This is a genomic window from Lysinibacillus sp. EB271-A1-10B, assembly GCF_058791335.1.
This window is the reverse complement of record NZ_JBYTDL010000015.1, coordinates 1-57,671: the sequence shown is the minus strand read 5'-3', so window position 1 is coordinate 57,671 and position 57,671 is coordinate 1. Positions and strand designations below refer to the sequence as shown.

The following is a 57,671-nucleotide window of genomic DNA, read 5'->3' as shown; positions in this document are numbered from 1 at the left end:
TTAGGCTATGAAAATGCCATTTTACAATTTGAAAACTATAATATTTCCGTTTGGTTGTTCGAAGAGATTATTGAAAAACGTTTGAAGGATTCAATTAATGATACGATTGAAATTATGTATATGATTTCAGATGATGGGCGTCCAATTTATCGTATTCAAGGGATTGATGATGCGATTGCCTCACAGGTTGAGAATATTAACCCAGTCGGTGCTATTATTCAACTTATGGGCTATATGCCAGATGAAAAAAAACTGACACTCGAGCACTATGATAGTGTCATGAAAATTTATGCTATTTTCACAAGCTTGAGTAACTATGATCGAACAGTATTATTAAAATACCAAGGTGGTAAATTACTAGGTCAAGTAGAAGCCTATAAAAAACGAGTGGAAGCATTAAAGGAAAGCGAAGAAGCGGCATCAAGACCATCTGGTAAAGATCGTTACACTAAAGTAATGGTTACTTTAGTGAGACCAGGTGGAGAAATTATTACTGACTATCAAGGAACAGTAAAAATTAAATTTGATGGTGTTGAGAAAACAGCTTCATTTGTTACAAATACTTCGGATTACTTAAATAATACTGGAAGCCCAGGGACAGCCGTTGCGTACTTTGACTCCGTTATTTATGGGAAATCAAAAGCTGAAGCAACATTAGTAAATAAAATAGATCCTCGTTATGCAACAATATTGAAGGATCTAAAGGATAAAACATTTACGAAGGAAATTTTTACAAATCCTTACTTTAGTAAAAATTCTTGTTCTTTAGCAACAGAAGTCGCTTACGTAGTTGATTACTCTGCTTCGATGAAAGCTTCTGACCAAACAAATTACCGTGGTAAGAAAATGATGGAAGTCATCAATCAAATTAAGGCAAAAAATAATATTGTGATTGAAACAAATACAAAAGCTACTGTTCTTGGAGAGGGAACGACAGACAATGTATTGAAAAAAGATCTATATAAAGCATCGAAAGAGAAAGGTGCCACAGATATTTTTGCAGGTATTGAAATGGCACTGTCTAAATTCTCAAATGACTCAAAAACGTCAAAAGCTATTATTGTCGTGTCAGATGGTAAAACAAGTAAATCTAAGATGACAAAAGTGTTAAACGAAGCGAAAAATAAAGGGGTTAAGGTTTACACTGTAAGTATGGGTAAAAAATCACAAGTCAATGATGCAATTTTAACGCAATTGGCTGCTGAAACGGGTGGTATTTACTACCACGCAATCGATAACTTACAATTACATCAAGTTTTCCAAAAAATTATTGATGCAATTTTATGTAAAACTTCGCCTTCAAGTTGCGTGAATCCTGAAGACATATTTGAAGAAGCGACGGTAACTCTACGCAAAGGCAATATTACAATGAATGCAAGAATCGATGGTAATTGCTCAAATGTTGCAAAGGTTAATGTACGATTCCCTTCTTTAAGTGGAGATGCGCAGTTTGAATTGAATAAGCGTAGTGATAATGTCTACATGCTAACAAAAACAGTGCAAACAATGCAGGACTTCAAAGTTAATAATGAAATTGAATTTATAGCATATGATAAAGACGGTAAAATCATAGCTACAAAAACTACGACAATTACAAATTAATAGATTAATACTCAAAAAAAGCTGAACTAATTCTAACAATTAGTTCAGCTTTTTTTTGAAATATTTATATAGCATTCACCATATCGTTTGGTTGATTTCCGTTCCGACTGGGCGCGTCCGATGAGCCGCTTGGGCCAACAGAATGTTGGTCTCGGAGCCGTTATCACAGGATGTGATGGTTTTAGCCTTCGTTCCACTATTGCTAATCCCCAAGGAGTCGCCCAGTCTCCACTCCAATCAACTTATCCTCATTATATATTTTTTAACAAATTTTTATTCTAACTTTCAGAAATGAACGGTACATTTAATAAATTTATTAAATTCGGCAATACTACAACTAAAGATACTTTGAGGTGAAAAAATGAGCAGAACTGTTTCTTTTTTTTTAGTTTCATTTTGTGCGTTTTTTCTAATAACATTACATGCATCTGCAAAGGATAAACCTAGTCTTTATGAAGAAATATATCCTGAAATAGGATATAAATCGGTAGAAGAAGCAGTGGGTGATTTTGAACAACACTTTAACCAAAAATTAAAGCTACCTCTTAGAGTACCCTCTATAAGCTTTACACATCATTTTGGAAGATTTACCGATTCAAAATATGAAGGCAATGACGCATTTGAAGTGACATTTATAAATGATCAATCATCTGAAAATCATTATAAAATTGACATTCGCCCACTTAAGTATAGATTGCCTATAAGAGAGAAATATGTAATCAAAACATTTGAATTGAAGAATGGGAATGTAGGCACATATATGACAATATCAGGCTTTAATGTGCTTGTTTTTGAGAGAGATAATTTGCAGTATATGCTAAGTGTAGATAAACGAGTCTCAAATAAAGTTACACCTGAAGCTTTAGTAGACATAGCCAATTCTATTGATTATTAAGTGGAACAAAAATTTTGATGTGACTCGAGAACAATAGTATAGAAAAGTAAAAATAGCTTTGTTAAAGATAATTAAACAAAGGCTATTTTTTTATATCTTAAAAAAATTTTCATTTAATTTAGTTCGACTCTATTAGGATGATCCTTTAAAACGTATATCATGTGGATATGTTGATTGTAGTGGAGGCTTGCGACTCCTTCGTGACCAATATCGTGATGGCCCGAGACCCTGCAGCGAAGCGGCTCATCGGACGCCCCCCAGGAAAGCACCAAGCAGGAACGGAAATCAACCACACGTTTTGGTTAATAGCCATTAAAATAATAATTAATTCTGTCCCTTTAGAAAATGTTCTGGAAAACATTAAATTTGAAACAGAACGTATAATTTGTTACACTTAGTTTATAATAATTCTAATGTAGATGACGAATTTCAGTTCTTCATGACATGTTCACAAATTATTGATGAACTCTTGTCGAACTGTGCTATAATGAGATTTGTTAATTAGAACGTGAGAGGTGTTATTCATGCATACCATCGTAGTAGGCTTGAATTATAAAACGGCGCCAGTTGAGATTCGTGAAAAGTTATCATTCATAGAGAGTGAACTACCACAGGCAATGGAAGCGCTGCAAAAGGAAAAAAGTATATTAGAAAACGTTATTGTTTCGACATGTAACCGTACAGAAATATATGCAGTAGTTGACCAATTGCATACTGGACGTCATTTTGTTAAACAATTTTTAGCAAATTGGTTCGACCTGCCTGCGGAGACATTTTCTTCGTATTTAACAATTCGTGAAGAAGATGAGGCAATCGAGCATTTATTCAAAGTGACAGCTGGTATTGATTCGATGGTACTTGGCGAAACTCAAATTTTAGGACAAGTTAGAAAAAGCTTCTTAAATGGACAAGAGATTGGAACGACAGGAACGGTATACAATCAGCTATTTAAACAAGCAGTGACATTTGCGAAGCGAGCACATAATGAAACGGCTATCGGTGAGAACGCGGTATCTGTCTCTTATGCAGCAGTTGAATTAGCAAAAAAAATATTCGGATCTTTACAACGTAAGCATGTAGCTATTTTAGGTGCAGGAAAAATGGGGGAACTTGCTATTGAGAACCTTTACGGTAGCGGTGTAGGAAAAGTAACCGTAATTAACCGTACGTTCGAAAAAGCAGAAAGCCTAGCAGCTAAATTTGACGGTGAAGCAAAATCCATGAAGGAACTACAATGTTCATTACTGGAAGCGGATATTTTAATTACGTCTACAGGTGCAACAGATTATGTGATTGACTATGAATTGATGCAATTTGTTGAACGTTTGCGTAAAGGTAAACCATTATTTATGGTAGATATTGCGGTTCCACGTGATATTGATCCACGTGTTGGAGATTTACCGAATGTTTTCTTATATGATATAGATGATTTACAAGGCATCGTCGAAGCAAACTTAGTAGAACGTGAACGTGCTGCTGCTGATATTTCTTCGATGATTGGTAAAGAGGTTGTGCAATTTAAAGATTGGGTTGCGACTCTTGGCGTTGTCCCTGTCATCTCGGCTTTACGTAAAAAAGCAAATCATATTCAAGAAGAGACAATGATTAGTATCGAGAATAAAATGCCGGATTTAACGGATCGAGAACGTAAAATTTTAAGCAAGCATACAAAGTCTATTATTAATCAATTGTTAAAAGAACCAATTTTACAAGCTAAAGAAATGGCAAATTCATCAAAAGCAAATGAACAGTTACGTTTATTCCAACAAATTTTCGGTATTGAGGATGCTGTGGAAGCTGAAGTTACTGCGATGACAGAACAAGAGCTTGAACGCAAAGAACGCTTACAGTCGTCACAATCTTCCACTGAACCAAAGTATTCTTTCTAACTTCTTTTGGCAAATCTCTTTTGTAGCGAAAGCAAAGCGTCAGCTACAGAAGTCTCCCACCTCTATAGATGGTGAGATGAATGCAGGTTAAAGTTACTTTTCAGCGGGTGTCCAAACTCCGCTGAAACAGAGGAACTCAGGCTAAGACCTTCACATCCTGTGAAAACGCCTGTGTGACCAACTTCGTGTTGGCCTAAAGCCTCCGGCGGATGTCACAGAATCGGAAAGGAGTTCTTAGGGGATGTTAGCCGTTATCGCATCCATGCGATAACGGCTAACTGACCTACTTTGTGCAGACCTAAGCACAAAGCCGATTCCGGACGCAATTATGCCAAGGCATAATTGATAGATGTCTATGTGTTCGCGGTACAACTTTAGAAAAGTTGTCCTTCGAGCTTTTTCCCGCGAGCAAGATTTTCTACTGATATTAAATGAGGCGTTTTCGTATCTGTATGGTAAACTAAGGATACGAAAACGTTTTTTTTCTAGGCTAAAGTACACTACTTTAGTACTTTCAATATAAAGAAGGGATGTCTATTGGCTGATTTGACGATGACAAGGCTCTATGAAGTAATGATCGTCTTGTATGCGATCAGTCTAGTATTTTACTTTACTGATTACTTTTATAAGCAAATACGAGCAAGGCGAGTTGCTTTTTGGCTTGTTTCATTCGTATGGGTAATTCAAAGTGCCATTATTTTATTAACTTTTGTGGAAACGAAGCGATTTCCGATTTTATCCTTGTCAGAAGGGATTCTCTTTTATTCCTGGCTGCTCGTGACACTATCTATTATTTTGCACTGTATTGCACGAGTTGATTTACCGGTATTTATTATTAATATACTAGGATTTTTATTCGCTAGTATCTTTACTTTTATGCCGAAACGCCCGACAGGAATAGTAAGCGATACTTTAATTTCGGAATTGCTTTTTATTCATATATCATTTGCCATTTTATCGTACGCAGCGTTTTCTTTAACATTTGTTTTTGCGATATTGTACTTAGTATTATATCGTTTGCTGAAAAAGAAAAAATGGTCACATGTCTGGACAAGGTTGCCATCACTACAGCAGACGAGCAACTGGATGAATGTTTCATTTTACATTGGTATTCCAGTGTTGTCTGTAAGTTTAGTTTTAGGGTTTGAATGGGCACTACTAACGCTAGAGAGTCTTTCGATTTTTGATGCGAAGATTATTGGGTCCTTTATTATTTTAATTTTGTATTGCTTTATATTGTATGCGAATCGTAAAAGTAAGCTGATAGGGACAACTTATGCGTGGGTACATATATACGCTTATCTATTAGTTGTTGTTAACTTCTTTTTAGGAAGCAGTTTATCACGATTCCATTTATGGTATTAGAAGAGAGGTTGGAGACTGTTGAGAAAAATTATTGTAGGTTCTAGGAGAAGTAAGCTAGCTTTAACACAAACAAATTGGTTTATCAATGAGTTAAAAGCAGCTGGTGTACCATTTGAATTTGAAGTGAAAGAAATTGTCACGAAAGGTGACCAAATTTTAGACGTGCAACTATCTAAAGTAGGTGGTAAAGGTCTTTTCGTTAAAGAAATTGAACAAGCGCTTTACGACAAAGAAATTGACTTTGCTGTCCATTCTATGAAGGATATGCCTGCAGTATTGCCTGAAGGATTAGTCATTGGCTGTATTCCACCACGTGAAGATGCGCGTGATGCTTTTATTTCAAAAGGACATGTGAAATTTGCCGATCTTCCAACAGGAGCTGTTGTTGGGACAAGTTCTCTTCGTCGCAGTGCTCAACTTTTAACTGTCCGTCCAGATATTGAAATTAAATGGATTCGTGGAAATGTAGATACACGCTTAGCTAAACTTGAAACTGAAGAATATGATGCCATTATTTTAGCAGCAGCTGGCCTAAAACGCCTTGGCTGGAGCGATGATGTAGTTACTGAGTTTTTATCTGTTGAGGATTGTCTACCAGCAGTAGCACAAGGATCTCTAGGTATTGAATGCCGTGGAGATGATACAGAACTATTAACGGAATTAGGCAAGTTAACAGATAGCATTACATGGCAAGAAGCACATGCAGAACGTGCTTTCTTAGCGGCTATGGATGGCGGCTGTCAAGTGCCTATCGCAGGATATGCAAAGTCTAACGGGGAAGAAATTACATTAATTGGCCTTGTTGCTGCACCAGATGCTTCAGTTGTTTATAAGGAAACAGTTGTGGGCTCTAATGCCGAAGCAGTTGGGAAAGAGCTTGCTGAGATTTTAACGAAGCAAGGTGCTTTTGAATTAATTCAACGAGTAAAGGCAGAGCAAGATGCAAAATAATTTACCTTTAGAAGGTAAAACTATTATTTTGACAGGTACATCTAAGACGACAACCATAATAGATGACATTACAGCATTAGGTGGTCAAGCAGTAATTGCCCCTTTGATTGAAACTTGCGAGCTGATCGATAAAAACGATGATGTGCAATTAGAGTTTGCACGTCAATTTGAATGGCTCATTTTTACGAGTCAAAACGCGGTAGAAGCTTTTGCCAATAAGATGCATCGCTTTAATATAAGTGCAGCATATTTTCAAGGCAAAGTAGCTTCTATTGGTACTAAAACTACTACAGCCTTAGAAAAGCTAGGATTCCATGTTAGCTTTATGCCTTCTATATTTAGTGCAGATGTATTTGTTCAAGAATTTCCTGATGTGGTAGCAGGGAGCAATCCTACTTGTCTATTTATTCGTGGAGAAAAAGCGAAAAATACATTAAAGGAAGGTCTGCCCTTTACATTGAAGGAATGGACAGTTTATGAAACGATTGAGCGACATGATCAAAAACAATTAATGATTGAATGTATCCGTACGAATAGCGATGTCACAGTGATTTTTGCTAGTCCTTCTGCTGTTGATGTATACGCAAAGGATATAGCTTCGGTAATTGGTTGGGAGGCAGTACATGTAGCAGCAATCGGCCATATTACAGAAGCAGCTATTGTAAATCACGGTGCTATTGTAGATATTATGCCGAGCGTATATACAATGCAAGCAGTCATCGAGGAAATAACGAAAGTAGGAGAAAGAAAATGACAAAATTACAATTTCAAAGACATCGTCGTTTGCGTGCAAATGCTGCTATACGATCAATGGTAAAAGAAACATACTTACACAAAGAGGATTTAATATATCCGATTTTTGTTATGGAAGGCGAAAATATTAAAAATGAAGTCCCTTCTATGCCAGGAGTTTTTCAATTTTCATTAGATAAACTTGAAGCTGAGATTGATGAAGTTGTTGCTTTAGATATTCCTGCTGTTATTTTATTTGGCTTACCTGCAGAAAAAGATGCAGTTGGAACTGGTGCTTTCCATGATCATGGTATTGTGCAAAAAGCAACACGACTTATTAAAGCTCGTTACCCAGAACTATTAGTCATAGCGGATACATGCTTATGTGAATTTACAGATCATGGACATTGTGGCTTAATTGAAGGCGATCAAATTTTAAACGATCCTTCATTAGATGTTTTAGCACGTACAGCAGTATCACAAGCGAAAGCAGGGGCAGATATCATCGCTCCATCTAATATGATGGATGGATTTGTAGCAGCTATTCGTACAGGTCTAGATGAAGCAGGCTTTGAAAATGTTCCGATTATGTCATATGCCGTAAAATATGCATCTAGCTATTATGGTCCATTCCGAGATGCAGCTGATGGTGCACCTCAATTTGGTGATCGCAAATCATACCAAATGGATCCATCGAATCGAATGGAGGCATTCCGTGAAGCGGAATCAGATATTGAAGAAGGTGCAGATTTCTTAATCGTTAAACCAGCTTTAAGTTATTTAGACATTATTCGTGATGTGAAAAATAATTATACATTACCGATTGTTGCATACAACGTTTCTGGTGAATATGCAATGATTAAAGCTGCGGCTATTAATGGCTGGATTGAAGAGAAAAATGTAGTGCTTGAAACGTTACTTAGCATGAAACGTGCAGGCTCAGATTTAATCATTACGTATCATGCTAAAGATGTTGCACGTTGGTTGGAGGAGAAATAAATGACTCGTTCTTATGAAAAATCAAAACAAGCATATGCTGAAGCGATTAACCTAATGCCAGGTGGTGTTAGTAGCCCAGTACGTGCATTCAAATCCGTAAATATGGATCCAATCTTCATGGAATCTGGTCACGGAGCTATTATTAAAGATGTTGATGGCAATGAATATATTGACTATGTATTATCATGGGGACCTCTAATTTTAGGTCATACGCATCCAGAAGTTGTACAAGCAATTGCAGAAACAGCAGCGAAAGGCTCTTCGTTTGGAGCACCAAGTTACACAGAAAATCGATTAGCTAAATTAGTGTTAGATCGACTACCTGGTATGGAAATGATTCGCTTTGTTTCTTCTGGGACAGAGGCTACGATGTCTGCTTTACGCGTAGCTCGTGGTGTTACAGGTCGCGATAAAATTTTAAAATTTGAGGGCTCATATCACGGTCATGGAGATTCCTTGCTAATTAAGGCTGGCTCTGGGGTAGCTACATTAGGCTTACCTGACAGCCCTGGTGTCCCAGCGGATATTGCACGCAATACATTAACAGTAGCGTATAATGACTTAGAAGGGGCAAAACTAGTTTTCGAAAAGTTTGGTTCAGAGCTTGCGGCAGTAATTGTTGAGCCAGTCGCAGGAAATATGGGCGTTGTCCCTCCACAACCAGGCTTCCTACAAGGTTTACGTGAATTAACAAAGGAACATGGAACACTGTTGATTTTTGATGAAGTTATGACAGGCTTCCGTGTTGACTATGGCTGTGCACAAGGTTATTTTGATGTAACACCAGATATTACAACGTTAGGTAAAGTTATTGGTGGTGGACTTCCTGTAGGTGCATTTGCAGGGAAAAAGGAAATTATGGAGCAAGTGGCTCCGGCTGGACCAATCTATCAAGCTGGGACATTGTCAGGGAATCCATTAGCAATGACAGCTGGCTATGAAACATTAACTCGCCTAGATCCTAGCTCTTATGAATACTTCAAAAAGCTAGGAGATCAATTAGAGGCTGGTTTCCGTGAAGCCGCAACGAAATACAATATTCCGCATACTGTAAATCGTGCTGGTTCAATGATAGGTTTCTTCTTTACGAATGAAGATGTTATTGATTTTGATACAGCAAAAACGTCAGATTTACAATTATTTGCTGAATACTTCCGTCTAATGGCAGAGGAAGGTATTTTCTTACCGCCATCTCAATTTGAAGGTTTATTTATTTCTACTGCACATACGGAGGAGCATATCTCAAAAACAGTTGATGCTTTCCATAAAGTATTTGCACAATTAGCAAGATAATAGGTTGATACAAAATAGCATGCTAGAAGTATTTTCTGGCATGCTATTTATTGTTGTTTACTAATATAATTTGCCTCTGTCTGCAATGGCTTATATTTTTGTGGTTCATCACCAAAAGTTATGGATGACATTTGTTAAAACGTCTAAGTTGATTGGAGTGGAGATGGGCGACTCCTTGGGGATTAGCGTCACAGATGAGACCCTGCAGCGAAGCGAAGCAGCTCATCGGACGCCCTCAGGAAAGCGCCCGGTCGGAACGGAAATCAACCACTCGTTTTGGTGATGATCCATTTTTACCCGTTAAATGACAATGAATGTATGATCGTTACCGCTTGAAAAATTTTTATTAAAATTATAACTTTCAGCATAGCCAAATTGTGGGCGAAATCGTATATAATAGAGCTATTCGTAAAAGAAAGTAGTGAATTGATATGGCAACTGGCACACATATGGTCGAAGTACCTGTAGGAATTGAAAATGTATGGGACTTCGTCAGTGATATGGAAAAATGGGCAAAGCTTGTCCCAGGTTATAATGCGCATGAAATGATTGATGAAAAACATTCAACATGGACGTTTAAAGGCAATGTTGGTGTTCTGAAAAAAACAGTACAAGTAGAGATTACTATTTTAGAATGGGCAGCGCCTTCTAAAGTAACATTCGAATTAAAAGGAATTTCTGATAACTTTTCAGGAAACGGTTATTTCCTAGCAGAAAGTATTGATGCAGAAAATACAAAAATGACAGGCTTCTTGGAAGTAACAGCAGGAGGATTAGCCGGTCCTGTTTTAAATCCAATCTTTAAGCCAATCGTACCAAAAGCAACACAAATGTTAACAGACCGTGTAGCAAATAAAATTAAATTGGTGAATGTATAATAACGATTGCACCACAAGTAAAAGGCATGCTAGAATACTTCTTCTAGCATGCCTTTTTTAGGCTCGTTATTGAGGGGATTTTTGTTACGGCAGGCGCTTTTCTTAGGGGACGTCCGATGTGCCGCTTCCCTTAGGCACTATACAAAATCCGATCGCATTGTTTCTTTGCACGAGAGTAAAGAGACAGCTACATAATATACACCAAGACGAAATTGATTAATCACCCTATAGCATACTATCCTTCGGAGCTTCATATGATGCAAGAGGAGGGATTATTATCGAACACAAAACTTGGAATATGAGTGAAACTTTTTGTTTTCCTGGTTATGGCTGCCCAACAGAAATAGCAGCTGTACAAATTAAGCCACGGTGGCAGACAACGCAGTTAGAAGACTCTCTACGATTAATGGGTATTTATCATATCACAGCACATGTTCGCTTTGATTTTCAAGACATGCAAGCTTACATGGGTGATGATGAATTAGTACAAATCGATACGCTAGATATTCAAGGAGATACTGGTTATTTTGAATATGCAGTTCCTTTAAATGTAGATTTACCAAAGGATGCAGCTATTGAAGATTTAATGGTAAAGGATATTCGACCTGTTTTGAGGAATCAGATGTGTCAGCTCGAGTGGACGGTTACAAGTGTTTTTAATGAGCCTGAGCTTGCGTTAGAAAAAGCGCACGTTTTTGAAAGTCAGTCTGTCAATGCCTCAGCTCAAATTGAGAAGGGGGACCTTACAAAAGAAACGGCACAAGTAAAACAACCTACAACTGCAGTAGCTTCGAATCAAGAAGAAAAAACTGTAGCTGTAGTAGCTTCAGCACAAGAAGAAAAATCAAAGTTAGTTTCATTCGCAGTTCAAAAGGAAAAGTCTGAAGCAATAGTAGCTTCAGACAAAAAAGAAAAGCCTGCATCAAAAACAATGTTGAGGGAGTCCTCAAGTAATATTGTAGTCCGTGAATCTAGCTCCTGGCATGAAGTGCCATCGATGATCTGGGATTTAACCGAAGACTATACACCGCTAAAGGTTCGTGTTTCAAATGATTTCATTCAAAAGTAAATAGCATATAAGTAAAAGGAGCAATAAGATGATGAAATCCCCAGATGTTGGAATGATGATGACACGTATAAACTGAAAAGCACAAATTGGAACAATTATCGTTTTGCAATAAAAACGAAATTGTCGTAGCCATGGTGGTAAAAAACAAGGATTATACTTACGTCGTCGCATTTGAATTTTCACTTCCTTTTCTAGTAGTGCTTCCTAAAAAATAACTAAATCACTTGAAAAATTGCATGATTTTGGGGTACAATGTGAAAAAGTTGAATATCAATGCAAATGCTATGACAGGGAAGAGTAAATTATTCGTACATTTTAAGAGAGGAAACAGTAGCTGAAAAGTTTCTATTTGTACCTAGTTGAATGTAGCCCTCGAGCAGCTTTAGTGAACTAACAGTAGTTAAAGCCGGTTAAACACCGTTACCGAATTGAGAGCCAGTAGTAAAGGCTTAAGCAAGTAATACATTTTTTCTGATGAAACGTATGATAGCTTAACGCGCCTCTGCTGGAATTAAAGGTGGTACCGCGAACTTAAACTCCTTCGTCCTTTTTGACGTTAGGAGTTTTTTTATTTTTATTAATCTTCTTGTTAATGTCTTTTTACTGAGACTTAAAAAAGAATGATTGGTACTATCTCACACTAAAAAAAATATTAAGTTAACAGGAGGAGTCAAAATGACAGAAAACATTTCAATGCCAACAAAATATGATCCACAGTCCATTGAAGCAGGTCGTTATGAATGGTGGTTACAAGGGAAATTTTTTGAGGCGCAGCCTACAAGTGAAAAGGAGCCTTATTCTATCGTTATTCCACCACCGAATGTAACAGGTAGACTACACCTTGGCCATGCTTGGGATACAACTTTACAAGATATTTTAATTCGTATGAAGCGCATGCAAGGTTATGATGCACTTTGGTTACCAGGAATGGACCATGCAGGTATTGCGACACAAGCAAAAGTAGAAGCAAAACTACGAGAAGAAAATATTACACGTTATGATTTAGGTCGTGAAAAATTCCTCGAAAAAACATGGGAATGGAAAGAAGAATATGCTGGACATATTCGTGATCAATGGGCGAAGCTTGGTCTTGGGTTAGATTACACTCGCGAGCGTTTCACACTTGATGAAGGTCTTTCTGATGCAGTTAAAACTGTTTTCGTTCAATTGTATGAAAAAGGCCTAATCTATCGTGGCGAACGCATTATTAACTGGGATCCTGCTGCAAAAACAGCATTATCAGATATTGAAGTTATCTATAAAGATGTTCAAGGTGCATTCTATCATATGAAATACCCATTAGCTGATGGCTCAGGATATGTGGAAGTAGCAACTACACGTCCTGAAACAATGCTAGGTGACTCTGGGGTAGCTGTTCACCCGAATGATGAGCGCTATCAACACTTAATCGGTAAAACAGTTATTTTACCAATCGTAGGTCGTGAAATTCCAATCGTAGCAGATGACTACGTAGATTTGGATTTCGGTACTGGAGTTGTAAAAATGACACCAGCACACGATCCTAATGACTTTGAGGTGGGTAACCGCCACAACCTAGAACGCATTCTTGTTATGAATGAAGATGGTACTATGAACGAGCTTGCTGGCAAGTATAACGGTATGGATCGTTTTGAATGTCGTAAGCAAATCGTAGCTGATTTACAAGAAGCTGGCGTGCTTATCCGTATTGAAGAGCATACACATTCAGTAGGGCACTCTGAGCGTTCTGGTGCTGTTGTAGAGCCATATCTTTCTGCACAATGGTTCGTAAAAATGCAACCACTTGCTGATGCTTCACTTACTCTTCAAAAAGATGAAGAAGGGCAAGTAAACTTCGTACCATCTCGTTTTGAAAACACATATTCTCGCTGGATGGAAAACATTCGTGACTGGTGTATCTCTCGTCAATTATGGTGGGGTCATCAAATTCCTGCTTGGTATCACAATGAAACAGGTGAAGTTTACGTAGGCAAAGAAGCACCGGCAGATGCAGAAAATTGGACGCAGGATGAAGACGTATTAGATACATGGTTCTCGTCTGCACTATGGCCATTTTCTACAATGGGTTGGCCAGATGAGACTAACGAAGAATTTAAACGTTACTATCCAACAAGCACACTTGTAACTGGTTATGATATTATTTTCTTCTGGGTTTCTCGCATGATCTTCCAAGGTCTTGAATTTACAGGTCAGCGCCCATTCAAAGATGTATTAATTCACGGTTTAGTACGTGATGGAGAAGGACGCAAGATGAGTAAATCACTTGGCAATGGTGTAGACCCTATGGACGTTATTGATCAGTATGGTGCTGATTCATTACGTTACTTCTTAGCTACTGGATCTTCTCCTGGTCAAGATTTACGCTATACAACTGAAAAAGTAGAGTCAGTATGGAACTTTGCAAATAAAATTTGGAATGCCTCTCGTTTTGCTTTAATGAATATGGAAGGTATGACATATGATGAAATCGACTTAACTGGTGAAAAATCAGTTGCCGACAAATGGATTCTAACTCGCTTAAATGAAACAATTGAACGTGTAACATCTCTTGCAGAACGTTATGAATTTGGTGAAGTTGGGCGTGAGCTGTATAACTTCATTTGGGATGATTTCTGTTCTTGGTATATTGAAATGGCTAAATTACCGTTATATGGTGATGACGAAACAGCTAAGAAAACGACGCGTTCTATTTTAGCTTACGTTTTAGACCAAACTATGCGTCTATTACATCCATTCATGCCATTCATTACAGAAGAAATCTGGCAGCACTTACCTCATGAAGGTGAATCAATTACAGTGGCAGCATGGCCAACTGTTCGTGCGGATCTTCATTTTGCAGAGGAAGCAGACAATATGAAGCTCCTAATGGATATTATACGTTCAGTACGTAATATTCGTGCGGAAGTAAATACACCAATGAGCAAAAAAGTGCCGCTATATATTTCAGCGAAGGATGCTACAACGGTTACAGTACTAGAAGCCAATAAAGCATATTTAGAAAAATTCTGTAATCCAGAATCACTAACAATTGGAGAAAACTTAGAAGCACCTGGTCAGTCAATGACAGCAGTAGTAACTGGAGCTGAACTATTCTTACCACTTGTTGGACTTATTAATCTAGAAGAAGAAATTGCTCGTCTTGAAAAAGAATTAGAAAAATGGGCAAAAGAAGTGAAGCTTGTGAATGGTAAGTTATCGAATGAAAAATTCGTGTCTAAAGCGCCAGAAGCATTAGTTAATGCGGAGCGTGAGAAATTAGCTGATTACGAAAGTAAACATGCGGTCGTATTAAAACGTTTAGAAGAACTAAAAAATATGTAAGATTGAGACAGCGGATGGCTATCGTCATTCGCTGCTTTTTTCTTTCATTCAAGTGTAAGTTTTTATTATACTAAAATAGAGGTAATGTAGTAAGAGGGAGTGTTTCTTTTGTTTAAAACGATGAAAGAATGTACAGATTTTATTTTTACGTTAAAGGCAGTTGATCATAAACGTGCTCCGCTCGTCTTGATGCGAGAGGTATTAGCTTTTCTTAATAACCCACAGGACAAGCTACGTGTTATCCATTTAGCAGGCTCAAATGGGAAGGGGTCAACAGTGAATGCGCTAAGAGAAATGTTACAACTTACTGGCTACAAAGTAGGCGCCTTTACTTCACCTCATTTAGAACGTGTTAATGAACGTATGACTATTAATGGTATGCAAATTAATGATGCGCAATTTTTACACTATATGAACAATGTTGCTGAGATTATTGAAACACATTATGAAGGTGAATTTCCGAGCTTTTTTGAAGTGGTAACACTTATTATGTACCAATATTTTGCGGATGAAGAAGTGGATTTTGCGTTGATTGAAACGGGACTTGGTGGACGTTTAGATGCTACGAATGTCGTTACGCCTCTAATTTCAATTATTACAACGATTTCATTAGAACATACTGCGTTTTTAGGAGATACGTTAGCTAAAGTAGCGTTTGAGAAAGCGGGAATTATTAAAGAAAATGTACCTGTTGTAGTGGGCGTTAAAAGTGAAGAGGCACTTTCTGTTATTCGTGAGGTAGCAAATGAGCGTCATGCCCCATACTTTGTTTTAGGGAAGGATTTTACGGTTGAAAAAATTGAACAAGGAACTGATATGCAATATTTTAATTACCATAAAGCAAATGTGGAGATGGAAGCTATCCCATTAAAAATGGCTGGCCAGCATCAAATAAATAATGCAAGCGTTGCGATTACGGCGATCTTAACGTTAAAAGAGAATGGAGCCATTGATATTTCAGATGCATCAATCCGTCAAGCTTTGGCAAAAGCTCAGTGGGCAGGCCGTTTTGAGCAATTACCAGGTCCTATAATATTAGATGGGGCACATAATTCTGAAGGAACTGCGGCGTTAATTCGAACTCTTAAAACGGTTTATCCGCAACAAAACTATAGATTTATATATGCAGCATTATCGGATAAAGATCATGCGAAAAGTATTGCTTTAATGGATAGTATTGCTACATCAATTGCATTTACACAAATTGAGCTTCCAAATGCTATGCCTGCTGATCAATTAGCTGCATTATCTACAAATACGAATAAAATATATAATGCGAATTGGTGTGAAATGGTTCAAATGATGCTACATCAAAGAAATGATGAGGATGTTATCGTCATTACAGGCTCCTTGTATTTTATAGCTGAAGTTCGACAATGGCTACAGGGGGAACAAAGATGATCCCTAAATGGAATAGCTATAAGGAAAAATGGAATGTTCAGAGTGATGATGTTATTAAACCAGGTCTAACTGCGATTGAAGAAGCTTTGGCACGAGTAGGTAATCCGGAAAATAAATTGCAAGTCGTACATTTAGCAGGGACTAACGGTAAAGGCTCGACACTTACTTTTCTAGAATCAATTGCTAAGGAACATGGCTTACGTGTTGGTAAATTTATGTCTCCTTGTATTTTGGACGTGCATGATCAAATTCAAGTAGAAGGTCAAGCTATTTCAGAAGCTGAAATGGACCTTGTATTCCAACAAATGCAGGTAGCCGGACTTAGTAGCAAACTAACGGATTTTGAACTTTTAACAGTTGCAACATTTTTACATTTTGTTGCTAGTAATGTAGATATCGCCCTTATTGAAGCTGGTATGGGTGGCTTACTTGATAGTACGAATGTGGTCACACCAATTGCCTCTATCATACCGAGTATCGCATTAGAGCATACGAATTTTTTAGGAGATACGATTGAAAGTATTGCCTACCATAAAGCCGGAATTATTAAGCCGTATCATCCAGTTATTATCGGCGATTTACCGTTAGAAGCGAAAAATATAGTCTACCAGGAAGCCAGCAAAAAACATGCATCCGTTTTTGAGCTAAATCATCAGTTTTATGTGGAACAAGAGAAAGATGGAGAGAGCTATGTGCATAATGACAATGGCCTCCGCATTACAAAGCTTACACGCACTATAAAGGGAGCACATCAGGCGAATAATATGGCACTTGCTATTACAGCCTTCTTTGAAGTAGCGACTGCATTGGAGTTACAAGTTAGTAAAGAATCTATTCAAAAAGCTGTGGAAAACGCTACCATTTTAGGACGCTTTGAAGAAATTATGCCTTATATTGTTTTAGACGGTGCGCATAATCCAGCGAGTGCTGAGAAATTAATAGAAACGATTAAGCAGGAGTTCCCAGATGAGCAGATTACTTTTGTAATTGGAATTCTTGCAGATAAGGCTGTAAAAGAGATTTTGCAACTATTTGAGCAAGTAAGTGATTGTTTTTACTTTGTTGATATTGATAATCCCCGTGCGATGGCTGCTCACAACATGCTTGAGCTGTCCAACGCCTCTCATAAGGCAGTTTTAGAAGATTATGTGCAATTTTTAAAACGACAGTCAGCAAGTAAATCGAGGACGATTGTATCGGGTTCATTGTATTTATTAACGGAAGTTCGTAGTAGATTAAAAAACAATTAACATGTAGTTAGTATATTTCCAATATAATCAGGTACTCATAAAAAAATGAGTACCTGATTTTTTTCATTTGGGTATTCTCTCTTTGAGTTCCATAAGTACTTTTTGCCAATATTTTTTCATTTCTTCTCTTACATTCTGATTAGAAAGTTTTTCTTGATGGAAGCTAATAGTAGTTTTATTACTTGCACCCGGTATAATACGAACTTGTACGGTTGATGCCTTGTCCCATCCTACCTTTTGCCAAGTTAGACGAAGTTGTTGTAAAGGTTTAACTACGCGTATTTCTCCTGACCCTAATTTCGTAATATAGTTCTGTCCTGGTTCAAGGATAATGAACATACTCTCTCCTAACCATACGTTTAATCCATCTTGTGAAGTAACTAGGTTCCAAGCTTCCTCTTGGGAAATCGGGAACATCCTTCTAACACCTACTTGAAACCCTACTGTTTTTGTTTGTCCAATAATTTTCGGATTATCCACCTTCTTACCTCCATCACTAGTATTTATCTGTAATAATATTATTTCTTTTTCTATTTCTGCTTTCTGTTTCCTTGCGCATCCTCAAATTTTTTTGTTAAACAGTAGAAGACTCCTTTGATAGAGATACAAAAGAGTAATATAAAAAATCCACCTCTTTTTTAGTAAATCTTTTTATACAAAAATATTTATTTTTGCAGTAAAACCTCGAAAATAACTAGTGAATCAAAATGTAGTAAATTCGCATTTACACATCCTTTTGTACATATACTTATATATCAAATTGGTCTTTTCTAAATTTACTTTGATACGTTAAAGAAAGAGGTGATGGTCGAATGAAAATTGTCAGTCAAGTGATGAGAAAACAAATATTTCGGGCGATGATTATTGGAGGAGTAGTAGGACTTTTTGGTGTAGGCATTTTTTTAGGTATTCTTCAAGCGAGCACTCAATTTTCTATAAAAAATGATAGTAATGAGGTAGCTAATAAAAGTAATAATAATACCAAAGGGGAAACCATTACGACAGCGGGAGGAGCAACGAACGGACCCATGCTTTTTGCTAGTCAAGCAGGGGTCTATTCAAATTATGAAAGTGCAAGCGCATTTGTATCTGAACACCCTTCATTAAAAGAAAGTGCCATTGTCGAGGTCGATGGAAAATTTCACATTTGGACAAGTGTGGTAACAGATGAAAGTCAACTTGTTTTCTTAAAAGATCCTGCAACATTTAAAAAAGCATTCACTTTGAGTGGCGACAGTTGTAAGGAGGCAACACTTGCAGAGCTTCCATCTGTGCTAACTGACAAAAATGCAACAAAATTAAATTTTAAGGATAATTCCAAAGATTCTACGCTACCTGCTGATTGGCAATCTATTGGAGCAGCAGCCTCGTCTATTTCAAGCGATACCAGCATCATTCGATTACAAGTTTTGGCCCATTACAAATCGAAAAATGCTTGTCTTCAAGTGAAATTTTAAGCATAAAAGATAGTGAAATAAGCATTATCTTGATTTTTAGAAAATTTTCAAATGCCAAATTCTCCGTTATGATAACTAATAAGGAGGAATGGTCAGACAATGTTTAAAACAAATCACAAGATAGTGCTTGCTTCTGCTTCACCACGACGAAAGGAATTACTTACTATGCTATCCCTTCCGTTTGACATAATAACTAGTGAAGTAGAAGAGACAAGCGTTCAGGCAACTACAATGCAAGATTATGTAAAAGGTGTAGCTCTATTAAAAACACGTGATGTGGCAAAAAAAGCGCCAGATGCAACGATTATTGGAGCGGATACGATTGTTGTTTATGATGATGAGCTACTCCATAAACCAAAAAATCGTGAGGAGGCAATTTCTCACTTATTGCGCTTATCAGGGAAGTGTCATGCGGTCATGACAGCTGTTGCCATTATTGAGCCTGACGGTCATGAAACTACATTTGTGGAAGAGACAAATGTTGTCTTTCATCAATTATCGCAGGAGCTCATCGAAGCATATGTAGATTCGGGAGATCCATTTGATAAAGCAGGCGGTTATGGCATTCAAACTGCTGGAACCCTCCTAGTGAAACGAATTGAAGGAGATTATAACAATGTTGTCGGTTTACCACTTGCAGCGTTGTTTACGCAATTGGTAGCACGCAATATTATCCAATTTGCGAAGGAGTGAGGCTTTTTTGACGAATGATGTTTTACAAAGGACGATGATACGAGACGTTCATATAGAAGATCGCCCCCGTGAAAGACTACGTAGACAAGGAGCTATGAGTTTATCGAATCAGGAGCTACTTGCTATTTTACTAAGGACAGGCACTAAAGAAGAGTCTGTCCTTGTACTGGCAAATCGCGTACTAAGCGTTTTTGAGCGTTTACATCATTTGAAACATGCAACAATAGAAGAAATGGTTGCTATTAGAGGGATTGGTGAGGTTAAAGCCATTCAGTTATTAGCGGCAATTGAACTCGGTAGACGTCTCGCGCAGAAACATAGCGATGAAAAATATACGATTCGTTCCCCGCAAGATGCCGCTACCTATTTAATGCCTGATATGACCTCATTGAATCAGGAACATTTCGTCGTTCTTTTTTTGAATGTGAAAAATCAAATTATTCATAGAAAGACAATTTTTATAGGCAGTCTAAATGCTTCGATTGTCCATCCAAGGGAGATATATCGCGAAGCTGTAAAAAGATCTGCCGCTTCTATAATTTGTGCACATAATCATCCTAGTGGCGTTCCAACACCTAGTGATGAGGATATTGAAGTGACGAGAAGAATTTTAGAGGCTGGTTATATTATAGGCATAGATTTAATCGATCATCTCATCATCGGTGATCATCAGTTTATTAGTTTGAAAGAAAAAGGATATTTTTAACTCTGCAATATATTTTGCAGAGTTTTTTTATTTAGTTTAAAGATGACAATCTCTAGCTAAATAAGATTTGTTGAGGTATGTAATTAAGATTGTAGAGTGGTCACCGAATCATTTCGTGAAGCCTCACAGTGTTCCTTGTTTCTAAAGTTTAGTGAAAATCAAATCGCTCCATTATTTTACAAAAAATATTTTTTGTATTTTTTTGCGAAAAGCTAATAATGAAAACGAACCTTTTCTTATAGAATACGTTATTGTATTCATAGAAATGTCTATAATATTCACAAAAATTGGTAGCCTATTACACGTTGTCTTACAAGAATAAAAATTATATGCTAATCTATACGTACTGTTTTTGTTTGGGAGGGAATTAAAATAGTATCTTTTCCGTGAGAAGAGGTATGTGGCACTATAAATTCTTGCGTTTTTCCGTTATAATGAACGGTATGATTTTATTTTTATTCAGAAAAAGACTCTCATTCCAACAGGTGTGAGATAATTGAGTGTGTAGTTTTTTTCAGTAGGTGTCTAACACCGAGTGAATGAAGATAAAGCCTCGGGGTGTAAACGCGCCGAGGTATAAGTTGATGTCAACGAAAGTATGGCTTAAATAGAAAGGGAGTACACAAATTGTTTGGATTAGGAAATAAAGATGTCGGGATTGACCTTGGCACAGCGAATACATTAGTGTTTATTAAAGGGAAGGGAATCGTTTTACGCGAACCTTCAGTCGTAGCGAAAAATACAAAAACTGGAGATATCGTTGCAGTAGGTAACGATGCAAAAAATATGATTGGTCGTACACCTGGCTCAATCGTAGCAATTCGTCCTATGAAAGATGGCGTTATTGCTGATTTTGATATTACTACAGCAATGATAGAATACTATTTAAAAGAAGCTTGTAAAAATTCTGGTGGTAATTGGAAAAAACCGAATGTTATGATTTGTGTGCCTTACGGTATTACATCGGTTGAACAACGTGCGGTTATTGATGCTGCTCGCCAAGCAGGTGCTAAAGAAGCCTTTACAATTGAAGAGCCATTTGCAGCAGCAATCGGTTCAAACTTACCAGTATGGGATCCAACAGGGTCAATGGTCGTTGATATCGGTGGTGGTACAACAGAGGTAGCGGTTATTTCATTAGGTGGTATTGTAACAAGTGAATCCGTGCGTGTCGGCGGGGATGCAATGGACCAATCCATCATTTCGTATATTCGTAAAACATATAACTTAACAATCGGTGAACGTACTGCGGAAGCAGTGAAAATGGAAATTGGTACAGCGTTGGCTGAAGGTCCAGAAGAAAAAATGGAAATTAGAGGGCGCGATCTTTTAACAGGATTACCGAAAACGATCGAAATTTCATCACAGGAAATTTCTGAATCATTACGTGAAGCGGTAGCATCTATTATTGATGGAGTTCGAAAAACGCTTGAACAAACACCTCCTGAATTATCTGCAGACGTAATGGAACGCGGAATTGTCCTAACAGGTGGCGGTGCGCTATTAACAAACTTAGACAAAGTTATTAGCCAAGAAACTAATATGCCAGTATTTATCGCAGAAGATCCACTAGACTGTGTTGCTATTGGTACAGGTAAAGCTTTAGAACATATTGACTTAATTCGTCAACAACAAGTTAAAGGGTAAGGAGGTTTAGGCAATGCCACACTTTTTTTTCAATAAGAAATTAATTTTGCTGCTTGTGGGCATGGTTTTTATTGTGGCATTGATTAGCTTCTCATTACGTGAACGGACTAATGCAACTTTACCAGAGCAAATTATTAAAGACACTGTCGGCGTCGCACAATCTATTGTTGCGAAGCCGGCGAATTATATTGCTGGTGTTTTTGATAATATTGATTCCCTCTTAAACACGTACGAAGAAAATAAACGTTTAAAAGCACGCTTAGATGAATTTGTTGCTGTACAAGCTGAGGCATCGGACTTGAAATCTGATATTAAAAAGTTTCAAGAGCTTATGGACAAATCGGAAAGCTTAAAAGCATATGATCCGATTCATGCCACAGTTATTGCTAGAAACCCTGACCAGTGGGAAGACAAAATTATTTTAGATAAAGGATCTTCACACGGTGTAGAAAAAAATATGGCAGTTATGACAGCGAAAGGTTTAATCGGTAAAGTTACTAAAGTGACGCCTTTTACCTCTACGGTAGAGCTTTTATATTCAAATAATCCAAACTATCGTGTTTCTGCGATGGTTCCAGGAGATAAACAAGCATACGGTTTAATCGAGGGCTATGATAAAGAGCGTAATGAACTCATCATGAAGCGAATCGATTCAAGAGTAACAGTTAAAAAAGGTCAACAAGTAGTTTCATCGGGACTTGGCGGTATTTTCCCAAAAAATGTGCCAATCGGAGAAATAACTGAAGTAAGTACAGATGATCATGGCTTAACGAAAATGGCTTATGTAAGACCATCTGCTGATTCTTCAATTTTAGATTATGTTGTTATTGCTAAACGTTCCTCTACGATGATAGATGGATCTGATGGTAATAAATCGAACGGAGATTTAACACATCCACAACAGGGTAACGAGGAGGTTGAATAATGGTTCGATTTCTCATTCCCTCTGTGGCAGTTTTACTATTTTTACTAGAACCAGAGTTTGCTATGCTTTCACCGATTGAAGTGAAAGGGCATATCTATTATTTGGTCCCTAGATTTTTAATCTTATATTTAATATTTATATCCATCTATTACAGCCGTCAACGAGCGGTAATGTATGGACTTTTTTTTGGTGTCTTGTATGATGTGTTTTACATTGATATTATTGGATTATATTCAGTACTGTTTCCGCTAGTATGTTTTTTAGCAGGGTCAATTGTGAAAGTTATTCATCAGCACTTAGTTGTGACAACGACGATTTCAGTTGTTTTAGTAGCAATTTTAGAATTTATACTTTATCAATTCTTCTATCTTATCGACTTTACAACGATTCCATTTTCGGATTTCTTACGTTCACGACTACTGCCAACGATCATTGCTAATGCACTATTTTTAATGATTCTTGGTTGGGCCTTCAAGTATCTGATTAATGCGCGTGTCTTACAGAGAGCACGTGAAGTTTCTTAACAAAGAGCAACGTGGGGTGAGGCATTCATGAAAAAACAGTTAGTTAATATGAAGGGAACAAAGGATGGATTTGTTCTTCATTTAGACGATCAATGTGCGTATGTCGATTTAGTAGAAGAGCTAAAAAAGAAAGTTTCAGAGAGCGGTATCGATAGTAAAGTAGATGTACAATTATATTTGGGCTATCGATACTGTTCTGATGAACAAATCAAAGAGCTTATTAAAATTGTTCAGGAAACAGAGCAACTAATCGTTTCAAAAGTGCAAAGTGAAGTACTGACTGTCCATGAGAGCAACCAGAAAAGGATTGAAAGTCAACAAGATACATATTTAGGTGTGGTCAGATCGGGTCAAGTTCTACGTTCGCCAGGCGATATTATTATCGTAGGGAATGTCAATCCGAACGGGCGTGTAGAAGCAGCTGGCAATGTGTATGTCCTAGGTAAACTTAAAGGAATTGCACATGCTGGTGTTCATGGTAATAAGGAAGCAATCATTGCAGCATCTTGTTTTGAAGCCACACATATCATGATTGCTGATCAGGTTCAGGCAATGTCAGACGAACATGTAAAAACGATTAATCAAGAAGAGATGACTTGTGCATTTATTGGCTATGATGGGCGCATTACGTACGATCAAATTCACGCGTTAAAAAATATTCGACCATTGTTAAATGTGTCTAAGGGAGGAAGCTAGTGTGGGAGAAGCGATCGTCATAACTTCAGGTAAAGGCGGCGTCGGAAAAACGACGACAACGGCTAACCTTGGGACTGCATTGGCTCTACAAGGTAAAAAAGTATGTTTAGTAGATACAGATATTGGCTTACGTAATTTGGACGTGATTTTAGGTCTTGAGAATCGAATTATTTATGACTTAGTAGATGTTGTTGAAGGGCGCTGTAAGATTCATCAAGCGCTAATAAAAGATAAACGTGTAGATGAAAAACTATTTTTATTACCTGCTGCTCAAACGACAGATAAAAATGCTGTTAAACCTGAGCAAATGAAGAGCTTAGTAGAAGAATTAAAAAGAGATTATGATTATGTTTTAATAGACTGTCCAGCGGGCATTGAACAAGGCTATCGCAATGCGGTTGCTGGTGCTGATCATGCAATTGTAGTAACAACGCCAGAGATTTCTGCTGTGCGTGATGCTGATCGAATTATTGGCTTACTCGAACAGGAAGAAATTACGGCACCTAAACTAATTATTAACCGTATTCGCCAGCATATGATGAAAAGCGGTGATACTTTGGATGTGAATGAAATTACAACACATTTGTCTATAGATTTATTAGGAATAATTGTAGATAATGAAGGGGTTATTTCATCGTCCAATAAAGGTGAACCAGTAGTAATGGATCCTGCTAATAAAGCATCTCTTGGCTACCGTAATATTGCTCGAAGAATACTTGGAGAGTCTGTACCACTTATGGCCATTGAAGATGAACATAAAGGTGTATTTTCAAAACTAAAAGCGTTATTTTCAAAATAATCATCAACCTTTTCGTGCATTTGTACGAGAAGGTTTTTTCTTTGTGCATGAATGGACATGCAAGCTCATATAGTGTGAAAAAAGGATGAGGGCTTGTTTAAAAAATGGAAATGGTTGGTCGCGATATTACTTGTGGCTGCAACTATGCTAGTAATTCGTTTAGAGGATCAAGGCGTATTGGAAACACCGGTGCGAAAACTTGTTACAACATCAGCTGATTTGACTTATTTAAGCGAGCTCGGACAAAGCTGGTTAAATAAAGATGATGCAACAATTTTAGTATCGAGTGATGTTGGACAAACTGAACTATTAACATTTGCCAATGCGGAAGTTTTTAAGGAAGGCTTTTTATTGCAATATGACATGGGCTTACCGGTTTATGCTGGAAAGAGTGGTCTTGTCGTTTTTACCGGTCATACAAAATATACTGGTAAAACAATGACAATCAGTTATGACGATGGTACAACTGTATCCTATGGTATGCTAGATAGTTTAGCACAACTTCCATACACAACAGTGCAGGCAAACGATTTAATCGGCATGAAAGAGACGGGTCAACTCTATATCTCAATTGAGAAAGATAAGGCACAATATAATTTGGAGCAGATTGTACAGTGGCTTGAAACAGCGGAGTCCAATGAAAATTAAACTGCATCTTCTATGTATCCCTCTCGTATTTTTAATGATTTTTACCGGTCAAATTGCTTATTACGCTATTATTTTATCTTCGTTATTATGGCATGAAGCAGGTCATTTGTTAATGGCGATGCTTTGTGGCGTTAGCGTAAAATCATGCGTTATTACACCTTACGGAGGGGAAATAGAATTTGAAAATCCAGCGGCTGTGCCAGCAACGTCACTCCTTTGGATTGCCTTAGGGGGACCAATCGCTACAATATTAGGGATTGGCCTCGCTTTTTTTATGCCAGAGCTGCTTGCGACCAAGCTTATTAATGTGCAACTTGTGCTATTAGCAATCAATGTTATACCGATTATTCCATTGGACGGTGGCAGAATATTTTTAGCGTGCTTATTTTTATTCAATCCAAGTGTTCGTGCGTTTGAATATTACTACTGGCTTTCTCTTATAATTGCCTTTATACTATTCATGATAACTTTAAGTTACCTTCCGCAATCTATTTTTATAGCAATTTTATGTTTATTTATATGGCTTCAAGTGTTAAAGGAATGGAATTATCGAAAATATCGTTTAGCATTTGAGAAATATGTAATGAAAAGATTGACTTGATAGAAATCGTGTGGTAATATTTTAATGTTATTGTTTGTAGCACCTGTGCTACTACAACCGCACTGGAAAGGTTTAAGTATCGTATGATCACCTTTATAAACAGGCGAGTCTGAGTCTATGAGGAGGTGCAGTAAAATGTACGCAATTATTGAAACTGGTGGTAAACAAATCAAAGTAGAAGCTGGTCAAGAAATCTATGTTGAAAAATTAGGTGTAGAAGCTGACGAGGTTGTAACTTTCGATAAAGTTTTATTCGTAGGTGGCGAAAACGTTAAAGTTGGAGCTCCATTCGTAGAAGGCGCTACTGTAACAGCGAAAGTTGTGAAAGAAGGCCGTGCGAAAAAAATCGTTGTTTTCAAATTGAAAGCTAAAAAGAACTACCGTCGTAAACAAGGTCACCGTCAACCTTACACAAAATTAGTTGTTGAAGCTATCAACGCTTAATTATGAGGTGTAGCGAATGATACAAGTTACGATTCATCACAATGAAAATAGACATGTGTCAGCATTTGAATTTTCAGGACATGCGGAATACGATGAATCTGGTAAGGATTTAGTATGTGCAGGAGCATCTACCATTGCCATCGGTACGGTAAATGCTATTTATGCACTATTACAATTACAGCCAGAAGTCGAACAAGCTGCTGAAGGTGGAGGCTATCTTAAGGTAGACTTACCATCAGATTTAGAGCCTGAGATTGATGCAAAACTACAGTTAATTGTCCAAGTAATGACAGCCCAAGTGTATTCTATGGTGCAAAATTACGGACAATATATCCAAATCAACTACAACCAAGTAGGAGGTGGAACACAATGAAATTATTATTAACTTTAGACTTACAATTTTTCGCATCTAAAAAAGGTGTAGGTTCTACTAAAAACGGACGTGACTCTGAGTCTAAACGACTTGGTGCTAAACGTGCTGATGGCCAATTCGTAACTGGTGGTTCAATTCTTTACCGTCAACGCGGTACAAAAATTTACCCAGGTACAAACGTAGGTCGTGGTGGTGACGATACACTATTTGCTAAAGTTGACGGCGTTGTAAAATTCGAACGTTTAGGTCGCGATCGCAAACAAGTATCTGTATACCCAGCAACACAAGAAGCTTAATCTTTTATAAGATAACATAAAGCGGAGGACTGCATTTATTGCAGTCCTTTTTTTGGCTAAATTTCGATGAAGATTTAAGGGAAAAATACAGCAAAACTTGTTATACTAGTAAGGATAACTTTATTGGAGTGAATGGGATGAACAATCAATCACTAACCATTAGTGAAGTAATACGTTTTGCAAATCATGATTATGTGAATCAGCTGCAGCTTATTCGCATGAATTTAGATTTAGGTAGAATTGATGAATCAAAAAAACTTATTCAAAATTATTCAGAACAGTTACAAGTACTTTCTATCCTTAATCGAATACAATTACCGCAAACAATCGAATGGCTGCAAACGGCAGGCTGGCGCTATCCTTCATTGCCAATGAAGCTTAGTGGTGATATAAAAATGCCTGTCACAAATACGATTGATTCGGAAGTTGTAGATTACTTAAACAAAACAGTTATGCATGTTTATGATACATTAGATCCATTTACAGAGCAGAGCTTAGCGCTCGATGTACGTGTTGACGATCATACATTTGCCGTGACATTTACGCTAAATGGGCAATGGAGTGCTGATGCATTCACCGAAAAAGGTTTGAAACAATTAGACATTCAAACAGTGGAAGAGACAAATACGTCTTGGATATATGTATTGAGTGCAAGCAGGGAGTGAATTAAATGTTTGTCGATCACGTCAAGATTTATGTAAAAGGTGGCGACGGTGGGGATGGAATGGTAGCCTTCCGTCGTGAAAAATTTGTACCGAATGGTGGTCCTGCTGGTGGCGATGGTGGTCACGGTGGGAATGTTGTCTTTCAAGTTGAAGAAGGTCTGCGAACGTTAATGGATTTCCGTTACAAACGCAACTTCAAGGCTGACCGTGGTGAGCATGGTATGAGCAAAGGGATGCATGGTAGACGTGCAGATGATTTAATCGTTAAAGTACCACCGGGCACGGTTGTAATGAACGAAGAAACAGGCGTTGTTATTGCGGATTTAGTAGAGCATGGTCAACAAGCGATTATCGCAAAAGCTGGTCGCGGTGGCCGCGGGAATTCCCGCTTTGCAACACCAGCCAATCCTGCTCCAGAACTTTCTGAAAAAGGTGAGCCAGGACAAGAATTAAATGTTATATTAGAGCTGAAAGTACTAGCAGATGTAGGATTAGTTGGCTTCCCAAGTGTAGGTAAATCAACATTATTATCTGTTGTTTCTGCGGCAAAGCCAAAAATAGGTGCTTATCATTTCACTACAATCGTACCGAACTTAGGAATGGTTGAAACGGATGATCATCGTAGCTTTGCAATGGCCGATTTACCAGGTTTAATCGAAGGTGCGCACGAAGGTGTTGGTCTAGGTCACCAATTCCTCCGTCATATTGAACGTACACGTGTTATCGTACATGTAATTGATATGTCGGGTATGGAAGGGCGCGATCCTTATGAAGATTACTTAACAATCAATGATGAGCTAAAACAATATAATCTTCGTTTAACAGAACGTCCACAAATTATTGTGGCAAATAAAATGGATATGCCAGATGCAGAGGAAAACTTAGAAATTTTCCGTGAAAAAGTGGGCGATGATGTGAAAATATTCCCAGTATCAGCGGTTTCTCGCCAAGGTTTAAAGCCAGTATTATTTGAAATTGCTGACTTACTGGAAGTAACTCCAGAATTCCCATTATTCGACGATCTAGATGAAGAATCAGATGCAACGGTACTTTACAAACACCAATCTGAAGCAGATTCAATCGAAATCTCTCGTGATCCTGATGGTACATTCATTCTTGGTGGATATGCGATTGAGCGTATCTTCAAAATGACAGACTTCAGCCGCGAGGACGGTGTACGTCGTTTTGCACGCCAATTACGTGGTATGGGCGTCGATGAAGCATTACGTGAACGTGGTGCACAAAATGGCGATATTGTACGCTTATTGGAATTCGAATTTGAATTTGTCGACTAAGAATAGGTTTTAGGGGGAAGCGTATGAAGAATGTTGCGAATCAGCGATATTATTTAGTTCGTGAAGATGTTTTAACGGATGCTATGCAAAAAACTTTGGAGGCGAAACACTTACTTTCAAGTGGTACGGTAACTTCCATTTGGGATGCGGTAAAGCAGGTGGATTTATCGCGTAGTGCGTTTTACAAATATCGTGATGCTGTATTTCCTTTTCACTCAATTGTGCAGGAACGCATTTTAACAGTCTTTGTACAGCTTCAGGACCGTAAAGGAACACTTGCAAAGCTTTTAGAAACAGTGACAATTACGCATTGCAATGTACTGACTATCCATCAGACGATACCGATTCAAGGACGTGCTAATGTTACGTTGTCGCTAGATGTCACTAGTATGACATGTGAACTTGATGATTTAATACAGCAACTTAAACGTTTAGATTTTGTAGAGTCAGCGGAAGTAATTAGTTCGGGTGCATTGTAATGACTGACAGCATGTTTAAATTTTTGACAAAATGTAAATAAGCTCAAAAGGAGCAGTCCCATGTGATGTAATGATCACTTCATGGGACAGCTCCTTATTCTATATCGATAGAGAAAATTCATAGAGAAGAGGAATGGATAACCATAGAGGCTCCGGAGCGTTTGGGAAGCTTCATACTATGCCTTACCTAATATTTGATGTAGAATAAAAGGAGTTTTTTAGGAATTGAAAATTCCGAATTTTTACATTAGTGAAACTAAAGAGGCTTGTCTCCAAAAGTTAGGGATGACATTTGTTAAAACGTATATCATGTATATACGTTTTGGTGGTGAGCCAATTAAATAAAACCATGAACAGGAGGAAATGTTATGACAGAGCAACAATGGGAAAAACGAATAGGATATTTAGGACCTGAGGCATCATTTACATACTTAGCAACAAAGGCAACTTTTCCGAATGAGTGGCTTGTCCCTTGTTCTACAATTCCAGAATGTATTGAGGCGGTAGCGAAGGGGAAGGTGGATTTAGCAGTTGTACCACTGGAAAATGCTTTAGAAGGATCAGTATCGTTAACGCTTGATTATTTATTTCATGAGGCGACCTTATATGTTACAGGTGAGCTTCAGTTAAAAATACAGCAGCATTTAATGGTCAATAAAGCGCAGAAAGACAATTGGGAATCAATCACAGGAGTTTATTCACACCCACATGCTCTAGCCCAATGTCATAAATATTTATTTTATCGTTTCAGCCATGCTCCGTTACATCAAACGACATCAACGGCAGCAGCGGCAAAATTTGTATCCGAAAATCCTAATGAGTGCATTGCCGCAGTAGGAAATGCAGCGGCAGCAGAAAAATATGGCTTAGAAATCGTTCAAACTAATATTCATGACTTCCATTTTAACCATACACGATTCTTCGTATTATCTAAGCAAAATAAACGATTACCGCAAGAATTATCAGATGGACAGGCGAAGACAACTTTCATGATTACATTACCAATAGATCGTTCAGGAGCGTTACATCAAGTATTATCAGTTTTCGCATGGCGACAGCTAAATTTAAGTAAAATCGAATCACGCCCATTAAAAACGGGCTTAGGCGATTATTTCTTTATGATTGATGTTTTAGCAGATGAAAAGGAGCCAATGATGCGTGGGGCTATGGAAGAACTAGCTGCACTTGGTTGCAAAGTGAAGTCACTTGGGACATACTTTACTTATCGAACATCAGACGAGTAATCAATGTCGTCTTCGCTAGGAGGAAATTGTATGGGCGGCGTTATTTTATTTGACGGAGTGTGTAATTTTTGTGATAGCAGTGTGCAATTTATTATCGAATATGATCATGCAGCATATTTTCAATTTGCATCCATCCAGAGTGATGCAGGGCAGGCGTTACTTGCTCAATACGAAATACCAGAAAATATCGATAGTGTCATATTAATTGAGCATGGGAAGGTCTATTTTGAATCTACTGCAGCACTTAAAATTTGTAGGAGATTAAATAGTTTTTGGCCTGTCTGCTATGTTTTCATTCTTATTCCTCCATTTATACGAAATATAATGTACCGAATATTTGCTAAAAATAGATATCGTCTCTTTGGACGGAAAGAAAGTTGTTTATTGCCAACACCTTCACAACGAAAAAGATTTCTTTAACTTTGAAGCTATCCAATTAATGTGGATGAAAGCTAGATAAAGTATGGCTCTTCTGCAAAACGAGGGGGTGATTTCCGTTCCAACTGAGCGCTTTCCTGGGGGCGTCCGATGAGCCGCTTCACTCGCAAGGCTCGCTGCAGGGTCTCATCTGTGACGCTAATCCCCAAGGAGTCGCTCAGTCTCCACTCCAATCAACCATTTCTCATAGCATGTATATTCTAGCATGTCACTTAAAACATACAAAAAACTTCACAGAAGTTTTTTGTGCGAAAGAGTAGTCGAGAATACAGTAACAGCAGTCTTACAGTCGCGTCACTGTTATAAGTTTATTCCGTTTGATTAAGTAGCTATAGCATTCATTTTTGAAATGCATTGCCATCATAGTTTTCAACAAAATGCGCTATCCAATTAATGTGGATAGCTCTTTTTTTGAAATTGCAATAGCATTTTCCATATGATTACATAAATAATGAAATAAGCTTCAAAAAATTAAATAATAATATTATCAGGTTGTCGATAGAGAAAAAAGAGGATTATATTTGAGTGATATATAAGGATTTTTTTGTTGCTATTTTGCTAATATATCCCCATTTTAACTGATTTCCGCTACGGGCTACTCGACTCCCGCGGGAAAGCGAGTAGCCCGTAGCGGAAATCAGCCTTTCGAATTAATTAGAATGTATAAATGGTTAATCAATACACCTGATAGTAAACCATATAAATTCATTTAAATAGAAAGCTGCTAGTCTCCGTGAAGGCTAGCAGCTTTGAATCAATTATTTGATTTTATACATTATGGAAGGAAAATTTGTTGACTTATTGATCGACAACTAAATAGCCTTTTTTTCGTAAAGTAAGCTCAATTAAATCTAAAATTTCAACAGAAGGCGCGGAAATAACATGAAGATGTGTACCACCTGTTAGTTCGGATAAATAACTTGCTTGTGTTTCGTTGACACGTTGAATAAATTTTTTTACCTCATGACGGTTAGAGACCATAATGGATGCAGTAATTTCTCCATAAATAGGATGTTCAACAATAACATTTTTTACTGTCCCACCGCAATCAACTATTGTTATCAGTTCATCTTCTGCATTTTCTGCTGTATGAAAGCAAGGAATTGTCCGTTCAACGGTCTGCTGTATTTGTTCCTGATGCATATAAAGATATCCTTGGCTAGTAGCAATAATAGGCTCATTCCTAGCCTTTAATAATGTCATATCATTAACAATGACTTGTCTAGAAACATTAGCGAATTTAGCTAGGTCTGTCCCTGTTATAGGTGCTGTGCTGTTTTTTAGTTGTGCTAGAAGTTGCAGTCGGCGTTCTTCGCCTAACATTTTTTTCATAAGAGATCACCTCTGCTTGTAATAAAGGAAGCAGTTTTCCTTAAAACCTAGTGTACCATGAAGCCTTTCTAACATGGGTGAATTTTTTGTATCCAATTGGAACATTGAACATATGATACGAAGAGAGGAAGGGAGGAAAAAATTGCGTATTCATATTGTCCAAAAGGGAGACACGTTGTGGAAGATTGCGAAAGAGTACGGAGTTTCATTTGAAGATTTAAAGCGGCTTAATGCCCATCTCGCTAACCCAGACTATATTGTACCGGGCATGGAAATTATCCTACCTGAAAAAATAAACAAAGAACCACATAGAGAACATCATCGAGAAACAGATCGTGGAATGCATAGAGATGGACATAGAGAGGGGGGACATAGAGACGGACATAGGGAATCACATAAAGAGGGACACAAGGAACATATGCATAAGGAGTCACCTACAAAGCACTTTAAGGAAAAAGAAGTACAGCGACCAATGCCACCACCAATTATTGCACCACCACCACCAATGCCAGAACCACAGATGATTCCAATTCCGTATCCAATGCCGATGCCGATGCCTCAGCCAGCGCCAGTTGAGCTTAGCTGGAATCAACAAGTTGTCATGCCAAGTGTAGAGCAAACTGTATCACCAATTCAAATTCAACCACCACCACAACCTGTAGCCCAACCGACGCCAGCACCAATGCCAATGCCGCAACCGATTTTTATCATGCCACAAATGCCAGCAGTACCACATTGTGCAAGCTGCCATCAGCCAGTGCATCATCATATGTATTGGCCAATGCCGATGCATATGCCAATGCCAATGGAGCCGCAAGTTGAGGCGTATACAATGCCAGAGCAACCATCATGTGAAATGGGATGCGAAAAAGTTGCTGGGGTAGGGGATTTCTTAGAATCTAGTACATCTCCATTCTTCCCTATGAAACCAGAATTTGAAGCTATGCCGGAAATGGAACAGCCTTGTGGTTGTCATGCTCAGCCAGCTATGATGCCAAATTGGCACATGGACCCATGTTTCTGTCAGCCACCATGCCCGCCACCATGTCCACCACCATGTCCATCACATTGCCCAATGCCGTATTCGTCAGTAGGACCATGGATGTCACCGCACTTTTTCCCAGGCGGGATGACGCCTTATCGATGGTGAAAAAGCGTATATCATTGAAGAAGTAAAGCCGAATATTTGGAAGTATAAATATCAATCCAATAATTATTTTGTGAAACGAGCAAAGCAGATAGAAATAGCAGAAAAGGTGAGGGCTATTCATCGACAGCTTGGATATCTAGAACCCTCGTTGATTTTGCCTTTAATGAAAAGTGATGACGAGTATTTAATCGTGCAAGATTGGCAAGAGGGAAGTCATGGTGCTAATTTTGCTCGTAAAAAAGATCGGAAGGAATCACTGAAGTTATTAAATATGTTACATGATACACATAAAAAAATTGCTTGGCAACGTGTGCCAGGCTTGCACACCTATTCACAGCTTTTAAAATGGCAAATGCGTTTTATGCGTTTTAAAAGCAGACGGAAAGAGTTTCGCCCATTTTTAACAAAAGAAGAAATCGATCAAATTTTACATTATAGTGAGAAATCATTACAGTTAATCGCGCAGGAAGATGTACCTGAAAAAGAAATAACGCTTTTACATGGAGATGTCGTACATCATAATTTTTTATGGTGCTCAGATGGTGAATTACGTTTAATCGATTTTGATCTGGCTCACCTTGGAGAAGCGGATGATGAATATATTTTATGGTTGCATCGTGTACTGCCAGCTGTAAATTATGACCTTGGTAAAATATTTGCAGAGCTACCAGAGATGAAACGATTAGATAAAAAAAAGCTACATCGTTTAAAATATCCAAATGAGCTATTACGTGAATGGCTTTTTGCAATAGATTTACCATTAGCTCAGCAGCTGGTATTTTTAGATTATTTAGTGCCATTTACAAAACGAGCTCTCACATATTGGCCAAAACTGTGGTACGATATTGATAAAATGATAAAGAAATGACCGTCTTTCGGCGGTCATTTTTGTCTGTGAACGAATACTTGTGCTATTTCTTAATGGTAAGGAAATTATAGATTCTTAACTGTGTATAACCTAGAGCATAGTTTTCGTCTAGGCTAAAGCGCTACATTCTCGAGGTCGTTTCGATCCCTCGGGAAAAAGTGGTGAATCACTTACTTTTGCTTCGGACTCTCCAGCGCTTGTCGGATGTAAACGAGCGCTTTAGCGCATTTGTTATAGTCGAGCATTCGTTCGCAATATGCTATAATCGAAGACGATGATTGTGAGGGATTATAGAATGTATGATTATTTAAACGGGCAAATAAAGCGTATAACTCCTGAGTATATCGTCCTAGAACAACAAGGGATAGGCTGGCAGCTGAATACACCTAATCCATTTGCGTTCAGGACATCAGCACTTGAACAACAAATTTATGTACATTTGCATGTACGCGAGGATGCACAAGTGTTATATGGCTTTCCAAATTTAGACCAACGAGAGCTGTTTCGTAAACTTATTTTAGTGTCAGGGATTGGACCAAAGGGTGCGCTTGCTATTTTAGCTACTGGGAATCCACAACAGGTTATCAGTGCCATTGAACGAGAGGATGAATCGTTTTTAGTAAAGTTTCCTGGTGTCGGTAAGAAAACGGCACGTCAAATGATTCTAGATTTAAAAGGTAAACTTGGCGGATTGTTAGATACTATTGAACTACCAAGTACAGAAGATGAGCTACCGTTATTTGGTGTGAATCCATATAAACATGAGCTTGAAGAAGCTATTCTTGCCTTAATGGCACTAGGTTATTCTGAAAAAGAACTAGAAAAAATACGTCCACAGCTCGAAGATAACGACAAGCTTGAAACAACAGATGCATTTATGAAACAAGCTTTACAATTGCTATTAAAGTTAAAATAGTGAAAGGGGGGAAAGTACATGTCTGAACGTATGATGGCTAGTGAGGCAGGTAGCTATGATGAACATTTTGAATTATCTTTACGCCCACAGAGATTAGCACAATATATTGGTCAACATAAGGTAAAGGAGAATTTACAAATTTTCATTGAAGCGGCAAAGCTTCGTCAGGAAAGTTTAGATCATGTGCTGTTATATGGACCACCCGGACTTGGGAAAACTACATTAGCTGCTGTCATTGCTAATGAAATGAATGTCAATGTGCGCATGACTAGTGGCCCTGCTATCGAACGTCCTGGCGATTTAGCAGCTATTTTAAGCTCACTGGAGCCAGGAGATGTGCTATTTATTGATGAAATACATCGCCTGCCTCGTGCAATTGAAGAGGTGCTTTATCCTGCCATGGAGGATTTTTGTTTAGATATTGTCGTTGGTAAGGGCCCTGAAGCGCGTTCTGTACGACTTGATTTACCGCCATTTACACTCGTGGGTGCAACAACAAGAGCAGGTGCATTATCAGCACCTTTAAGGGATCGCTTTGGCGTATTATTAAGATTGGAGTATTATGATAATACTTCACTTGCAGAAATTGTTGTACGTAGTGCACTTTTATTTGATGTTGATATTGAACAAATAGCAGCACTTGAAATGGCAACTCGCTCACGTGGTACACCTCGTATTGCTAACCGTCTGCTAAAACGAGTACGAGATTATGCACAGGTGCTTGGAGATGGTATGATAACGGAGGGACTTGCTAAGCAAGCGCTTGAGCTATTACAAGTCGATCCTAGAGGGCTTGACCATATTGACCATAAACTTGTGACCAATATGATTGAGCGCTTCCGAGGTGGCCCAGTAGGCTTGGATACGTTGGCAGCATCTATAGGTGAAGAACGCGTTACAATTGAGGATGTGTACGAGCCATATTTGATGCAAATCGGCTTTATACAACGGACGCCGCGTGGACGTGTGGCAACACATTTGGCCTACGAACATTTTGGATATGAATATCCCCAACAAACCTAGAAGAAGGAAGTATTTTCATGCGTGTAGAAGATTTTGATTTTGAATTGCCTGAAGAGCTTATTGCACAAACCCCACTTTTGGATCGTACAGCTAGTCGATTAATGGTAGTGACGCCAGGCTCAGCAAATGTAGATCATCACCATTTTGCTCATATTTTAGATGAGTTACAAACTGGAGACTGTCTTGTGTTAAATGATACAAGAGTATTACCAGCACGTTTAATGGGTGTTAAAGAGGAGACAGGTGCTCATATAGAGGTACTGCTATTAAAGCAAATGGCGGGTACGGATGAATGGGAAACGCTTGTTAAACCAGCTAAGCGTGTAAAAGTTGGCACAGTTGTAACATTTGGAGATGGCTTACTGACAGCTACTTGTACAGGAGAGCTTGATCATGGTGGACGTACATTTGAGTTTAAATATAACGGCATTTTTTATGAAATTTTAGAGCAACTTGGTGAGATGCCACTACCTCCATATATTCGCGAAAAGTTAGAGGATAAGGATCGCTACCAAACCGTTTATGCAAAAGAGCGGGGTTCAGCAGCAGCACCAACTGCAGGTCTGCATTTTACTGAAGAATTACTAGAGCAAGTGAAAGCAAAAGGGGTCGAAGTTGTTTTTATCACTTTACATGTGGGACTTGGAACTTTCCGTCCTGTAAGTGTAGATTCAATTGAAAATCACGAAATGCATTCTGAATTTTATAGTGTAACGGAAGAAACCGCATCTATCATAAACCGAGTAAAGAGTAATGGTGGTAAAGTAATTGCAGTTGGTACAACCTCTACACGTACTTTAGAAACGATCGGCTCTAAATATGGAGGTGAAGTACGAGCAGAACAAGGTTGGACGTCTATTTTCATTTATCCGGGATATGAATTTACTGTTGTGGATGGTTTAATTACAAACTTCCATTTACCAAAGTCTACCCTTGTAATGCTTGTTAGTACGCTTGCAACAAAAGAAACAATTTTAAGTGCATACCAACAAGCTGTAGAAGAAAAATATCGTTTCTTTAGCTTTGGTGATGCTATGTTTATTCGTCCAAAAGGCGAATAAAGAAAAAATCGGAGTAATGTTTTTACTTTAGATAAGAGAGGAATTTTTATAATATGACACAACCAGCAATTCGTTATGAGCTACTTCATACTTGTAAACAAACTGGAGCACGCCTTGGTATCGTGCATACACCGCATGGCTCTTTCGAAACGCCAGCATTTATGCCTGTAGGGACACAAGCAACTGTTAAAACAATGTCACCTGAGGAATTAAAGGAAATGAATGCAGGTATTATTCTGTCAAATACGTATCATTTATGGCTACGACCTGGGAATGATATTGTTAAGGAAGCAGGGGGCCTGCATAAATTTATGAACTGGGATCGCCCGATTTTAACAGATTCAGGTGGTTTCCAAGTGTTCTCACTTAGTCAATTCCGTAAAATCGAAGAAGAAGGGGTTCATTTCCGCAATCATTTAAATGGGGACAAATTGTTTTTAAGTCCTGAAAAGGCGATGGAAATTCAAAATGATTTAGGTTCGGATATTATGATGGCTTTTGATGAATGTCCACCTTTCCCTGCGACATATGACTATATGCTGCAATCAGTAGACCGTACAACACGTTGGGCTAAACGTTGTAAAGAGGCACATAAACGTCCAGAGGACCAAGGTCTATTCGGTATTATTCAAGGGGGAGAATTCGAGGATTTACGCCGTCGTTCTGCAGAAGCATTGGTAGAGCTTGATTTCCCTGGTTATGCAATTGGAGGCTTATCTGTTGGTGAACCTAAGGACATTATGAACCGAGTATTAGAGTTTACAACACCATTAATGCCAGCAAATAAACCACGTTATTTAATGGGTGTAGGTTCACCTGACTCATTAATTGATGGTGCTATTCGAGGTATTGATATGTTTGACTGCGTATTACCAACACGTATTGCACGTAACGGTACATTAATGACATCTGAAGGCCGTTTAGTTGTTAAAAATGCAAAATATGCACGTGACTTCGGACCAATTGATCCAAACTGCGATTGCTATACATGTAAAAACTATTCACGCGCTTATATTCGTCATCTAATTCGTACGGAAGAAACGTTTGGTATACGTTTAACAACTTACCATAACTTACACTTCCTATTGAAACTAATGGAGCAAGTACGTGAGGCAATCCGAGAAGACCGTCTTGGTGATTTCCGAGAAGAATTTTTCGAGAAATACGGCTTTAATGGGCCAAACGCAAAGAACTTCTAATATTCGGTAAAAAGATCATGTAAATTTGTGTGAAATGAGAATGTTTTTAGCAAAAAAATGTCTATCGTAGAAAAAATATTAGTAATGTAGAAAAATTTTGGGCTTGTCCATCGCTTTTTTATGGTGGAATAGTCTATACTAAAGTAGAATTGGAAAGGGGGCAAGAATGATGGAACAATATTCTGGCTTAATCATGATTTTAATCATGTTCGTTGCAATGTGGTTTATTTTAATCCGCCCTGCTAAAAAGAGACAGCAGGAAACACAAAATATGCAGAGCAGTTTGCAACGTGGAGATAAAATTATTACAATCGGTGGTTTACATGGCGAGATTGACTCAATCGAGGACACAGCTGTGACATTAAAAATTGCAGACAATGTGCGCGTTAAATTTGACCGTCAAGCAATTGGACGAGTAGTAAATGGCGACCAATTAAAATAATTATGAGAAAAAGACTTACATTAGTTGTAAGTCTTTTTTTAACTTCTTTCAGTAAGTGTTTTCGTAGCGATAGTGAAGCGACAAATACTGAGATCTCCTCCACGTCTTAAGGCATTATCGAAACATTGTATCAACTCTCATCCAAACCTAAGCGCAAAGCCGATTCAGGACGTAACGCTGGCATAATCGATGTTCTTTTTTATTTTAGCTAAGTGCCACCATTTTTTAATTTCTTAATTAATTCTGCTCCAGTGTCATTGCCATTCACCGTTATTCTGCTTAAAGCAAATGCATTATCGCCCATAGTAACACCTTTATTTTTAATAACAAAAGCCATTTTAAATCCAGCATCTTTCGCCAATTTCATTGCATCTTCAGAATTAGTTCCGAAGGGATAGCTAAGAGCAATTGGTTCATAACCTAACTTTTCTTTAATAATTTCCCTAGAAAGAATAAAATCTTTTTTAACTCGTTCTTCGTACTCTTCTTGTGTTTCGAGCTTTCCATTAATGTAACTACGACCATATATAGCACCTTTCATTCCGCCATTGAATGACTGTAATTTATTATGTGAATTCCAAGTATGGCTTTGGATGGTTATATAATCCTCCATTTCTTTTAATTGATCCCAATTCATTTTGGGAATTTCGTTTGGATACGCATTTTTTCCGTTTCTTTCTAGAACATGACTGGTGATAACAAAAATTTCTGCATGCATTTTGTATTTTTTTAAAATCGGATAAGCTTTTTCATAGTTGCTTAAATAACCATCGTCAAAAGTTATTAACACCGGATTTTTAGGCAATTCTGTTTTACCGTCCAAGTAATCATATAATTCTTGTGCTGTAATAGAGTTGTATCCATTCTCTTTAAGTGTTTTGATTTGTTGTTCAAAATTCTCTGGGGAAATGACTGTATTATTATTCATGTTTTTATCCAAATGGTGGTACATTAGAACGGGAATCTTCTCATTATTATATCCGTAAATAGGGAAAGGTTTAATGAGCGAAATACTATAAGCAACAATAACTAGAAAAATTACTAACCTTTTCATTTTCTCACCTTGTTTTCATGTTTGAATTAGCCTGTTAAGTTGGAAAAAAGTAGGGTGTTTACTAAACGGAAGTACAAGAAGGACATTATAAACAATAACTACATGGGTGAGCATTGTGAAACGTCCTGTTAACTGTCCGAGAAAATTTTGTTTTTTCCACTTAAAAAGCAGGAATTATAGCTCCTTTTATTGTACACAAACAACTAAGGTTTATTCTTTTGATTTACGAAAGTTACATGGTGTCATTTCCTAATTAAAGAGTTGTTGTTTTTTTATGTTATTCGTGCGTTTTTTTAGGTTTTGCCTTAATTGAAAACACGATTTTCAATTAAGGTTAGCATGCAAAATAATAAAGTTCCGTCATAAGGAATTCCGAGAAGTTAAGTGTTAAAAATCAAAGCTAAGATATACCATCATCCTGTATAAAAAAAGATAAGTAAGGTCACCTTGAATAGTATGGGGGTGACGATATGGAAGAATATTTAATGATTGTTTTTAGAACCTGCTTTTTATATGTGTTTATCCTAATAATTTTTCGTTTAATGGGTAAACGTGAGGTCGGCGAATTATCTGTAATCGATTTAGTTGTATCCATTTTAATGGCTGAAGTTGCTGCGTTTGCACTTGATGATTTCGAAAGTCCTTTATTTAATGTGATTTTACCAATCATCGTGTTGTTTTTCATTCAAATAGCAACTGCATATTTGTCACTCAAAAATAAAAAATTCCGTGACCTAGTTGATGGTGATCCAGTATTGCTTATAAAAGACGGTGTCATTTTAGAAAGTGAAATGCGCAAGCAACGCTATAACTTAGATGATTTGTGTCAACAATTACGCGAAAATGGAAATGCTTCCGTTACAGATATTGCTTATGCTTATTTAGAGCCATCTGGCAATTTGTCCGTCTACCAAAAAGATGAAAAGGCATTTGTTTACCCATTAATTATCGATGGTGATATTCAGGAGAGGCATTTAAAGGTATTGCACAAAGATGCTGATTGGTTAATGGCAGAGCTTGCTAAAAATAATATTACGGATAGTAACACTGTATTTTTTTGTGTTTGGGAGGAAGATCGGCTGCATATTCAACTGAAAGAATCTTAAACTTTCTTGGCCAATTTACGAATGTAGCGCAAATCAGTTATTCGTAATTGATTGGAAACTAGTAAGAATGTAAAAAGTAAAAACAAAGTTACACAGCTACTTAAAATAAATGGTAGTGGCATTATTTGCATCAGAAAATACTGGGTAACACAAACAGCAATAAAACAGCCATATGGAACAACAAACATTCTAAAACCAGCACGTAAATTTTTACGTTGCCTTACTGTTGCAATATGCAAAAACGAAGTCAGTAAAACGCCAAAGCCAATCGCCACAACGGCACCTTTTTCTTGTATACCCGGCTGAGAAGCAAGTACGAACATGACAAAGAGCTTACCAAGACCACCGTATATGGAGTTCATCATTGCTGCGCGTGCTTCTCCAATTGCTTGTAATATAGAGTGCAATGGACTTTGTATATAATAAAAATAAAAAATAGGAGCCAATATTTTCACATAACCACGATTTTCTTGTAAGTGAAAGAGCTTCACAGCTAATTCGTCTCCATGAACGAAAAAGTACGTAGCGGCAACACAGCCCACTAAAGAAGATAGTCGCAATGAAACAGAGATACGTTCCTGTAGGAGTGGTATATGCTGACGTGCAACCGCGTCACTTACAGCTGGTATTAGTACAATTGAAAGTGCTGCAGAAACAAAAGCAGGGAATAATAATAGGGGGACTAGTACACCCGAAATAACCCCATATAAAATTGTTGCAGCGGAGGCTGTTAAACCAGCCATAGTTAACGCCTTTAAAAAAATGATAGGTTCTAAAAACCAAGTAAAAGATCCGAATAGCTTGCTTCCTGCAGAAGGAAGGGCAATTCGTAACATTGGAGAGGCAGGATAAGCCTCGATTTTGTTTTTTCGTGTCAATAATTTTTTCTTTGAGACTATATAATGAATCCACAAATACAAGAAAGCAACGATTTCAGCTAGTAGTGTAATACCCATAGCAGCGGCTGCTGTAACGGCAGCATTATTATAGGCAGCCACATATGGCAGTGTCAAAGTGATGAAGCTAATACGGATAATTTGTTCAATCATTTGAGCCCAAGCTGTTGGTGTGATTTTCGCAATACCCTGTAAATAAGCGCGTAATAAACCTGAGCCAACAGAAACTGGTACAGCAAAGAGTGCAATCCAAAGCGTAAATGTTGTATGTTCATTATGTAAAAGTGTAGTCGATATATATGGTATAGTTAGTGCAACGATTGGCATAAAGACGATCATTCCAATAAATGACCAAAAAATAGCCGTACGCATAACACCATAGATGCTCTCGCGTTTGTTTTTTGCTAATAACTCTGCTACAATTTTTGCCACAGCAATAGGTAGTCCAAGTTGAATGAGTGAGATGAAGAAAATGAACGCCGGATAGACGGTCATATAAATGCCGACTGCCTCTTCACCAGCGATCCGCATAAATTGCATTCTATAAAAGAAGCCAAAGAGTTTCGATAAAAAAATCACGAACATTAAAAATAGTGTTCCCCGTACAAAAGAACTCATGCCATCCGTCCCTTCTCAAGCCACAAAAATTCATTTACACTATTTGTATGCAAACTTGTCTTACGATACGACTTTGATTGGAGATGATTCAAAATGAGTATGCAGCATGAGCAACTATTTGAAAAAATCCGTCCTGCAATTGATAGTAAGATGGAAGAGTTTAAATATTACCAATACAATGCGATTACAGCAGAAGAACTATGGCGCTATTGTGTAGAGAAAAAATGGCGCAGAAAAAATATTGAACAATTACGCATACATGAAATTATCGCCACTATTTTTGCAGTATCACCGTCCGATATCGTATCTTTTAATCAAGTAGAATTCTTACAAAGTAATGATTGGTTTACAGAATTGAATACGGAAGAGTTAAAAATGCTGCTTGGCCCGGTTAAAACTTAAGAAGAATGTGTGAAATTTGTCAAATAATAATAGAATACTAAAAGTGTTGAATTGACACCAAGCGCAACGTGTTTCATAATGAGTGTGTTGCGCTTTTTTTTATTTGTATAAGTATTTTTACCAAAACCCTCCTAATAGTTTTTTCCAAATTTGGAGGCAAAACACCTATTCAAATACAGGGATAAATTTGCGCGTTATGAACGATCGAAATAAGTAGAGCAATCTTTTTTGAAGCACAGGCAACATTATTCTAAAGGAAAAGGAGGAATAAACGCTTCAAAAGGACTTGCTATTATACTTGTTTGTAGTGTAAGGAATTGCCTTACACCAATTCGAGGAGGATTTATAAATGAAACTTAAAAGTCGTATAGTTGCATTCGTACTACTAATGGTTATTTTTACAGCAGCCATCGGTACGACTGTAGGCGGCGTCTTAAAGGACATTAAGCTAGGCCTTGACTTACAAGGCGGGTTTGAGGTTCTTTATGAGGTTAAAGAATTAAAAGAGGGACAAAAAATTACACCAGAAGTTGTATCGGCAACAGCAACAGCTCTTGGTGAGCGTGTAAATGCTATCGGGGTAAGTGAGCCGAGCATTCAGGTTGAAGACAAAAACCGCATTCGTGTGCAATTAGCGGGTGTCGAAGACCAAGAATCAGCACGTGAATTATTGTCTACTTCTGCAAATTTAACATTCCGTGATGTCGATGACAATTTATTGCTGGATGGTAATGACTTAAAGCCAGGTGGCGCTAAAGGTTCTTTTGACCAGCAAAATCGACCTATAGTTTCGCTAACGTTAAAGGATGCGGAAAAATTTGCTGATATCACAAGTAAAATTGCTGCTAAACCAGCAGGTCAAAATTTACTTGTTGTATGGTTAGACTTTGAAGAAGGTGTTGATTCATATAAAACTGAATCACAAAAGGCGAAGCCTCGCTATGCATCTGCTGCGACAGTTAACCAAAGATTAGATACAACAGATGTTATGATTAGCGGGAATTTCACAGTTGAAGAAACGAAAAATCTAGCGGGTATTTTAGATGCTGGGGCACTTCCTGTTAAGCTTAATGAAATTTATTCTACTTCAGTTGGTGCACAATTTGGTGACCAAGCACTGAAAAGTACAGTTTTCGCCGGTATTGTGGGCGTAGTAATAATTTTCTTATTTATGCTATTCTACTATCGTTTACCTGGCTTTATTTCCATCATTACACTTGCTATTTTCACTTTCCTAGTACTAGTTGTATTCAGTTGGATTAATGCGGTGTTAACGCTTCCGGGTATCGCAGCAATCGTGCTCGGTATAGGGATGGCGGTAGATGCAAATATTCTTGCCGCAGAACGTATCCGTGAGGAATTACGTGTCGGTTATTCGGTTAAACAAGCATTCCAAATTGGCTCGAAGGAGTCTTTGTCAGCCATTGTCGATGCACAGCTAACTACATTATTAGCAGCTGCCGTATTATTCCAATGGGGTACAAGCTCTGTTAAAGGGTTTGCCACAACATTAATTATTAGTATTTTACTAAGCTTCCTAACAGCTGTTTGGGGCTCTCGTGTCTTACAAGGAATACTTGTAAATAGTGGCTACTTCAACAATCCAGCATGGTTTGGTATTCCAAAATCTAAACAGCATAGCCTGGATGAAAATATCGGAACATTAGATTTATCAACGAAATTTGATCGTTTTGACTTTGTACACAACCGTAAGAAATTCTATACATTCTCATTAGCTATTTTAGTGGCCGGTTTAGTGGTTCTTGGTATTTTCCGCTTAAACCTTGGTATTGATTTCTCTAGTGGTACACGTGTGCAAATTGAAGCGGAGCAAACGTTGAATAAAGAAGAAGTATCCAAATATCTAGATAGTATTGGCTTCTCATCAGAAGATATCGTTTTGACAGGTGAAAAGAGCAACGGAGCGGTTATCCGTTATAAACATGACCTGACGCAAGCAGAAATTATAAAGTTCAAAAAAGAAGCAGGCGAAAAATATGGTCATGAACCTGGCATAAGTACAGTGTCTCCGACCGTTGGTAAAGAGCTTGTGAAAAATGCGATTAAAGCATTATCTCTTGCGGCTATCGGTATCATTATCTATGTAGCGGTTCGTTTTGAGTGGCGCATGGGTATTGGGGCAATTGTTTCGTTACTACATGACGTATTCTTAATTGTTGCTGTATTTAGTTTTATGCGCTTAGAAGTTGATATTACGTTCATTGCGGCTGTACTGACAATTGTCGGTTATTCTATTAACGATACGATCGTTACGTTTGACCGTATGCGTGAAAACTTAGATCGATATGATACGATTAAAGACCGTGAAGTGTTAGCGGATATCGTTAACAAATCACTACGTCAAACAATGGGTCGATCTGTTAACACAGTGTTAACGGTTATTATCGTGACAGTGGCACTTCTTATTTTAGGTGCACCATCGATTCAAAACTTCTCAATCGCGTTATTAGTTGGTTTAATCACAGGTATGTATTCTTCAATTTGTATTGCTGCACAAATCTGGTATTCACTTAAAGTTCGTGAAATGAAAAAATCAGATGGTCAAATACACAAAAAAGCGAAAAAACAATGGGGTACTGACGAACCTACTGTTTAACATAAGCATTAAAATGAAGCAGGGAAGGAAATATTTCTTTCCCTGTTTTTGATGAAAAAAGAATCTTCTGGCTTTCATGAGAAAGCTGAAGATTCTTTTTGTTTTTAGGTTTAAATTGCCTTAGTAAGATTGTGGTTGTAGAGCATTGTTGCTTAATTCCACAGCTACCCTATTCACCTGCTGCATTGTAGGCAGTGACGTCTTTCGCACTTGCTGAAATTTGTACTGAAGTGGCTGAAATATCTTCAATTAGGTTAATGAATACTTGTACCAACTCTTTGATAGAATCAATTCCAACACTGTTTACCTTCCTTAAATTTTTTTAACATTTTTCTTTTTCTCTGAATTGATTGACAATTATCGTAGTTTAGCATAGAATAAGGCTAACTTTTTTGTTCGGTACAAGGTAGTTGGTCTCGGGAGCGAGGCCAGCCTTAGAACAGATGAGCTGAGTTTAGTTTAGATGAGAATAGCTGAGAAATTGTTGAATAAGAGTAGTAGCATAAGTGTGCAATTTAGAGAGTCAGTGGATGGTGCGAACTGATTTGCAGCTTATGTGAATGGACTTATGAGAGTCGCTAATTATAATAGCGAACGGATTCCCCACGTTAAAGGGGATGCTTTGACTTAGATAAGACAAATCTTTTTGACATAAATTCAAAAGATCTGTCAATTTAACTTCTTTCAGCAGGTGTCCAATCATCCGTTGAAAGAAGTTAAAGCCTCCGGCGGATGTCATGGAATCGGAAGGGAGTACTTTGTGCAAACACAAAGCCGATTCTGGACACAATTATGCCGAGACATAATTGATCCGAACTAAGCTAAGCATTTAAGGGAGAGCAAATATGCTCTAATATGAGGTGGCAACGCGGTCATGATCGTCCTCTGCAATTAGGAAAAATCCTTTTTGCAGAGGACTTTTTTTGTTGTTTTTAATTTGCAGGTATTGAATGCTATGCTTTCGCGCAAAAAACATCTGCCGCTGCCGCTACGTTGCACTACGCTTTCGCGCAAAGAACATCTGCTGCTGCCACTACGTTGCACTACGCTTTCGCGCAAAAAACATCTGTTGGCCCGAGACTCTGCAGCGAAGCGGAGCGGCTCATCGAACGCCCCCAGGAAAGCGTCCAGCCGGAATGGAAATCAACCCTACGCGATGATGATCTTTTTTTCAACAAGAACTGATTCAGTAACTAAACATTTGTAAGTCTAAAGGTAGTGGATTTTTAAGAAAAGGAGCTTGGTCATTATGCTATCAACGAGTTCAAGAACAAAAATGAAAACTATTAATGCTGATTCATTAACACCGATTTTAATTTTTAGACGCCTTCAAGGGAAACATAAATTTTTGCTGGAAAGTTCAGCACAGCATGAAGGAGCAGGACGCTTTTCTTTTATCGGCGCTAATCCAAGAAAAACATATAAAGGCTTTGGAGATGAGATTCAGGAATATTCATATAAGACTGGACACACCTATACACATAAGGGCGACATGTTTGTTTTATTGAAAAGGTTAATGCCACGTATATCCAATACGACACAATTCCCATTTTCAGGCGGAGCTGTTGGCTATGTTGGTCAAGGTACAACAACAAGGTTTTCGACTGAACAGGATAAAGCGGAGTTACCAGATGTGCATTTCCATGTGTATGAGACAGTTATTGTGTTTGATCATGTAACAGATGAGGTTACTTTAATTTATACGAATATTGATGCGGAAAAAAAAGAACCAAATTTAGAAGTGTTGGCAGAGCAGCTTTTAAAAGGTAGAGAGAATGAGGATACGGCTTGTAGCTTTGACCCTTTCGAATCGACTACGAATGAACAGTTTGCAACATCTCTTGCATCGAACAAAGCTACTTTAGATGAGGATATTACTAGGGTTATGTTATCAAAGTGCATTTTAGCAAATTTACAAGGAGATGCTTTTTCTTTATATCGTCAATTGCGAAAAAAACATCCTGCTCCCTATATGTATTATGTAGAATTTGACGATCATATTGTCTTAGGGACATCTCCTGAAAGTCTAATTCGAGTAAAAGGTGAGCGTGTGATTGCCACACCAACTGAGGGGGCATTTCCTAGAGGCTCCACAAAAGGTGAAGACTTAGAGCAGGAACGCAAGCTACATGAAAACGCAAATATTAGGGAGTCGCATGCTGTACTTGTTTCTGCCGTGCAACGAGAGCTACAGTCTGTGTGCTTCCGAGATTCCATTCAAGTCATTGAGGCGATGAGAATTGAACGTTCCAAGCATGCATTGCACATGACATCGAGAGTCGAGGGACAAATCCTACCGATGCTTCATGCACTTGATGTATTAGCTGCGACATTACCATCCTTTGCATCAACAGGCGTTCCAAAGGGTCAGGTAAAGGATAATTTAGATGAATCTAATCAAACTACTGGGATATTTAGAGGTGCTCTTGGATTTCTTGGTTTTAACGGTCATCTTGATTTTGCCTTAACAGGGAAATCAATTGTCATAGAAAATGAAACGATGCATATGCAATCGACTGTAATGGTGACCAAATATACAAATGTTGAAGAAGTTTTGAATCAAGTAGAAGAGGACGAACAGGAATTTTTACAGCTACTTGAAAAATGAAGGAGGTTCCCACTAATGGAAGGTATTCGTGAAAAAGTACAACGCCGAGAGCATTTAATGTATGAGGAAATGCTACAGGCAGCAAAATGGATGTTTCTAGATGACACACCAAAGGATCAAATCGCAAGCTTTTTAACGGCATTATCTGTCAAAGGTGAAACTGCACATGAAGTAGCTGCATTAGCCACAACTATGCGTTCATTTGCATTAGACGTCCCAGCAAACGAAGGGGTCTATATGGATAATTGTGGTACTGGTGGCGATGGACTTAATACATTTAATATTAGTACCACTTGCGCCTTTGTATTAGCGGGTGCCGGTGTCAAAATGGCAAAGCACGGCAATCGAAAAATATCTTCGGCATCAGGAAGCTCTGATGTTTTGGAGGCACTCGGTATTCATACGAATATTTCTATTGAACAAACGGTCGATCTGTTAGAGAAAGAAGGAATAGCCTTTTTATATGCTCCGAATGTTCATCCGAAATTAAAGCGAATTGGCGAGGTTCGTCGTGCACTTGGCAAGCCAACAATTTTTAATCTTGTCGGTCCTCTTACGAATCCAGTGCCTTTATCGACACAATTTACAGGTATTAATCGTCCTAATTTTGTCATGGAATATGCATCTGTATTACAAATGCTCGGGCGAGAACGTGCAATGGTCGTTTCTGGGCCACTAGGTTTAGATGAGGCGTCATTAGCTGGTCAAAATACTTTTGTCTTACTAGATAAGGGAGACTTAATTCCATTTTCGTTAACTGCAGAAGAAGCGGGTCTCAGCTATGCACCAATAGAGGCTATTCGTGGAGGTAATGCAGATGAAAACGCGGCAATTATGCGTTCATTATTAGCCGGTGAACAAAGTGCTTATTTTGACACCGTTTTATTGAATGCTGGTATTGGGTTGTTCAGCTATGGAATCGCTGAAACCGTTAAAGAAGGTGTAGAAATAGCGAAAGATAGTATTTTTAGCGGGCGTGCTCTTCAAAAATTAGAGGCAGTCGTTACTTATAGTGAGCATATTAAAGGAGTGGAGGTCCAACAATGAATATTTTAAAAAAAATTCTCGAACAAAAAAAGATTGAAGTTTGTGCTTTACTTGAACAGCCCGACCCTTTAGCGAATTTTACAGAAAAACCGCGTCCATCGTTGTTTGAGCAATTGCGAAAAGCTGAAACATTACAAGTTATTTCTGAGATGAAGCGTGCTTCCCCCTCGAAAGGGCTAATCGCGGAAGGGGCAGATCCAGTGGCACAAGCAAAAATTTATGCAGACGCAGGGGCAGCAGCCATTTCCATTTTAACAGATAAACAGTTTTTTAAAGGCTCCTTTGATGATTTAGCTGCAGTTGCAAATGCTGTCCAAACGCCACTTCTTTGTAAGGATTTTATGATCGATCGTGTGCAAATTCGATTTGCGAAGGCATCAGGTGCATCAATTATTTTATTAATTGTGGCCGGGTTAACCGATCAAGCATTACGTGATCTGTATAGCTATGCAACAGGTTTAAATTTAGAGGTATTAGTGGAGGTGCATGATCTCGAAGAGCTTGAGCGAGCTATTGCAGTTGGTGCCAAACTAATTGGCGTCAATAACCGAGACTTACGTACGTTTGAAGTGAGCTTAGACCGAACACGTGAAATTGCTGAAGCTTTTCCGTTTGGTGAGGAGAAGGTTTTAATAAGTGAAAGTGGGATATGGACACAAGAAGACGCTAAAGAGGTGGCGGCTATGGGAGCTAGTGGCGTTCTTGTAGGTGAGTCATTAATGCGCAGTGGTGATGCTGGTTTTGCTCTAAAAAGTTTACAGGTCAATAAGGTGGGGGCATCTGTATGACGAAAGTAAAAATTTGTGGACTAAAGGAACAACAGCATGTGCAAGCAGCAGTAGAGGCAGGAGTGGATGCCATAGGTTTTGTCTTTGCACCAAGTAAACGCCGAGTGACGGTTGAACAGGCGCGGCAATTAGCCAAACATGTGCCAGAGTACATTTTAAAAATCGGTGTTTTTGTCAATCCAAGCGCAGAGGAATTACGAACTGTAATAGAAAGTGTGCCATTAGATTATGTGCAATACCACGGGGAAGAATCTCCGGAGTTTATTCATCAGCAAGGTTATCCAGCAATTAAAGCTTTGTCCGTCAGAGGTGCTGAAGATGTTCAGGCTGCTGCTAAATATGACGTAGACTATTACTTATTTGATGCACCAGGCACAGATTTTAAAGGAGGTAGTGGTCATACATTTGATTGGACCCTCTTAGAGATGGTAGGGATTCCGCGAGAAAAGTTAATGTTAGCAGGTGGTTTGCAAGCTGAAAATATAGGAGAAGCAGTATCACTTGTGTCGCCATTTATGGTAGATGTATCAAGTGGTGTGGAGACAGACGGTGTAAAAGATATAGCTAAAATAACCGCATTTATACAGGCAGTAAAGAAGGAGAGAGCATAATGGCGAATTCAATTGCAAATAGTGTACCGACAAAGGAAGGGCGATACGGAAAATTTGGGGGTCAATTTGTTCCAGAAACATTAATGACAGCTTTGTTGGAATTAGAAACAGCCTATGATGAGGCAATGAATGATCAAGCATTTACTGAGGAACTGGCTTATTATTTACAACAATATGTTGGTCGTGAAACGCCGTTGTATTACGCAGAAAATTTAACAAAAGAGCTAGGTGGCGCGAAGGTTTATTTAAAGCGTGAAGATTTAAATCATACTGGAGCCCATAAGATTAATAATGCGATTGGTCAAGCACTTCTTGCAAAACGAATGGGTAAGAAAAAAATAGTCGCAGAAACAGGTGCAGGGCAGCATGGAGTGGCGACGGCAACAGCATGCGCATTATTAAATCTTGAATGTGTTGTTTTTATGGGCGCAGAGGATATCAAACGCCAACAGTTGAATGTGTTTCGCATGGAGTTACTCGGTACAAAAGTGGAATCTGTAGAAACAGGTTCAAAAACATTGAAGGATGCTGTCAATGCGGCACTACGCTACTGGGTGACAAATGTTGAGGATACTCATTATATTTTGGGCTCGGCTTTAGGACCACATCCATTTCCAAAAATCGTAAGGGATTTCCAGCGTGTAATTGGTGTTGAAACTAGAGAGCAAATTTTAAATAAAGAAGGTCGTTTACCCGATGCAGTCGTTGCTTGTATAGGCGGCGGTAGTAATGCAATCGGTATGTTCCATCCTTTTGTCGATGACGAGACTGTAGCGTTATACGGAGTAGAGGCTGCAGGCAGTGGCATTGAGACAGGTAAGCATGCAGCAGCAATTGCAGGTGGACAGCTAGGCGTTTTACACGGTGCATACATGTATTTATTACAAGATGAAAATGGTTTTGTGCAGGAAGCACATTCTATTTCAGCTGGTCTAGATTATCCAGGGAAAGGTCCAGAGCATTGTTATTTACATGATATTGGGCGTGTTCAATTTGATTCGATTACAGATAGTGAAGCACTTGAGGGCTTGCAATTACTGAGTAAAACGGAAGGTATACTACCTGCACTAGAAAGCTCCCATGCTATTGCTTATACAGCAAAACTTGCGAAGACAATGTCTACAGATGACATCATTGTAGTTTGCTTGTCCGGCCGAGGAGATAAGGATGTTCATACTGTCCGAAAAGCATTAGGAGGAGAAGTGTAATGACAAAACTACAGCAGGCAATTGAACAAACGAAAATCGCTGGTAATAAAGCATTTGTACCTTATATTATGGCGGGGGATGGGGGTCTGGCAACTTTGAAGCCAACGATCCTGAAGCTACAGGAAATGGGTGTAACGGCAATTGAAGTGGGTATACCGTTTACGGATCCTGTAGCGGATGGACCGACGATCGAGCAAGCAGGTGAACGTGCTTTAGCCGAAGGTGTAACATTACGTAAAGTGCTTGCAGCATTAGCTTCATTTAGAGGAGAAATTCAAGTTCCATTAGTTGTCATGACTTATTTTAATCCTGTTTTAGCTTTTGGGTTAGAGGCTTTTGCTAAAGCTTGTGTAGCAGGGGGTGTTAAAGGGTTAATCGTTCCTGATGTACCGCTTGAAGAAAGTGAGATCTTACGTGACACTTTAAATTCTCGTGGTATCGACATCGTTCAGCTTGTATCGTTAACAAGTCCTCCTGAGCGAATTGCACGTATTGCGGCTGCTAGTCAAGGGTTTGTCTATGCTGTGACAGTCAATGGAATTACAGGGGCCCGTGCAAGTTTTGCAGATGATTTACATGATCATTTTGCACGCTTACGTGAAGCAAGCCAAATACCAGTTCTAGCCGGCTTTGGAATTTCAACTCCTGAGCAGGTGGTAAGCATGGGGGCACTTAGTGATGGTGTAATCGTTGGTAGTGCGATCGTGACAGCATTGCATGAAGGTAATTTGGAGAAGATTGAGGCATTAGTGTCTGCTTCAAAAGGTGTGTTTCAGAAGTCTACTCTTTAACGGAGTAGGCTTTTTTCTTTTGAGATTGTTAGAGAGTAGTAGAAACGACGACGGACTGCCACAACTTTACAGGTAAAACTATCATTCTAGCAGATAGTGCGGATAGTCTAGATTTTCGGTATAATAGCTTTCGTGAGGAAGTGAAAAGATGATTCTATCGAAAAAGAGATGGCAAGTAGAGCGTCCAGACGCGAAGCTTGTCCAAACATTACAAAATGACCTACAACTTTCTGCGATTGCAGCAAAAATTTTAGCAGCACGAGGCTGCGAAACAATTGCTGACGCAGAGAGCTTATTGAATATGACAGAAGCAAGTATCCATGACCCGTTTTTAATGCACGGCATGGCAGAAGCAGTAGCACGTATAGAGCAAGCACTTGATAATGGAGAGAAAATCCTAGTATACGGCGATTATGACGCGGATGGTGTCACTAGCACGACAGTCATGCTGAATGTGTTACTTGATCTCGGTGCCGATGTTTCGTTTAAAATACCAAATCGTTTTATTCACGGCTATGGACCGCACGAAGCACTATTTCGTGAAGCACATGAAGAGGGTGTTCAACTAATTATTACAGTTGATAATGGTATTTCAGGGATGGAACCGATTCGTATCGCGAAGGAACTAGGTATGGATGTTATCGTTACAGATCACCATGAACCAGGCGATGAATTACCACCTGCAGATATTATTTTACATCCTCGTATACCAGAAGGACATTATCCTTTTGGTGAGCTAGCAGGTGTAGGTGTAGCGTTTAAGTTAGCTCATGCTCTATATGGGGAACTGCCAACGCATTTATTCGAATATGTAGCTGTTGGAACAGTAGCGGATTTAGTACCATTAGTTGATGAAAATCGCTACCTAGTAAAGCGAGGAATAGAAGAAATGCGTCGTTCACTCAGCCCTTGGGTACAAGCGATGTGTGAAGTTGCAAGTGCAGAGCAAGCTAAAATCAGTGAAGAAACAATCGGCTTTTACTTTGGACCGCGTTTAAATGCAGTTGGTCGACTTGGAGAAGCGGCACCAGGTGTAGAGCTATTAATGGCTGAGGATAATGCTAAAGCAACAGCATTGGCGAAACAACTTAATACATGTAATAGTGAACGCAAAGATATTGTAAAGAGTATTACAGATGAGGCCATTGCTCTCATCGAATCAGATAAAAAAATTGGAGATTCACTCGTTTTAGTGATCGCTGGAGAAGGCTGGAATGCTGGGGTAGTAGGAATTGTCGCGTCTCGTCTTGTAGAGCTATATTATCGTCCAACCATTGTATTGTCACTAGACTACGAAAAAGGAACAGCTAAAGGTTCGGCTCGTAGTATTGAAGGGTTCCATTTATTTAATGAACTAGCGAAAAATCGAGATATATTACCTCATTTTGGTGGGCATCCTATGGCAGCGGGGATGACGTTACCCATTGAGCATGTTGATGAATTAAGAGCACGCTTAGATACTCAAGCAAGAGCATGTTTATCAGAAGAGCAATTAACGCCTGTTCTCAATATTGACATCCCACTAAAAATGGATGAGATTTCAGCAGATGCTATTGAAGAAATATCAACGCTCGGTCCATATGGTACGGATTTTCCGAAGCCTGTATATGTGCTCGAAGATGTGGAAATATCCTCCATGCGGAAAATTGGAGCAGCAGAAAATCATATAAAAATGGAATTGACGGATGGCTATGAAAAATTGGATAGCGTCGGTTTCAATAAAGGACATTTACACGACGAGTTAACATATGGAATAAAGGTTTCATTTACTGGAGATTTACAAATTAACGAGTGGCAAGGACGTAAAAAAGCACAATTTATGATAGAGGATGTTCAAACGACTGAATGGCAATTATTTGATATTCGTGGTATCCGACAAACATCACGCTGGTTAAATACGGTCCCAAAAGAGGAGGCAACATTCATCGCCTTCCGTCCAGAGACAGTAACCTATTACCAGTCGTTAATTGGTGTGCCAATCCTAGCAGTGGATCCTACGCTTTCAAATGTAGAACAAACCAATTATATCGTGCTATTAGATTTGCCACAAAATGTTCAAATGTTAGAAGAGGTCTTACGAAAAACAGCACCTTCCCGTATTTATGCACATTTTTATATGCCTGATTCTCAGTATTTCAGTGGATTGCCTACACGTGAGCAATTCTCCTGGTATTATAAGTTTTTAAAAAATCGTCCTGCTTTTCCACTGAATATGCATTTGTCTGAATTAGCGAAGCATACAGGTTGGCCATTAGATGCATTAAAATTTATGACACAGGTGTTTTTTGAGCTTGATTTTGTTAAAATGGAGAGTGGACTGACGACTGTCAACGTGAATGCACCGAAACAGGCACTTACAGAGGCACCGTCTTACAAACAGCGTTCAGAACAGATTGAAATGGAGCAAAAGCTAGTATATGCCCCTTATATAGAAATAAAACAATGGTTTGATGAACGATTACATTAATATGCGAAAAAGTTTCGTAGGAGGAACAATAACATGGATTTAAAGCAATACGTAACAACGGTTGAGAACTGGCCGAAAGAAGGTATCAGCTTCAAAGATATTACGACAATTATGGATAACGGTACTGCATACAAGTATGCGACAGATCAAATCGTAAGTTACGCAAAAGAATTAGGTGCTGAAATTGTGGTAGGTCCTGAGGCTCGTGGCTTCATTATCGGATGCCCAGTTGCTTATGCGCTTGAAATTGGATTTGCACCTGTTCGTAAGCCAGGAAAATTACCACGTGAAGTAATCAGTGCTGACTACGGCCTTGAATACGGTAAAGATACACTAACAATGCACAATGATGCGATTAAACCAGGTCAAAAAGTATTAATCTGTGATGACTTACTTGCGACTGGTGGTACAGTTGAAGCGACAGTGCGTTTAGTTGAACAATTAGGTGGTCAAGTAGTTGGCTGTGCCTTCCTTATCGAATTAACAGAGCTAAACGGTCGTGCAAAACTTGGTGACTTAGACATTAAAACACTTATTCAATATTAATAAATAATTGGATACTAGCTAAATGAATTGGTTCATTGTAATGGAGACTGGATGCCCAGGGAATCTCTTGTCCAGAACGGAAATCAACAACTCATTTAGCAGAAAAGCGATGAAAAGCGTCACATTTTTGTGGCGTTTTTTTATTTATAAGGCTGTTTTCTAAAGATTGTTGCTATTCTACTAACGGAGCAGGATAGTTCAATAAGCATCACTATTCTATTTGGATATCTTTTACATCTCCTGTATAATTGTAGAAAGTGATATTTAACTTTGAGTATTTCTAATGAATTAATTTGGGAGGGGAAAATTTGTTATATTTAGCTTTATTAATTGGCATCGTTTCAATTGTAATTACGGATAAGCTTACCCAAGCTTTTAAATTATCAAGCATTTGGGGACTGATTGGTCATATTTGTGCATCACTTGTAATAATAATGGTCGGCAAACTTGAGGTTAGTTATATTAATCTAGGTAATCACTTCGAGTTAGGATATTTGGCGATTCCATTTACTTTATTATTCCTTGTAGGTTTTACAAATGTAATGAATATAGAAAAAGTGCAAAATCCTTCAATATTGTTGTTGCCATTCGTTTCTTTAGTTTGTTTCTCAATAGCAGCTTTCTTCATGGGCCATTCATTTGTATTAATAACGGGAATTTGTGCCAGTTTAACGATTATGTTTATTCTGCTATACGGCTATTTTACTGGTAAAGTATTTGTAGGAAGAACGCTTACTACGTCAATAGGTTTTATAATAGCCGTGCTTTCAATATCCCTCATTGAAATATCTATTGTAACAATTTATATTCCGTTATTTACTTTAGCACTACCATTCACTTTATATTATTTAATTCAAGATAAAATTACGAATGTACAATCAATTACAGTTAGCTTTTTAACAGCTATTTTATTTGGTGTATTAATGTACATAGTTCCTTTTAATATAATATGGTATCTCGTTGTTGGGTTAACGAGTATTTTGGTTATCACGCAATTTTCACGTAAATATCGCTTTATTTAGAAACTAAACTTCTTACTCAACTAACGCTGGCTTTACTTGAATTCATTGAGTTGCCTAGGCAGCTCTTTTCTTACGATTAGTCAAGTATCTATAATAACTTTCTTAACTCTCTGATATTATTTTGATAAATTGGACCATGCCGAATAAGCCTAGTGATTTTTCGATTTTTCATAAGGCTTTAGTATGTTAAACTGATGCTACGACTGTACTAGGGAGCCAACCTTATGACATTTGTTATAGGGTTGCGTTTTTAATTTATCGTAGTACTCAACAATGTGATTTCCACCAAATCGTCGCTGTCTAATCATGTTCTGAACGGTTAGA

Annotated in this window: 55 protein-coding genes and 3 other annotated features (1 of these 58 running past the window's edge); of the genes, 50 read left to right on the top strand and 5 right to left on the bottom strand. The window is 38.2% G+C overall.

Translation table 11 applies throughout. The features are described from left to right. From AC3WSK_RS17860 to AC3WSK_RS17815, 10 genes are all read left to right on the top strand, one after another. On the top strand, nt 1–1,602 hold the 3' portion of the coding sequence (locus AC3WSK_RS17860; protein WP_492413118.1) for a VWA domain-containing protein. It extends 1,302 nt beyond the left edge of the window; only the last 1,602 of its 2,904 coding nucleotides appear in the window; its start codon lies beyond the left edge, outside the window; the stop codon is at nt 1,600–1,602. 361 nt (nt 1,603–1,963) lie between these two features. Next, nucleotides 1,964–2,497, top strand: coding sequence for a hypothetical protein (locus AC3WSK_RS17855; RefSeq protein ID WP_492413120.1), 534 nt, complete (start codon nt 1,964–1,966; stop codon nt 2,495–2,497). Nucleotides 2,498–3,021: 524 nt separating this feature from the next. After that, nucleotides 3,022–4,386 (top strand): glutamyl-tRNA reductase, encoded by a 1,365-nt coding sequence (gene hemA / locus AC3WSK_RS17850; protein WP_427484185.1) that lies wholly within the window; start codon nt 3,022–3,024, stop codon nt 4,384–4,386. Between the two features lie 537 nt (nt 4,387–4,923). Beyond that, nucleotides 4,924–5,751, top strand: coding sequence for a cytochrome C assembly family protein (locus tag AC3WSK_RS17845; protein WP_492413123.1), 828 nt, complete (start codon nt 4,924–4,926; stop codon nt 5,749–5,751). 18 nt (nt 5,752–5,769) lie between these two features. Continuing rightward, the gene (hemC, locus tag AC3WSK_RS17840; RefSeq protein ID WP_492413125.1) at nt 5,770–6,702 is read left to right on the top strand and encodes a hydroxymethylbilane synthase; all 933 of its coding nucleotides are present in this window, start codon (nt 5,770–5,772) and stop codon (nt 6,700–6,702) included. Next, a complete protein-coding gene (locus AC3WSK_RS17835) occupies nt 6,692–7,456 on the top strand; it encodes a uroporphyrinogen-III synthase (RefSeq protein WP_079563125.1) in 765 nt (254 codons plus the stop codon). Before hemC ends, AC3WSK_RS17835 begins: the two co-directional genes overlap by 11 nt. Then, nucleotides 7,453–8,433 carry a porphobilinogen synthase gene (hemB, locus tag AC3WSK_RS17830; RefSeq protein ID WP_079563126.1) on the top strand — a complete coding sequence of 327 codons (981 nt, stop codon included), beginning with the start codon at nt 7,453–7,455 and terminating at the stop codon, nt 8,431–8,433. The genes AC3WSK_RS17835 and hemB overlap by 4 nt, the downstream gene beginning before the upstream one ends. Continuing rightward, nucleotides 8,434–9,726, top strand: coding sequence for a glutamate-1-semialdehyde 2,1-aminomutase (hemL, locus tag AC3WSK_RS17825; protein WP_492413127.1), 1,293 nt, complete (start codon nt 8,434–8,436; stop codon nt 9,724–9,726). Nucleotides 9,727–10,157: 431 nt separating this feature from the next. Next, entirely contained in the window at nt 10,158–10,604 is a 447-nt protein-coding gene (locus AC3WSK_RS17820) for an SRPBCC family protein (RefSeq protein ID WP_079563128.1), read from the top strand. A 298-nt stretch (nt 10,605–10,902) separates the two neighbouring features. After that, the gene (locus tag AC3WSK_RS17815; protein ID WP_492413130.1) at nt 10,903–11,673 is read left to right on the top strand and encodes a valyl-tRNA synthetase; all 771 of its coding nucleotides are present in this window, start codon (nt 10,903–10,905) and stop codon (nt 11,671–11,673) included. On the opposite strand, the gene AC3WSK_RS17810 is transcribed toward AC3WSK_RS17815, so the two are convergent. Then, a complete protein-coding gene (locus tag AC3WSK_RS17810) occupies nt 11,650–11,844 on the bottom strand; it encodes a YszA family small membrane protein (RefSeq protein WP_079563130.1) in 195 nt (64 codons plus the stop codon). The genes AC3WSK_RS17815 and AC3WSK_RS17810 overlap by 24 nt on opposite strands. Before the next feature lie 104 nt (nt 11,845–11,948). Beyond that, nucleotides 11,949–12,225, top strand: a binding site (T-box leader). Nucleotides 12,226–12,348: 123 nt separating this feature from the next. On the opposite strand from AC3WSK_RS17810, the gene AC3WSK_RS17805 reads away from it, so the two are divergent. The 3 genes from AC3WSK_RS17805 (at nt 12,349) to AC3WSK_RS17795 (ending at nt 17,645) form a co-directional block, all read left to right on the top strand. Continuing rightward, nucleotides 12,349–14,994 (top strand): valine--tRNA ligase, encoded by a 2,646-nt coding sequence (locus tag AC3WSK_RS17805; protein WP_492413132.1) that lies wholly within the window; start codon nt 12,349–12,351, stop codon nt 14,992–14,994. A gap of 108 nt (nt 14,995–15,102) precedes the next feature. Next, nucleotides 15,103–16,395, top strand: coding sequence for a bifunctional folylpolyglutamate synthase/dihydrofolate synthase (locus AC3WSK_RS17800; protein ID WP_492413134.1), 1,293 nt, complete (start codon nt 15,103–15,105; stop codon nt 16,393–16,395). After that, entirely contained in the window at nt 16,392–17,645 is a 1,254-nt protein-coding gene (locus tag AC3WSK_RS17795) for a bifunctional folylpolyglutamate synthase/dihydrofolate synthase (RefSeq protein WP_492413136.1), read from the top strand. Before AC3WSK_RS17800 ends, AC3WSK_RS17795 begins: the two co-directional genes overlap by 4 nt. A gap of 63 nt (nt 17,646–17,708) precedes the next feature. On the opposite strand, the gene AC3WSK_RS17790 is transcribed toward AC3WSK_RS17795, so the two are convergent. Beyond that, the gene (locus tag AC3WSK_RS17790; RefSeq protein WP_492413138.1) at nt 17,709–18,125 is read right to left on the bottom strand and encodes an SRPBCC domain-containing protein; all 417 of its coding nucleotides are present in this window, start codon (nt 18,123–18,125) and stop codon (nt 17,709–17,711) included. Between the two features lie 332 nt (nt 18,126–18,457). Between AC3WSK_RS17790 and AC3WSK_RS17785 the strand changes: the two genes are divergently transcribed. The 18 genes from AC3WSK_RS17785 (at nt 18,458) to AC3WSK_RS17700 (ending at nt 31,557) form a co-directional block, all read left to right on the top strand. Next, the gene (locus AC3WSK_RS17785; RefSeq protein ID WP_079563135.1) at nt 18,458–19,102 is read left to right on the top strand and encodes a hypothetical protein; all 645 of its coding nucleotides are present in this window, start codon (nt 18,458–18,460) and stop codon (nt 19,100–19,102) included. A 99-nt stretch (nt 19,103–19,201) separates the two neighbouring features. Next, the gene (locus AC3WSK_RS17780) at nt 19,202–19,795 is read left to right on the top strand and encodes a Maf family protein (RefSeq protein ID WP_492413141.1); all 594 of its coding nucleotides are present in this window, start codon (nt 19,202–19,204) and stop codon (nt 19,793–19,795) included. 34 nt (nt 19,796–19,829) lie between these two features. Continuing rightward, a complete protein-coding gene (gene radC, locus AC3WSK_RS17775; RefSeq protein WP_427484217.1) occupies nt 19,830–20,501 on the top strand; it encodes a RadC family protein in 672 nt (223 codons plus the stop codon). Nucleotides 20,502–21,128: 627 nt separating this feature from the next. Next, on the top strand, nt 21,129–22,148 hold the full coding sequence (locus AC3WSK_RS17770; protein ID WP_079563567.1) for a rod shape-determining protein: 1,020 nt from the start codon (nt 21,129–21,131) through the stop codon (nt 22,146–22,148). A gap of 13 nt (nt 22,149–22,161) precedes the next feature. After that, on the top strand, nt 22,162–23,073 hold the full coding sequence (gene mreC / locus AC3WSK_RS17765; RefSeq protein WP_079563568.1) for a rod shape-determining protein MreC: 912 nt from the start codon (nt 22,162–22,164) through the stop codon (nt 23,071–23,073). Beyond that, complete coding sequence (mreD, locus tag AC3WSK_RS17760) at nt 23,073–23,597, top strand: rod shape-determining protein MreD (protein ID WP_079563569.1); 525 nt, start codon at nt 23,073–23,075, stop codon at nt 23,595–23,597. The genes mreC and mreD overlap by 1 nt, the downstream gene beginning before the upstream one ends. A 27-nt stretch (nt 23,598–23,624) precedes the next feature. Next, nucleotides 23,625–24,293 (top strand): septum site-determining protein MinC, encoded by a 669-nt coding sequence (minC, locus tag AC3WSK_RS17755; protein WP_079563570.1) that lies wholly within the window; start codon nt 23,625–23,627, stop codon nt 24,291–24,293. Nucleotide 24,294: 1 nt separating this feature from the next. After that, entirely contained in the window at nt 24,295–25,092 is a 798-nt protein-coding gene (minD, locus tag AC3WSK_RS17750) for a septum site-determining protein MinD (protein WP_079563571.1), read from the top strand. Between the two features lie 93 nt (nt 25,093–25,185). Next, nucleotides 25,186–25,740: a peptidoglycan DD-metalloendopeptidase family protein gene (locus AC3WSK_RS17745; protein WP_492413144.1), complete on the top strand. Its 555-nt coding sequence runs from the start codon at nt 25,186–25,188 to the stop codon at nt 25,738–25,740. After that, nucleotides 25,730–26,341, top strand: a complete 612-nt coding sequence (locus tag AC3WSK_RS17740; RefSeq protein WP_079563573.1) for a zinc metalloprotease — start codon at nt 25,730–25,732, stop codon at nt 26,339–26,341. Before AC3WSK_RS17745 ends, AC3WSK_RS17740 begins: the two co-directional genes overlap by 11 nt. 45 nt (nt 26,342–26,386) lie before the next feature. Further along, nucleotides 26,387–26,462: a sequence feature (ribosomal protein L21 leader region), on the top strand. Between the two features lie 14 nt (nt 26,463–26,476). Continuing rightward, nucleotides 26,477–26,785 (top strand): 50S ribosomal protein L21, encoded by a 309-nt coding sequence (gene rplU / locus AC3WSK_RS17735; RefSeq protein WP_036124117.1) that lies wholly within the window; start codon nt 26,477–26,479, stop codon nt 26,783–26,785. Between the two features lie 16 nt (nt 26,786–26,801). Further along, a complete protein-coding gene (locus tag AC3WSK_RS17730; protein WP_079563574.1) occupies nt 26,802–27,158 on the top strand; it encodes a ribosomal-processing cysteine protease Prp in 357 nt (118 codons plus the stop codon). Next, on the top strand, nt 27,155–27,454 hold the full coding sequence (gene rpmA, locus AC3WSK_RS17725; protein ID WP_079563575.1) for a 50S ribosomal protein L27: 300 nt from the start codon (nt 27,155–27,157) through the stop codon (nt 27,452–27,454). Before AC3WSK_RS17730 ends, rpmA begins: the two co-directional genes overlap by 4 nt. A 137-nt stretch (nt 27,455–27,591) precedes the next feature. Further along, entirely contained in the window at nt 27,592–28,119 is a 528-nt protein-coding gene (locus tag AC3WSK_RS17720) for a Spo0B domain-containing protein (protein WP_079563605.1), read from the top strand. A 5-nt stretch (nt 28,120–28,124) separates the two neighbouring features. Continuing rightward, the gene (gene obgE, locus AC3WSK_RS17715; RefSeq protein WP_079563576.1) at nt 28,125–29,414 is read left to right on the top strand and encodes a GTPase ObgE; all 1,290 of its coding nucleotides are present in this window, start codon (nt 28,125–28,127) and stop codon (nt 29,412–29,414) included. A 23-nt stretch (nt 29,415–29,437) separates the two neighbouring features. Further along, complete coding sequence (locus AC3WSK_RS17710) at nt 29,438–29,893, top strand: ACT domain-containing protein (RefSeq protein ID WP_079563577.1); 456 nt, start codon at nt 29,438–29,440, stop codon at nt 29,891–29,893. 368 nt (nt 29,894–30,261) lie between these two features. Further along, entirely contained in the window at nt 30,262–31,137 is an 876-nt protein-coding gene (gene pheA, locus AC3WSK_RS17705) for a prephenate dehydratase (RefSeq protein WP_079563578.1), read from the top strand. A 30-nt stretch (nt 31,138–31,167) separates the two neighbouring features. Continuing rightward, on the top strand, nt 31,168–31,557 hold the full coding sequence (locus tag AC3WSK_RS17700) for a thiol-disulfide oxidoreductase DCC family protein (protein ID WP_492413149.1): 390 nt from the start codon (nt 31,168–31,170) through the stop codon (nt 31,555–31,557). 816 nt (nt 31,558–32,373) lie between these two features. Here the strand turns inward: AC3WSK_RS17700 and AC3WSK_RS17695 are convergent. Next, nucleotides 32,374–32,907: a transcription repressor NadR gene (locus AC3WSK_RS17695; protein ID WP_079563580.1), complete on the bottom strand. Its 534-nt coding sequence runs from the start codon at nt 32,905–32,907 to the stop codon at nt 32,374–32,376. A gap of 142 nt (nt 32,908–33,049) precedes the next feature. Here AC3WSK_RS17695 and AC3WSK_RS17690 point away from each other — a divergent pair, with 142 nt between their 5' ends. The 7 genes from AC3WSK_RS17690 (at nt 33,050) to yajC (ending at nt 39,566) form a co-directional block, all read left to right on the top strand. Next, nucleotides 33,050–34,057 carry a LysM peptidoglycan-binding domain-containing protein gene (locus AC3WSK_RS17690; RefSeq protein WP_492413151.1) on the top strand — a complete coding sequence of 336 codons (1,008 nt, stop codon included), beginning with the start codon at nt 33,050–33,052 and terminating at the stop codon, nt 34,055–34,057. A gap of 70 nt (nt 34,058–34,127) precedes the next feature. Then, a complete protein-coding gene (locus tag AC3WSK_RS17685) occupies nt 34,128–34,925 on the top strand; it encodes a phosphotransferase (protein ID WP_492413153.1) in 798 nt (265 codons plus the stop codon). A 295-nt stretch (nt 34,926–35,220) separates the two neighbouring features. Next, entirely contained in the window at nt 35,221–35,841 is a 621-nt protein-coding gene (ruvA, locus tag AC3WSK_RS17680) for a Holliday junction branch migration protein RuvA (RefSeq protein ID WP_079563583.1), read from the top strand. An 18-nt stretch (nt 35,842–35,859) separates the two neighbouring features. Continuing rightward, entirely contained in the window at nt 35,860–36,864 is a 1,005-nt protein-coding gene (gene ruvB / locus AC3WSK_RS17675; protein ID WP_079563584.1) for a Holliday junction branch migration DNA helicase RuvB, read from the top strand. Nucleotides 36,865–36,881: 17 nt separating this feature from the next. Continuing rightward, entirely contained in the window at nt 36,882–37,925 is a 1,044-nt protein-coding gene (queA, locus tag AC3WSK_RS17670) for a tRNA preQ1(34) S-adenosylmethionine ribosyltransferase-isomerase QueA (protein WP_079563585.1), read from the top strand. 53 nt (nt 37,926–37,978) lie between these two features. Further along, nucleotides 37,979–39,124, top strand: a complete 1,146-nt coding sequence (gene tgt / locus AC3WSK_RS17665; protein WP_079563586.1) for a tRNA guanosine(34) transglycosylase Tgt — start codon at nt 37,979–37,981, stop codon at nt 39,122–39,124. A gap of 169 nt (nt 39,125–39,293) precedes the next feature. Then, nucleotides 39,294–39,566, top strand: a complete 273-nt coding sequence (gene yajC, locus AC3WSK_RS17660) for a preprotein translocase subunit YajC (RefSeq protein WP_079563587.1) — start codon at nt 39,294–39,296, stop codon at nt 39,564–39,566. 208 nt (nt 39,567–39,774) lie between these two features. Here the strand turns inward: yajC and AC3WSK_RS17655 are convergent, their stop codons facing one another. Next, nucleotides 39,775–40,620, bottom strand: a complete 846-nt coding sequence (locus tag AC3WSK_RS17655; RefSeq protein WP_492413156.1) for a polysaccharide deacetylase family protein — start codon at nt 40,618–40,620, stop codon at nt 39,775–39,777. Between the two features lie 470 nt (nt 40,621–41,090). Here AC3WSK_RS17655 and AC3WSK_RS17650 point away from each other — a divergent pair, with 470 nt between their 5' ends. After that, nucleotides 41,091–41,726, top strand: a complete 636-nt coding sequence (locus tag AC3WSK_RS17650; protein WP_079563589.1) for a DUF421 domain-containing protein — start codon at nt 41,091–41,093, stop codon at nt 41,724–41,726. Here the strand turns inward: AC3WSK_RS17650 and AC3WSK_RS17645 are convergent. Beyond that, on the bottom strand, nt 41,723–43,240 hold the full coding sequence (locus AC3WSK_RS17645) for a putative polysaccharide biosynthesis protein (protein WP_079563590.1): 1,518 nt from the start codon (nt 43,238–43,240) through the stop codon (nt 41,723–41,725). The genes AC3WSK_RS17650 and AC3WSK_RS17645 overlap by 4 nt on opposite strands. 93 nt (nt 43,241–43,333) lie before the next feature. On the opposite strand from AC3WSK_RS17645, the gene AC3WSK_RS17640 reads away from it, so the two are divergent. The 11 genes from AC3WSK_RS17640 to AC3WSK_RS17590 all read left to right on the top strand — a co-directional run bounded on the left by AC3WSK_RS17640 (nt 43,334) and on the right by AC3WSK_RS17590 (nt 57,347). Next, nucleotides 43,334–43,642 (top strand): post-transcriptional regulator, encoded by a 309-nt coding sequence (locus AC3WSK_RS17640; RefSeq protein WP_079563591.1) that lies wholly within the window; start codon nt 43,334–43,336, stop codon nt 43,640–43,642. Between the two features lie 349 nt (nt 43,643–43,991). Beyond that, on the top strand, nt 43,992–46,259 hold the full coding sequence (gene secDF / locus AC3WSK_RS17635; RefSeq protein ID WP_427484174.1) for a protein translocase subunit SecDF: 2,268 nt from the start codon (nt 43,992–43,994) through the stop codon (nt 46,257–46,259). 475 nt (nt 46,260–46,734) lie between these two features. Continuing rightward, nucleotides 46,735–47,148, top strand: a binding site (T-box leader). A 360-nt stretch (nt 47,149–47,508) separates the two neighbouring features. Beyond that, nucleotides 47,509–48,867 carry a chorismate-binding protein gene (locus tag AC3WSK_RS17630; RefSeq protein WP_492413159.1) on the top strand — a complete coding sequence of 453 codons (1,359 nt, stop codon included), beginning with the start codon at nt 47,509–47,511 and terminating at the stop codon, nt 48,865–48,867. A gap of 15 nt (nt 48,868–48,882) precedes the next feature. Then, entirely contained in the window at nt 48,883–49,914 is a 1,032-nt protein-coding gene (gene trpD / locus AC3WSK_RS17625; RefSeq protein ID WP_492413161.1) for an anthranilate phosphoribosyltransferase, read from the top strand. Further along, nucleotides 49,911–50,702 (top strand): indole-3-glycerol phosphate synthase TrpC, encoded by a 792-nt coding sequence (gene trpC / locus AC3WSK_RS17620; RefSeq protein WP_492413163.1) that lies wholly within the window; start codon nt 49,911–49,913, stop codon nt 50,700–50,702. Before trpD ends, trpC begins: the two co-directional genes overlap by 4 nt. After that, on the top strand, nt 50,699–51,313 hold the full coding sequence (locus AC3WSK_RS17615) for a phosphoribosylanthranilate isomerase (RefSeq protein WP_492413165.1): 615 nt from the start codon (nt 50,699–50,701) through the stop codon (nt 51,311–51,313). Before trpC ends, AC3WSK_RS17615 begins: the two co-directional genes overlap by 4 nt. Then, nucleotides 51,313–52,521: a tryptophan synthase subunit beta gene (gene trpB, locus AC3WSK_RS17610; RefSeq protein WP_079563597.1), complete on the top strand. Its 1,209-nt coding sequence runs from the start codon at nt 51,313–51,315 to the stop codon at nt 52,519–52,521. Before AC3WSK_RS17615 ends, trpB begins: the two co-directional genes overlap by 1 nt. Further along, nucleotides 52,521–53,312, top strand: coding sequence for a tryptophan synthase subunit alpha (gene trpA, locus AC3WSK_RS17605; protein WP_427484170.1), 792 nt, complete (start codon nt 52,521–52,523; stop codon nt 53,310–53,312). Before trpB ends, trpA begins: the two co-directional genes overlap by 1 nt. A gap of 148 nt (nt 53,313–53,460) precedes the next feature. After that, complete coding sequence (recJ, locus tag AC3WSK_RS17600) at nt 53,461–55,779, top strand: single-stranded-DNA-specific exonuclease RecJ (protein WP_492413168.1); 2,319 nt, start codon at nt 53,461–53,463, stop codon at nt 55,777–55,779. A 33-nt stretch (nt 55,780–55,812) separates the two neighbouring features. After that, on the top strand, nt 55,813–56,325 hold the full coding sequence (locus tag AC3WSK_RS17595) for an adenine phosphoribosyltransferase (RefSeq protein WP_079563600.1): 513 nt from the start codon (nt 55,813–55,815) through the stop codon (nt 56,323–56,325). Nucleotides 56,326–56,633: 308 nt separating this feature from the next. After that, complete coding sequence (locus AC3WSK_RS17590; protein WP_079563601.1) at nt 56,634–57,347, top strand: MraY family glycosyltransferase; 714 nt, start codon at nt 56,634–56,636, stop codon at nt 57,345–57,347. Nucleotides 57,348–57,671: the final 324 nt, after the last annotated feature.

Excerpts from the sequence above, each read along its gene's own strand:
- AC3WSK_RS17855 (WP_492413120.1), top strand. The coding sequence starts at position 1,964 with ATGAGCAGAACTGTTTCTTTTTTTTTAGTTTCATTTTGTGCGTTTTTT.
- hemA (WP_427484185.1), top strand. The coding sequence starts at position 3,022 with ATGCATACCATCGTAGTAGGCTTGAATTATAAAACGGCGCCAGTTGAG.
- AC3WSK_RS17835 (WP_079563125.1), top strand. The coding sequence starts at position 6,692 with ATGCAAAATAATTTACCTTTAGAAGGTAAAACTATTATTTTGACAGGT.
- hemB (WP_079563126.1), top strand. The coding sequence starts at position 7,453 with ATGACAAAATTACAATTTCAAAGACATCGTCGTTTGCGTGCAAATGCT.
- hemL (WP_492413127.1), top strand. The coding sequence starts at position 8,434 with ATGACTCGTTCTTATGAAAAATCAAAACAAGCATATGCTGAAGCGATT.
- AC3WSK_RS17820 (WP_079563128.1), top strand. The coding sequence starts at position 10,158 with ATGGCAACTGGCACACATATGGTCGAAGTACCTGTAGGAATTGAAAAT.
- AC3WSK_RS17815 (WP_492413130.1), top strand. The coding sequence starts at position 10,903 with ATGAGTGAAACTTTTTGTTTTCCTGGTTATGGCTGCCCAACAGAAATA.
- AC3WSK_RS17810 (WP_079563130.1), bottom strand. The coding sequence starts at position 11,844 with ATGCGACGACGTAAGTATAATCCTTGTTTTTTACCACCATGGCTACGA.
- AC3WSK_RS17805 (WP_492413132.1), top strand. The coding sequence starts at position 12,349 with ATGACAGAAAACATTTCAATGCCAACAAAATATGATCCACAGTCCATT.
- AC3WSK_RS17795 (WP_492413136.1), top strand. The coding sequence starts at position 16,392 with ATGATCCCTAAATGGAATAGCTATAAGGAAAAATGGAATGTTCAGAGT.
- AC3WSK_RS17785 (WP_079563135.1), top strand. The coding sequence starts at position 18,458 with ATGAAAATTGTCAGTCAAGTGATGAGAAAACAAATATTTCGGGCGATG.
- AC3WSK_RS17780 (WP_492413141.1), top strand. The coding sequence starts at position 19,202 with ATGTTTAAAACAAATCACAAGATAGTGCTTGCTTCTGCTTCACCACGA.
- radC (WP_427484217.1), top strand. The coding sequence starts at position 19,830 with ATGATACGAGACGTTCATATAGAAGATCGCCCCCGTGAAAGACTACGT.
- mreC (WP_079563568.1), top strand. The coding sequence starts at position 22,162 with ATGCCACACTTTTTTTTCAATAAGAAATTAATTTTGCTGCTTGTGGGC.
- mreD (WP_079563569.1), top strand. The coding sequence starts at position 23,073 with ATGGTTCGATTTCTCATTCCCTCTGTGGCAGTTTTACTATTTTTACTA.
- minC (WP_079563570.1), top strand. The coding sequence starts at position 23,625 with ATGAAAAAACAGTTAGTTAATATGAAGGGAACAAAGGATGGATTTGTT.
- AC3WSK_RS17740 (WP_079563573.1), top strand. The coding sequence starts at position 25,730 with ATGAAAATTAAACTGCATCTTCTATGTATCCCTCTCGTATTTTTAATG.
- rplU (WP_036124117.1), top strand. The coding sequence starts at position 26,477 with ATGTACGCAATTATTGAAACTGGTGGTAAACAAATCAAAGTAGAAGCT.
- AC3WSK_RS17730 (WP_079563574.1), top strand. The coding sequence starts at position 26,802 with ATGATACAAGTTACGATTCATCACAATGAAAATAGACATGTGTCAGCA.
- rpmA (WP_079563575.1), top strand. The coding sequence starts at position 27,155 with ATGAAATTATTATTAACTTTAGACTTACAATTTTTCGCATCTAAAAAA.
- AC3WSK_RS17720 (WP_079563605.1), top strand. The coding sequence starts at position 27,592 with ATGAACAATCAATCACTAACCATTAGTGAAGTAATACGTTTTGCAAAT.
- obgE (WP_079563576.1), top strand. The coding sequence starts at position 28,125 with ATGTTTGTCGATCACGTCAAGATTTATGTAAAAGGTGGCGACGGTGGG.
- AC3WSK_RS17710 (WP_079563577.1), top strand. The coding sequence starts at position 29,438 with ATGAAGAATGTTGCGAATCAGCGATATTATTTAGTTCGTGAAGATGTT.
- pheA (WP_079563578.1), top strand. The coding sequence starts at position 30,262 with ATGACAGAGCAACAATGGGAAAAACGAATAGGATATTTAGGACCTGAG.
- AC3WSK_RS17700 (WP_492413149.1), top strand. The coding sequence starts at position 31,168 with ATGGGCGGCGTTATTTTATTTGACGGAGTGTGTAATTTTTGTGATAGC.
- AC3WSK_RS17695 (WP_079563580.1), bottom strand. The coding sequence starts at position 32,907 with ATGAAAAAAATGTTAGGCGAAGAACGCCGACTGCAACTTCTAGCACAA.
- ruvA (WP_079563583.1), top strand. The coding sequence starts at position 35,221 with ATGTATGATTATTTAAACGGGCAAATAAAGCGTATAACTCCTGAGTAT.
- ruvB (WP_079563584.1), top strand. The coding sequence starts at position 35,860 with ATGTCTGAACGTATGATGGCTAGTGAGGCAGGTAGCTATGATGAACAT.
- queA (WP_079563585.1), top strand. The coding sequence starts at position 36,882 with ATGCGTGTAGAAGATTTTGATTTTGAATTGCCTGAAGAGCTTATTGCA.
- tgt (WP_079563586.1), top strand. The coding sequence starts at position 37,979 with ATGACACAACCAGCAATTCGTTATGAGCTACTTCATACTTGTAAACAA.
- yajC (WP_079563587.1), top strand. The coding sequence starts at position 39,294 with ATGGAACAATATTCTGGCTTAATCATGATTTTAATCATGTTCGTTGCA.
- AC3WSK_RS17655 (WP_492413156.1), bottom strand. The coding sequence starts at position 40,620 with ATGAAAAGGTTAGTAATTTTTCTAGTTATTGTTGCTTATAGTATTTCG.
- AC3WSK_RS17650 (WP_079563589.1), top strand. The coding sequence starts at position 41,091 with ATGGAAGAATATTTAATGATTGTTTTTAGAACCTGCTTTTTATATGTG.
- AC3WSK_RS17645 (WP_079563590.1), bottom strand. The coding sequence starts at position 43,240 with ATGAGTTCTTTTGTACGGGGAACACTATTTTTAATGTTCGTGATTTTT.
- AC3WSK_RS17640 (WP_079563591.1), top strand. The coding sequence starts at position 43,334 with ATGAGTATGCAGCATGAGCAACTATTTGAAAAAATCCGTCCTGCAATT.
- secDF (WP_427484174.1), top strand. The coding sequence starts at position 43,992 with ATGAAACTTAAAAGTCGTATAGTTGCATTCGTACTACTAATGGTTATT.
- AC3WSK_RS17630 (WP_492413159.1), top strand. The coding sequence starts at position 47,509 with ATGCTATCAACGAGTTCAAGAACAAAAATGAAAACTATTAATGCTGAT.
- trpD (WP_492413161.1), top strand. The coding sequence starts at position 48,883 with ATGGAAGGTATTCGTGAAAAAGTACAACGCCGAGAGCATTTAATGTAT.
- trpC (WP_492413163.1), top strand. The coding sequence starts at position 49,911 with ATGAATATTTTAAAAAAAATTCTCGAACAAAAAAAGATTGAAGTTTGT.
- AC3WSK_RS17615 (WP_492413165.1), top strand. The coding sequence starts at position 50,699 with ATGACGAAAGTAAAAATTTGTGGACTAAAGGAACAACAGCATGTGCAA.
- trpB (WP_079563597.1), top strand. The coding sequence starts at position 51,313 with ATGGCGAATTCAATTGCAAATAGTGTACCGACAAAGGAAGGGCGATAC.
- trpA (WP_427484170.1), top strand. The coding sequence starts at position 52,521 with ATGACAAAACTACAGCAGGCAATTGAACAAACGAAAATCGCTGGTAAT.
- recJ (WP_492413168.1), top strand. The coding sequence starts at position 53,461 with ATGATTCTATCGAAAAAGAGATGGCAAGTAGAGCGTCCAGACGCGAAG.
- AC3WSK_RS17595 (WP_079563600.1), top strand. The coding sequence starts at position 55,813 with ATGGATTTAAAGCAATACGTAACAACGGTTGAGAACTGGCCGAAAGAA.